This window comes from Senimuribacter intestinalis (assembly GCF_943192965.1).
Taxonomy (GTDB): domain Bacteria; phylum Bacillota; class Clostridia; order Peptostreptococcales; family Anaerovoracaceae; genus Senimuribacter; species Senimuribacter intestinalis.
The window spans coordinates 57,672-115,342 of sequence record NZ_CALPCF010000007.1; the positions used below are offsets into that span (position 1 = coordinate 57,672).

At 43.9% G+C, this 57,671-nt stretch carries 56 protein-coding genes (2 of these 56 cut by a window edge); 17 read left to right on the top strand and 39 right to left on the bottom strand.

Annotated elements, in window-relative coordinates:
* From NFR88_RS07880 to NFR88_RS07910, 7 genes are all read right to left on the bottom strand, one after another.
* Positions 1–974 carry the 5' portion of an alanine/glycine:cation symporter family protein gene (locus NFR88_RS07880; protein WP_243151011.1) on the bottom strand. Its footprint begins 433 nt before the window's first position, so only the first 974 of its 1,407 coding nucleotides appear in the window; it begins with the start codon at positions 972–974; its stop codon lies off the left edge, out of view.
* Positions 975–1,144: 170 nt separating this feature from the next.
* Entirely contained in the window at positions 1,145–5,944 is a 4,800-nt protein-coding gene (locus tag NFR88_RS07885; protein WP_251614863.1) for a right-handed parallel beta-helix repeat-containing protein, read from the bottom strand.
* 447 nt (positions 5,945–6,391) lie between these two features.
* On the bottom strand, positions 6,392–7,765 hold the full coding sequence (locus NFR88_RS07890; protein ID WP_251614865.1) for an MATE family efflux transporter: 1,374 nt from the start codon (positions 7,763–7,765) through the stop codon (positions 6,392–6,394).
* 78 nt (positions 7,766–7,843) lie between these two features.
* A complete protein-coding gene (locus NFR88_RS07895; RefSeq protein ID WP_251614869.1) occupies positions 7,844–8,611 on the bottom strand; it encodes a 4Fe-4S binding protein in 768 nt (255 codons plus the stop codon).
* Positions 8,608–9,267, bottom strand: coding sequence for a DUF1638 domain-containing protein (locus tag NFR88_RS07900; RefSeq protein WP_251614871.1), 660 nt, complete (start codon positions 9,265–9,267; stop codon positions 8,608–8,610). Before NFR88_RS07900 ends, NFR88_RS07895 begins: the two co-directional genes overlap by 4 nt.
* A gap of 2 nt (positions 9,268–9,269) precedes the next feature.
* The gene (locus NFR88_RS07905; protein WP_161908573.1) at positions 9,270–10,175 is read right to left on the bottom strand and encodes a precorrin-6B methylase; all 906 of its coding nucleotides are present in this window, start codon (positions 10,173–10,175) and stop codon (positions 9,270–9,272) included.
* A 302-nt stretch (positions 10,176–10,477) separates the two neighbouring features.
* Complete coding sequence (locus NFR88_RS07910; RefSeq protein WP_160201162.1) at positions 10,478–10,771, bottom strand: putative quinol monooxygenase; 294 nt, start codon at positions 10,769–10,771, stop codon at positions 10,478–10,480.
* Between the two features lie 188 nt (positions 10,772–10,959).
* Between NFR88_RS07910 and NFR88_RS07915 the strand changes: the two genes are divergently transcribed.
* Positions 10,960–11,523, top strand: a complete 564-nt coding sequence (locus tag NFR88_RS07915) for a peptidoglycan recognition protein family protein (RefSeq protein ID WP_160201161.1) — start codon at positions 10,960–10,962, stop codon at positions 11,521–11,523.
* Positions 11,524–11,596: 73 nt separating this feature from the next.
* Here NFR88_RS07915 and rpsI read toward each other — a convergent pair whose 3' ends face one another.
* A complete protein-coding gene (gene rpsI, locus NFR88_RS07920) occupies positions 11,597–11,992 on the bottom strand; it encodes a 30S ribosomal protein S9 (protein ID WP_160201160.1) in 396 nt (131 codons plus the stop codon).
* 19 nt (positions 11,993–12,011) lie between these two features.
* A complete protein-coding gene (gene rplM, locus NFR88_RS07925; RefSeq protein WP_160201169.1) occupies positions 12,012–12,440 on the bottom strand; it encodes a 50S ribosomal protein L13 in 429 nt (142 codons plus the stop codon).
* Positions 12,441–13,133: 693 nt separating this feature from the next.
* Between rplM and NFR88_RS07930 the strand changes: the two genes are divergently transcribed.
* On the top strand, positions 13,134–13,931 hold the full coding sequence (locus tag NFR88_RS07930) for a hypothetical protein (RefSeq protein WP_251614873.1): 798 nt from the start codon (positions 13,134–13,136) through the stop codon (positions 13,929–13,931).
* Positions 13,932–14,182: 251 nt separating this feature from the next.
* Here NFR88_RS07930 and cysK read toward each other — a convergent pair whose 3' ends face one another.
* Positions 14,183–15,109: a cysteine synthase A gene (gene cysK / locus NFR88_RS07935; RefSeq protein ID WP_251614875.1), complete on the bottom strand. Its 927-nt coding sequence runs from the start codon at positions 15,107–15,109 to the stop codon at positions 14,183–14,185.
* Between the two features lie 240 nt (positions 15,110–15,349).
* On the opposite strand from cysK, the gene NFR88_RS07940 reads away from it, so the two are divergent.
* Together NFR88_RS07940 and NFR88_RS07945 are read left to right on the top strand one after the other, a co-directional pair.
* On the top strand, positions 15,350–16,063 hold the full coding sequence (locus NFR88_RS07940; RefSeq protein ID WP_160201157.1) for a radical SAM protein: 714 nt from the start codon (positions 15,350–15,352) through the stop codon (positions 16,061–16,063).
* Entirely contained in the window at positions 16,056–16,766 is a 711-nt protein-coding gene (locus NFR88_RS07945; protein ID WP_161908575.1) for a queuosine precursor transporter, read from the top strand. The genes NFR88_RS07940 and NFR88_RS07945 overlap by 8 nt, the downstream gene beginning before the upstream one ends.
* 253 nt (positions 16,767–17,019) lie before the next feature.
* Here NFR88_RS07945 and NFR88_RS07950 read toward each other — a convergent pair whose 3' ends face one another.
* The gene (locus NFR88_RS07950) at positions 17,020–17,340 is read right to left on the bottom strand and encodes an LPS biosynthesis protein (protein WP_251614877.1); all 321 of its coding nucleotides are present in this window, start codon (positions 17,338–17,340) and stop codon (positions 17,020–17,022) included.
* 282 nt (positions 17,341–17,622) lie between these two features.
* Between NFR88_RS07950 and NFR88_RS07955 the strand changes: the two genes are divergently transcribed.
* The 5 genes from NFR88_RS07955 to NFR88_RS07975 all read left to right on the top strand — a co-directional run bounded on the left by NFR88_RS07955 (position 17,623) and on the right by NFR88_RS07975 (position 22,922).
* Positions 17,623–17,760: a helix-turn-helix domain-containing protein gene (locus tag NFR88_RS07955; RefSeq protein ID WP_465250581.1), complete on the top strand. Its 138-nt coding sequence runs from the start codon at positions 17,623–17,625 to the stop codon at positions 17,758–17,760.
* Between the two features lie 130 nt (positions 17,761–17,890).
* Positions 17,891–18,664, top strand: a complete 774-nt coding sequence (locus tag NFR88_RS07960) for a response regulator transcription factor (protein ID WP_465250582.1) — start codon at positions 17,891–17,893, stop codon at positions 18,662–18,664.
* A complete protein-coding gene (locus NFR88_RS07965; RefSeq protein WP_251614879.1) occupies positions 18,661–19,692 on the top strand; it encodes a sensor histidine kinase in 1,032 nt (343 codons plus the stop codon). The genes NFR88_RS07960 and NFR88_RS07965 overlap by 4 nt, the downstream gene beginning before the upstream one ends.
* 177 nt (positions 19,693–19,869) lie before the next feature.
* Entirely contained in the window at positions 19,870–20,535 is a 666-nt protein-coding gene (locus tag NFR88_RS07970; protein WP_251614881.1) for an ABC transporter ATP-binding protein, read from the top strand.
* 14 nt (positions 20,536–20,549) lie between these two features.
* Positions 20,550–22,922 carry an ABC transporter permease gene (locus NFR88_RS07975; RefSeq protein ID WP_160284709.1) on the top strand — a complete coding sequence of 791 codons (2,373 nt, stop codon included), beginning with the start codon at positions 20,550–20,552 and terminating at the stop codon, positions 22,920–22,922.
* 225 nt (positions 22,923–23,147) lie between these two features.
* Here the strand turns inward: NFR88_RS07975 and NFR88_RS07980 are convergent, their stop codons facing one another.
* On the bottom strand, positions 23,148–24,188 hold the full coding sequence (locus NFR88_RS07980; RefSeq protein ID WP_118392959.1) for a DUF6076 domain-containing protein: 1,041 nt from the start codon (positions 24,186–24,188) through the stop codon (positions 23,148–23,150).
* Between the two features lie 302 nt (positions 24,189–24,490).
* On the opposite strand from NFR88_RS07980, the gene NFR88_RS07985 reads away from it, so the two are divergent.
* The 4 genes from NFR88_RS07985 (at position 24,491) to NFR88_RS08000 (ending at position 26,027) form a co-directional block, all read left to right on the top strand.
* A complete protein-coding gene (locus NFR88_RS07985) occupies positions 24,491–24,715 on the top strand; it encodes a helix-turn-helix domain-containing protein (protein WP_120474617.1) in 225 nt (74 codons plus the stop codon).
* A 145-nt stretch (positions 24,716–24,860) separates the two neighbouring features.
* Positions 24,861–25,064 carry a hypothetical protein gene (locus tag NFR88_RS07990; RefSeq protein ID WP_004614949.1) on the top strand — a complete coding sequence of 68 codons (204 nt, stop codon included), beginning with the start codon at positions 24,861–24,863 and terminating at the stop codon, positions 25,062–25,064.
* 286 nt (positions 25,065–25,350) lie between these two features.
* Positions 25,351–25,668, top strand: a complete 318-nt coding sequence (locus tag NFR88_RS07995) for a DUF3847 domain-containing protein (protein ID WP_207697956.1) — start codon at positions 25,351–25,353, stop codon at positions 25,666–25,668.
* A 59-nt stretch (positions 25,669–25,727) separates the two neighbouring features.
* Positions 25,728–26,027, top strand: coding sequence for a MobA/MobL family protein (locus NFR88_RS08000; protein ID WP_251614973.1), 300 nt, complete (start codon positions 25,728–25,730; stop codon positions 26,025–26,027).
* A 232-nt stretch (positions 26,028–26,259) separates the two neighbouring features.
* Here the strand turns inward: NFR88_RS08000 and NFR88_RS08010 are convergent, their stop codons facing one another.
* From NFR88_RS08010 to NFR88_RS08020, 3 genes are all read right to left on the bottom strand, one after another.
* The gene (locus NFR88_RS08010) at positions 26,260–26,523 is read right to left on the bottom strand and encodes a TnpV protein (RefSeq protein ID WP_285813829.1); all 264 of its coding nucleotides are present in this window, start codon (positions 26,521–26,523) and stop codon (positions 26,260–26,262) included.
* A gap of 180 nt (positions 26,524–26,703) precedes the next feature.
* Positions 26,704–26,910, bottom strand: coding sequence for a PAS domain-containing protein (locus tag NFR88_RS08015; RefSeq protein ID WP_251614884.1), 207 nt, complete (start codon positions 26,908–26,910; stop codon positions 26,704–26,706).
* Positions 26,911–26,965: 55 nt separating this feature from the next.
* A complete protein-coding gene (locus tag NFR88_RS08020) occupies positions 26,966–29,347 on the bottom strand; it encodes a cation-translocating P-type ATPase (protein WP_251614887.1) in 2,382 nt (793 codons plus the stop codon).
* Positions 29,348–29,602: 255 nt separating this feature from the next.
* On the opposite strand from NFR88_RS08020, the gene NFR88_RS08025 reads away from it, so the two are divergent.
* Positions 29,603–31,069, top strand: coding sequence for an RNA-binding domain-containing protein (locus tag NFR88_RS08025; protein ID WP_371874457.1), 1,467 nt, complete (start codon positions 29,603–29,605; stop codon positions 31,067–31,069).
* Between the two features lie 351 nt (positions 31,070–31,420).
* Here the strand turns inward: NFR88_RS08025 and NFR88_RS08030 are convergent, their stop codons facing one another.
* From NFR88_RS08030 to NFR88_RS08075, 10 genes are all read right to left on the bottom strand, one after another.
* Positions 31,421–32,602, bottom strand: a complete 1,182-nt coding sequence (locus NFR88_RS08030; RefSeq protein WP_251614890.1) for a hypothetical protein — start codon at positions 32,600–32,602, stop codon at positions 31,421–31,423.
* A gap of 26 nt (positions 32,603–32,628) precedes the next feature.
* Complete coding sequence (locus tag NFR88_RS08035; RefSeq protein WP_251614893.1) at positions 32,629–33,225, bottom strand: S16 family serine protease; 597 nt, start codon at positions 33,223–33,225, stop codon at positions 32,629–32,631.
* A 155-nt stretch (positions 33,226–33,380) separates the two neighbouring features.
* Complete coding sequence (locus NFR88_RS08040) at positions 33,381–33,944, bottom strand: HEPN family nuclease (protein ID WP_251614896.1); 564 nt, start codon at positions 33,942–33,944, stop codon at positions 33,381–33,383.
* Positions 33,922–34,329: a hypothetical protein gene (locus NFR88_RS08045; RefSeq protein WP_251614899.1), complete on the bottom strand. Its 408-nt coding sequence runs from the start codon at positions 34,327–34,329 to the stop codon at positions 33,922–33,924. Before NFR88_RS08045 ends, NFR88_RS08040 begins: the two co-directional genes overlap by 23 nt.
* Before the next feature lie 8 nt (positions 34,330–34,337).
* The gene (locus tag NFR88_RS08050; RefSeq protein WP_251614902.1) at positions 34,338–35,129 is read right to left on the bottom strand and encodes a MarR family transcriptional regulator; all 792 of its coding nucleotides are present in this window, start codon (positions 35,127–35,129) and stop codon (positions 34,338–34,340) included.
* Between the two features lie 15 nt (positions 35,130–35,144).
* On the bottom strand, positions 35,145–37,538 hold the full coding sequence (pglX, locus tag NFR88_RS08055; RefSeq protein WP_251614905.1) for a BREX-1 system adenine-specific DNA-methyltransferase PglX: 2,394 nt from the start codon (positions 37,536–37,538) through the stop codon (positions 35,145–35,147).
* Entirely contained in the window at positions 37,498–37,818 is a 321-nt protein-coding gene (locus tag NFR88_RS08060; protein ID WP_251614908.1) for a type II toxin-antitoxin system RelE/ParE family toxin, read from the bottom strand. Before NFR88_RS08060 ends, pglX begins: the two co-directional genes overlap by 41 nt.
* Positions 37,819–37,820: 2 nt before the next feature.
* Positions 37,821–38,087: a type II toxin-antitoxin system Phd/YefM family antitoxin gene (locus tag NFR88_RS08065; protein ID WP_160201686.1), complete on the bottom strand. Its 267-nt coding sequence runs from the start codon at positions 38,085–38,087 to the stop codon at positions 37,821–37,823.
* A 116-nt stretch (positions 38,088–38,203) separates the two neighbouring features.
* Complete coding sequence (locus tag NFR88_RS08070) at positions 38,204–38,347, bottom strand: DUF2130 domain-containing protein (RefSeq protein WP_251614911.1); 144 nt, start codon at positions 38,345–38,347, stop codon at positions 38,204–38,206.
* Between the two features lie 104 nt (positions 38,348–38,451).
* Positions 38,452–39,231 (bottom strand): hypothetical protein, encoded by a 780-nt coding sequence (locus NFR88_RS08075; RefSeq protein WP_251614913.1) that lies wholly within the window; start codon positions 39,229–39,231, stop codon positions 38,452–38,454.
* On the opposite strand from NFR88_RS08075, the gene NFR88_RS08080 reads away from it, so the two are divergent.
* Positions 39,225–39,404: a helix-turn-helix domain-containing protein gene (locus NFR88_RS08080; RefSeq protein WP_251614916.1), complete on the top strand. Its 180-nt coding sequence runs from the start codon at positions 39,225–39,227 to the stop codon at positions 39,402–39,404. The two genes, NFR88_RS08075 and NFR88_RS08080, sit on opposite strands and share 7 nt — an antisense overlap.
* A gap of 116 nt (positions 39,405–39,520) precedes the next feature.
* Here the strand turns inward: NFR88_RS08080 and tyrS are convergent, their stop codons facing one another.
* The 5 genes from tyrS to prfA all read right to left on the bottom strand — a co-directional run bounded on the left by tyrS (position 39,521) and on the right by prfA (position 44,250).
* Positions 39,521–40,849, bottom strand: a complete 1,329-nt coding sequence (gene tyrS / locus NFR88_RS08085; protein WP_251614919.1) for a tyrosine--tRNA ligase — start codon at positions 40,847–40,849, stop codon at positions 39,521–39,523.
* 56 nt (positions 40,850–40,905) lie between these two features.
* Positions 40,906–41,535, bottom strand: a complete 630-nt coding sequence (upp, locus tag NFR88_RS08090) for a uracil phosphoribosyltransferase (RefSeq protein ID WP_160201682.1) — start codon at positions 41,533–41,535, stop codon at positions 40,906–40,908.
* 30 nt (positions 41,536–41,565) lie between these two features.
* Positions 41,566–41,997, bottom strand: a complete 432-nt coding sequence (rpiB, locus tag NFR88_RS08095) for a ribose 5-phosphate isomerase B (protein WP_251614922.1) — start codon at positions 41,995–41,997, stop codon at positions 41,566–41,568.
* 5 nt (positions 41,998–42,002) lie between these two features.
* The gene (locus tag NFR88_RS08100) at positions 42,003–43,010 is read right to left on the bottom strand and encodes an L-threonylcarbamoyladenylate synthase (protein WP_251614924.1); all 1,008 of its coding nucleotides are present in this window, start codon (positions 43,008–43,010) and stop codon (positions 42,003–42,005) included.
* Positions 43,011–43,185: 175 nt separating this feature from the next.
* A complete protein-coding gene (prfA, locus tag NFR88_RS08105) occupies positions 43,186–44,250 on the bottom strand; it encodes a peptide chain release factor 1 (RefSeq protein ID WP_160201680.1) in 1,065 nt (354 codons plus the stop codon).
* Positions 44,251–44,464: 214 nt separating this feature from the next.
* Between prfA and NFR88_RS08110 the strand changes: the two genes are divergently transcribed.
* The gene (locus NFR88_RS08110) at positions 44,465–45,820 is read left to right on the top strand and encodes an amidohydrolase family protein (protein ID WP_251614926.1); all 1,356 of its coding nucleotides are present in this window, start codon (positions 44,465–44,467) and stop codon (positions 45,818–45,820) included.
* Positions 45,821–46,219: 399 nt separating this feature from the next.
* On the opposite strand, the gene rpmE is transcribed toward NFR88_RS08110, so the two are convergent.
* The 3 genes from rpmE to NFR88_RS08125 form a co-directional block, all read right to left on the bottom strand.
* The gene (rpmE, locus tag NFR88_RS08115; protein ID WP_160201678.1) at positions 46,220–46,417 is read right to left on the bottom strand and encodes a 50S ribosomal protein L31; all 198 of its coding nucleotides are present in this window, start codon (positions 46,415–46,417) and stop codon (positions 46,220–46,222) included.
* A 133-nt stretch (positions 46,418–46,550) separates the two neighbouring features.
* Positions 46,551–48,002, bottom strand: a complete 1,452-nt coding sequence (gene pepV / locus NFR88_RS08120) for a dipeptidase PepV (RefSeq protein WP_251614928.1) — start codon at positions 48,000–48,002, stop codon at positions 46,551–46,553.
* Positions 48,003–48,018: 16 nt separating this feature from the next.
* The gene (locus NFR88_RS08125) at positions 48,019–49,299 is read right to left on the bottom strand and encodes a cytosine permease (RefSeq protein ID WP_160201676.1); all 1,281 of its coding nucleotides are present in this window, start codon (positions 49,297–49,299) and stop codon (positions 48,019–48,021) included.
* A gap of 291 nt (positions 49,300–49,590) precedes the next feature.
* Between NFR88_RS08125 and NFR88_RS08130 the strand changes: the two genes are divergently transcribed.
* On the top strand, positions 49,591–50,622 hold the full coding sequence (locus NFR88_RS08130; RefSeq protein ID WP_160201675.1) for a 2,5-dihydroxypyridine 5,6-dioxygenase NicX family protein: 1,032 nt from the start codon (positions 49,591–49,593) through the stop codon (positions 50,620–50,622).
* 91 nt (positions 50,623–50,713) lie between these two features.
* Here the strand turns inward: NFR88_RS08130 and NFR88_RS08135 are convergent, their stop codons facing one another.
* From NFR88_RS08135 to NFR88_RS08160, 6 genes are all read right to left on the bottom strand, one after another.
* Complete coding sequence (locus tag NFR88_RS08135) at positions 50,714–51,847, bottom strand: PucR family transcriptional regulator (RefSeq protein WP_251614930.1); 1,134 nt, start codon at positions 51,845–51,847, stop codon at positions 50,714–50,716.
* A gap of 128 nt (positions 51,848–51,975) precedes the next feature.
* Positions 51,976–52,752, bottom strand: a complete 777-nt coding sequence (locus NFR88_RS08140) for an enoyl-CoA hydratase/isomerase family protein (protein WP_251614932.1) — start codon at positions 52,750–52,752, stop codon at positions 51,976–51,978.
* Positions 52,752–53,948, bottom strand: a complete 1,197-nt coding sequence (locus NFR88_RS08145) for a CaiB/BaiF CoA transferase family protein (protein ID WP_201759548.1) — start codon at positions 53,946–53,948, stop codon at positions 52,752–52,754. Before NFR88_RS08145 ends, NFR88_RS08140 begins: the two co-directional genes overlap by 1 nt.
* A 117-nt stretch (positions 53,949–54,065) precedes the next feature.
* Entirely contained in the window at positions 54,066–55,259 is a 1,194-nt protein-coding gene (locus tag NFR88_RS08150; RefSeq protein WP_330588318.1) for an alanine/glycine:cation symporter family protein, read from the bottom strand.
* Positions 55,260–55,526: 267 nt separating this feature from the next.
* Complete coding sequence (locus tag NFR88_RS08155; RefSeq protein WP_251614934.1) at positions 55,527–57,131, bottom strand: amidohydrolase; 1,605 nt, start codon at positions 57,129–57,131, stop codon at positions 55,527–55,529.
* Positions 57,132–57,149: 18 nt separating this feature from the next.
* A protein-coding gene (locus NFR88_RS08160) for a hydroxymethylglutaryl-CoA reductase, degradative (RefSeq protein WP_251614937.1) crosses the window boundary here: on the bottom strand, positions 57,150–57,671 show its 3' portion. It continues 744 nt past the right edge of the window; only the last 522 of its 1,266 coding nucleotides appear in the window; the start codon falls outside the window, past its right edge; its stop codon occupies positions 57,150–57,152.

The window sequence follows — 57,671 nt, forward strand, 5'->3', positions numbered from 1 at the left end:
TTTCCCGTGCAAAGTACGATAAATACTGTGGTCGTACAGATAATCAGTGTATCAATAAATACGGAAATAACCTGTACCAGACCCTGTTTTACCGGGTGACTGACGTCAGCTGCAGCAGCCGCATTCGGCGCAGACCCCATACCTGCCTCATTACTGAACAGACCTCTCTTTACGCCCCATACCATGCAAGAACCCGCAAAACCGCCAAAGATTGCCTCAAAGTCAAAAGCCTCCTCAAATATCATGCTGAAAATTGCTGGCAAGTCTTTTACGTGAGAGAGGGTAATGATAATGCCGATTAAAATATAGACTGAAGCCATAATCGGTACCAGTACAGAAGATACCGTACTAATTTTTTGTGCGCCGCCAAAAAACAGAATTGCAGAAACTCCCGCCAGAATTACGCCAACAATCAGCGCTGCTGCAGCATAGTTGTCCCCGGCATAATGCTCCAAAGAAGAAGCGATATTATATGCTTGCAGTCCGTTAAATCCAAAAGCAAAAGTCAAAATCAAAAGAATCGCAAAGATTACACCCAGCCATCTTGCTTTCATTGCTCTTTCTATATAGTAAGCCGGACCGCCTTTAAAAATCTCTCCGTCCTTCTGCTTATAAATCTGCGCCAGGGTAGATTCGATAAAAGCTGATGCTGCTCCGACTATCGCCATAATCCACATCCAGAATACTGCTCCAGGACCGCCCGCTACGATTGCCGTTGCAATCCCCGCAATATTACCAGTTCCTACACGAGAGGCGGTTGCAATCATCAACGCCTGAAAGGAGGAGATTCCTCCATCATGACTTTTTTCCATTAAAACCCTGATGCCCTCCGGAAACAGTCTGATTTGAACAAACTTGGTTCTGATTGTAAAGAAAAGGCCTGCTACAATCAGTGCCCAAAATAACAAGTTACTGTACATCCAGCCGTCAATAGCGTCTGAAATCGTAACCAGTGATCCCATGATTTTTTGCATTGTTCGTTCTCTCCTTTAGTAAATAATAGTAATTATATTTATTATCCTATATGCTATAATACATGATAGTATTTTATCACAAAAAAAGAACACTTTCAATAAAATGTTCTTTTTTTGTATTTTGTTTTCCTAATTAATTCGCTAAATTACTCCCCTCTGCCGGTAATCCTTTATTGCATCCGTTTTTTCCTGCTGTATACTGCCGTACCCAGTGCCAGAACTGAAACACCGAGGATGCCTAAAAGCAGCATAAGCGACGTATCGTCTCCTGTTTCCGGCGAGAATTTACTGGATGTATCGTCACCAGGTCCAGGTCCCGGCCCCAACGGTACATCCGGATCATCGATATCTATTGGTGGCTCAGGATCATCAGATCCAGGTCCCGGTCCCAACGGCACATCCGGATCCTCAATATCGATTGGTGGGTTCGGATCGTCAGGATCCGGAGTCGAATCATCAGGCGTAGTCGGTATCACCGGTATATTTGGCTTAAAGGTGTTGGTAATTACCAGCACTTCCTCGACTTCCTCCACGCTGCTGACATAGCGGTAATCCAGTCCGACTCTGTCCTCGACAACTGTATATGCATATGGAGTTCCATTTTCGTCAGCAATCGGCTGATCTTTAAAAGTTACTTCTTGCCATACGTCATTCTCGTCAGGTCTGCAGATTTCATATGCGACTTTCTCTCCGTTTCTTACCAGCCAGATTTTGATATATTCGGGCCTTAACTTGTGCTGGTCGTCATTATCGTCCCAAACCTTAGTAGCCTTGATGTCCCTCAAATCTTGCTCGTCATCAGGATGACCAATAATCACATCACCATTGCTTCCAATACCGCCGCCGCGAGTACCGGAAGTATTACCAGCAATAAACACACCAGCAAGACCCATAGCTTTCTCAATTTCCGGCGCCTCTGCCGTTAAATCCGTATGCATTGCGTGAATACCGCTTTTGTGCACGCCGCTGAGCGTAATTTCTTCACCACTCACACTTTTCCAGTGGTAAGCGCCGCCGCCCAGCATATATTCGGAAATATGGCTGCCCGGAGTCACATGCACAGAAGATACGCCGGTTCCATGATCTACATTGGAGCAAAGAATATCCTCTGCAATTCCTTCTGTGCTGTGATTCTGATAGAACACGCCTCCATCGGTCACGTAAATCGTTGTATTGGAAGTACCACAGCCCGCAAGACCTGCACCGTACTCACCCAGCATGCCTTTTGCGGCGTTGTTGTATACTGCCACATTGTAAACATATAATACGCCATTTTTATAACCGAGATCCTGCAAACCACCGTTGACATAGATACCGCCGCCGCCAAACCAGCCGCGTTCACCGTCACAGCGATTGTTGAGAATACCAACGACTTCTCCGGTCTTCATCTCTTCATTGACAATCGCCTTACCGTTACATTCTACATAGATACCGCCACCACAGCTCTTCGCATAGTTTTCTGCAATATAGCCGCCATTGATTTTCAAAAGTGGATAAGCATTTGTTTCTGCCAAGCCGCCGACAGAGATTGCACCGCCGTTGCTGCTTTCTGAACGATTTCCACGCAGCACACCGCCATTCATAATCATTTGTGAATCATGTGTAATCATCACAGCGCCGCCCTGACCTGCTCTGCTCTTTCCAGTGGCAATATTAGATTCCATTACGCCGTCATTCATGGTAAATACGCCGTCTCCATAAAGGAACACTCCACCGCCGAATTCTGCACTGCAGTTGCAAATTACGCCGCCGTTCATAGTAAGTTTTCCGCTGCACATAATTGCGCCGCCCCGTGACTCCACGCCAGAAGCTGCTGAAACGTTGTTGCTTCGCAAAATCGCATCTTCGCCAATTTCCATAGTACCGCCGAGACTGATTAACGCTTTGGTATTAGTCAGACCGTAGGACGCCGCACCGTCGATGGTGATATGGGAAAGTACAAAATTGCTTCCGCTCGATACGGAAATTAAATTTCCGTTATATTCCGGATAGCGCATAATCTGTCCTTTTTCCAAAGTCCAAGACGCGCTGCCGCTTATCCTAACCGTTCCCATGATATAGATAGTATCTAATTCTTCGTGAGCAGTCAGGATTTCTTTTGCCTTTTCAAAAGTCTTTACAGGCGCCGTCTTGGAAAGACCATCGGCGCTGTCGCTGCCTTTGTTTCCATCCAGATACACACCCTGAAGCATTTTCTTCTCAAGTTCAATTTTATCATCCTTCTGCACAAGTCTTACTAAAGGATTTTTCAAACCTTTTACATTAATTTTATCCGAAAGATTTTTATCGAGGGCACCGGTCATCAGCGTAATATTCTGTTCTAAAAATCCGTCTCCGTTAAGCTGCGCCAGTACTGTACTATCAAGTTCTATGGAAATATTTTCCATCTCGAAGTTTTGACCTAGTGCCACAGATTTGCCTGCGCCGAGAGTCAGGTTTAAAGTATCCTGCCTCATATCGAGATACGCTTTCTGACCATTCATCACCAGATTTTCTGCAACAACACCTTCTGCTACGGAAAGCTGTCCCTCTTCAACGGCTCTCAATGTGCCGTGAATAGTTCCCGTTCCTTCCAGCTTCAGTTTTCCCGCTGCTGTTGAAATCCCGCTGCTGCCTCTAATCCACACAGTATGACCGTTTAGGTCAATAGTTAAATCCTTCTCAACGCGAATGGATTTTGTCGTTAAAGCAGCGCTTCCGTCAGATTCCCCTGCGATTAAAACGATCTTATCTCCTGTCTTTGCAGCGTCTACAGCCGCCTGCAGACTTCTAAAAGTTTCATCACCAATGCGGGCAACAATTCTATCATCGTATTTACCCGCGGTAAAATATCTGTCACTGGTGCTGTCTGTGCTCAGCCCTTCTTTTTCATTGATATAGTTCGTCTCATCATGCCAAGTGTAGCCCTCAAAAGACGTTTCGCCGTCTTCCATAGCTTCAGCCTTAATAACGTCTACCGAACTGTTTGCACTGAGGAACAAATCATTGGCGCCGCTGTCCGCACCGCTGGTGTTTTCATAAATCGCACCGGAAATCATGCGCAGATAGCCTTTACCGTCCGCAGCAACACCTCCAGTCGCATTTGTTTCGGTTCCGGTTGCCTCGTTATACCTGATTACGGTGTTCTTCAATTCTATACCATCCCTTGGCTTACTACAGTTGCTATACACCGTCGCGTACTTTGAAGTGTTCTTTTCTAAAAGACAATCTTCTAAGAACAGTTCCGAACTGTTCCCATAAACATTTACAATACATCCTTGCGGACTGTTGTTTTCAGAGAAAATACAGTTCTTTAAGATATTCTTTAAACCTCCGACGAAAATACTTTCGGTATTTTCACCGGCATTCTTAGTAAAAGTGCAGGCTTTCAATACGATCGGCTTATCCCCACTACCACTGATGCCTCTGGAAGAAACCGCCGCCGCTTCTCTGGCGCTGTTTCCGGTAAACGCAACATTTTCAATGATAGTATTTTCATCTGTGCTGATATGCATACCGCCACCAGAAGCCGCCTGATTTCCTGATACTTCCAGATCTCTTATCTCCGCGCCATCGCCAGTCAGATAAAGACCTCCTCCCCGGAGAACCGTCTCGTTGCCTGCAAGTTTGCCCCCAGTCATGGTCACATTGCCGCCACCGTAACTACTACTGGAAAAAATACCACCACCATTGCTGTCAGCAGTATTTTCTGTCAGGCTGCAGTTTTCCAGCACAATTGTTCCATAGCTACCAATCCCGCCGCCACTGCTGCCTGCACTGTTTTGTGAAAAGGTACTATCAGCAATTTCCGCGCTGCTACTTCCGCCGCTGAGCATTATGCCGCCACCATTGCCGTTCGCATAGTTGCCGCTGAACGTAGTGCTTTTCAGGCTGAGCTTAATACCGTTTGCAAAGATACCGCCGCCGTGACTATCTGATTTGTTTTCTGTTACTGTGCACTCTTTCAAAGTGACTGACGCGTTGGCGTAAATGCCGCCACCCTGATAGCTTGTTTCATTACCTATTATAGAACAATTTTCCAATGTGACAGCGCCTTTTGCATAAATCGCGCCGCCCTGACAGGCTTTATTTTCGTTCAGATTGCAGTTCTTCAGGTTCAGGGTACTGTCTTCATCATGAAGATAGATTCCGCCTCCAACCTGGGTGCTATAGACTTTTTCCCGAATCTCATTATTTCCAATCGTTGTCTTATCCGCATTCAGACTGCTTCCAACCAGCGCAATGCCACCGCCGTAATAAGTATTGACATTATCACAAACTTCACAGTTGTTCATAGTAACACTGCTGTAAGCGGCATAAATACCGCCGCCCCATCCTCCGGTCGCTGTATTTCCTATCACATTTATATTTTCCAGCAAGACATCTGCTTTACTGATATAAATGCCTGCGCCATTGGTTGCAGTCGTATCCTTAATCGTTCCGTTTATAATCTTTGCGTCCACACCATTGATATAGACCGCGCAGGAACCATTTCCTGAAATACTACGTCCCTGCAAATCCAATGTAATCGCCTTGCGTAATACGACAGATTTGTTTATATCTTTGTGCAGACAGACTGTATCCCCTTCTTTGGCCGCATTCAAAGCTTCCTGCAGCGTATCATACGCATTTTCGCCGATAGAAGCCTCTGCCACCGAATTTTTCGGGGTTTCCGGATTCTCTGCCATTTCTGATGTTTCCGTAGCCTCGCTCCTGTCCTGTACTGCAGTGTCCATACCCGTTTCACTGTCTTCTTCTGCAAGCACTACGTTTTTTTCCTCTTCTGCGGAATTTTCTCCTTCAGAATTTTCTTCTGTCAAAGTTCCACTGCCGTCAGACGTTTCTTCTGCTAGTAGAGCTGCATGTTCTGAATCCTCCGATTCAAAAGCAGCCGCCTGCATCGTAGGTACCGAAAGAAGCATTGCCACTGAGAGTCCAATTGCAATGATTCGTTTTCTATTCTGTGATTGTGGTTTTTGCCTTTTTCTCACAGGTTCCCCTCCTTCATTACTCTTTCTTCTCATTATTTCCAATATTATTATATTCGCTTTTTCTATCGCTGTCAATCGTTGATTTTTCAACACTTTCGTTAGATTTTGGTTAGATTTTCCCCTTGCAAAAACAGGAAAGCTGCCATACGGCTGAATCCTATTAGATTTAACCGTATGGCAGCTTTTCAGACTACCCAGGCTTCGATGTGCATATTTTGAGTAATTATGTCGATTATATGCACATCGGTATGCATATTTTTTAAAAAAACACCTTTAATATGCACATTGGTACTGTTCCCATTGAAAAAGCTGCCGAAAGAACAGTAAAATTCTCCGTAAGCAGCTTTGTTTGTGCATATTTTAAGAAATTCCCAAGAAAATATGCACAACATCGTGCATATTTTAGGACTTTTTCTTGAATATATGTAATTCGCAGCACCCGCCTCATTACAGCCGTCTCGCAACAGCCTTCTCGCGAAGCTTTTTACGCAGTACCAAGAAAGTAATCAAATGTGCTGTCGCTGTAACACCCCAAGTCACCGGATAAGTGATGTAAAGCATCTCCAGCGTATGGAACTGCGGCATTTGAAACAGTGTCGTAATCCACAAAATTCTAAGACCGCAAACACCAACCAGCGAAACCAGCATTGGCATAACAGAATAGCCCATGCCGCGCAGTGCGCCTACCATAACATCCATAGCGCCACAAAGCGCATAGGTCGGCGCTATAATTCGCATCCTGCGCATACCTGCTGCAACCACCGCGCCGCTGGAAGAGTATATCCCCAGAAGAAACGGTGCAAATGCCAGTTCCAAAAGGCCTGTAATCAAACCTATTCCGATGGCGCACATCTCGCCTCTTGTCAAAATCTTGTCGATTCTGCTGATTCTCCTTGCTCCCACATTCTGACTGGTAAAAGAAATCGTCGCCTGATAAAAAGCATTCATAGGGAAATAAATAAAATTCTCCACGTTGCTGGACGCCGAGTTTCCTGCCACGATAGTCGCGCCAAAAGAATTTATGGAGGACTGAATCATCACGTTGGTCAGGGAGAAAATCATCCCCTGTACGCCCGCAGGAAGTCCAATTTTTACAATAGCAATCAGCTTGTCTCCATGAATGCGCAGCTCCCGCAGAACTAATTTCATGGCGCCTTCTTCTTTTCTCATGCACTGGATAATCAAAATCGCCGAAACCCACTGAGAAATTGCGGTTGCAGCACCAACACCCGCCACATCCATCCGCAGCGGAATTACAAAAATCAAATTAAGCACCACATTGATAACACCGGAAAACCCCAGATAGTACATCGGTCTTTTGGTATCACCGACCGCTCTGAGAATAGATGCGCCAAAGTTATAGACCATAACTCCAGTCATGCCAAGAAAATATACGCGCAAATAAAGCGCTGCAAGATCCACAACCTCCTCCGGCGTTTTCATCCAGATTAGAATTTGTCTCGAACCCAAAATCCCTATAATCGTCAGCAGTACTCCACTGACAAAGCTAAGCGCAATGGCTGTATGTACGGTCTCTTTTAAGGCCTCACTGCGCCGCGCACCGTAGTATTTAGCCGCCATTACATTAGCGCCGATGGAAAGCCCGATAAAAAGATTTACTAAAAGATTAATCAGCGCCGTGGTAGAACCCACCGCCGCCAGCGAATGGTCCCCTGCAAAACGTCCCACCACAATAATATCTGCAGCATTAAACAGAATCTGCAAAATACTAGAAAACATTAAAGGAAGAGAGAACCTGAGCATCTTTTTTAGCACTGGTCCTCTCACCATATCCATTTCAAAATTTTTCTTCTCTGTCATACTTCTTCTCCTATCGCTAATATTAAATTATATGCCTTTCTGTATAAAAAGCAATAGAGAAGTTGCATTAAATTTGTTTTATTTTGTATTCAGAAAATACTGATTCTCCTTATGTACACCGCCAAATGCCGGTTCCAATTTTTGTCTTATCGCTGCAAGTCCCGGGTCGTCTACAATCCGCGCGCTGCGCATGCAGCGCTTTACACAGGCAAGACAGCCGATACATTTGGACTGGTCCGCTTCAAAGCCTGCTCCATCATGAATAGCACCTACCGGACATATACGCGCACAAAGACCACACTCACTGCACCGCTCTGCAGCAACAGTGTTCATCGGATGCCGGCTGCCTTCTCTATACGGGCGGTTTCCCGGTACATCCAAAGGCTCAAACAAACTTGCCTGGGTAATCATTTCGGCAAAGTCTTCCACTTCCGCCAGATCCTCCTGACTCGGACGCCCTCCCGCCAGTTTCGCAGAATAGGTGTGTTCCGCAAGCCATGCGGCCGCTGCAATTCCTACAAATCCGTTCGCCTCGCACATGTCCTTGGTTTCCAAAAGCGCATCATCAAACTCTCTGTTTCCGTAGGTCACCGTAAAAATCGCCGGCGTTCCATCACCTGTAATGTTCCCATACAGTTTTTCCGGATAAAGGGGAAGCCTTCCGGCATACACCGGCGCCCCAAAGATGACCAAATCATCAGCGCCAAAGTGGTATTTGCCAGCGCGCGCCTTCGCACTAGTCAGGTCAATCACGGTAAAATCCGGATCCAGTGCCTTTGCCACCGCTTCCACATATTTCTTCGTGCCCCGGGTCGGGCTGAAATAAATCGCTGTTACCTTTTTCATCTTAAAAAATCTTCCTCTCGCAAAACTCTGCCTTTTTCGGCTATGATAAACTGATGGTCCCATCTGCCGCCCACCAGTTTTTCCAGCAGATGGTTGCTGCCATCTACATGGCAAACCGGGCAGTCTATCAGCGCCGCATTGCGCGCTGCCGCCGCAAGATACGCCGGCGCGTAACTATCATATGCGCCTGTATCAATGATATCTACGCTGCGGTAGGAATCAAACCAAATATCAAAAATGCGTCCGCCCTTTTTCTCCCCGTACCGTTCTATCAGAGAATCGTGAATGCTCTCTATCGACAAATCACCCTGGACTCTGTCGGTCAGGTAAAGATGCCCTCCCTCTTTCAGATTAGGGTACCAATTGTCGTCGGTATGTAAAAGCAGAGTAATACAGTCGTCCACCTTTGGCATAACCAGCTTTACAGGCAGCGGCCTTTCCGCTACCGACCCACCGCAGTGTCCCATAGAAAGAAGTACCAAATCCACGTCCTTCGGCAGTGTTTCCAGCGTCTCAAAGAGCCTTGCACGCATATCCCTCGGCTCTGCGTGAAGTTTGCTGTCCAGTTCAATGACCGGATAGTCCGTTCCCTCTTTCTCCTGCGCTGCCCTCACATGATCGCTCATATTGCTGCAGGTGATTAATATAGTGCTCATGATTACGCTTCCGCTTTTCCCGTGATAATCCATGGAGCGGGCTGCACTTCAAAAGCGTTCTTTGCGTTCAGTCTGGACACCGCTACTTGAATCACCTCTGCTTCCTTGATGCCGTTAGCCTCCAAAATGCCTCTCATAGCCCCTGCCACACTCAAATCCAAAGTATAGATTACTAGATTCATCTGTGGATTCATGGAGAGAAGAAACTTGATTTCCTGCTCCATGCTGGCAGAAGCGACCATAAATGCCACCGAAGGAGTCGGGTAATTCTCAAAGGTTTCTTCATCCACATGATCTGTGATTTTCATATTGCGCAAATCAAAATATGCCATATTATCCATCATGGCATCTCTATTGCGATGATTGTATTCCACTGCAATAACAGTACCTTCATTTGCCATAAAAGCAGCCTCAATGGCAAGGCTTTCGCCTCCAATCACACAGACCGTATCTTCTCTTCCGATTTCCATTTTGTTCAAAATAATGGAACGAACTTCGCTTCCCACGCCTCTTCCGGAATCTTTGCGGAAATTCAAATTGTCCATGCCCATCTTATAGGTATTGCGAGAGCTCGGATTTACCACCAGCATACCCGCAGAAGCGTTAATGCCGCGGTTAATCATATCGCTGACTTTATCGTGCTTAATCGGACCTTCCGGCGCGGAACCCTCGTTGTACCAGACCTCGCAGTCACCAAGCCCTGCATTCCACATATGATAAAAAATTTCAGCGTCTCCTGCTTCCATAAAAGCAAGCACTGCCTTATGCGCCTCTACTGTCGGAATCAGATTCTTATTTCTCTTGGTGATATCCATCATCTTAATCTGTTCCAAGTCAATCGGTGTATTATCTGCAAAATACTGCAGCCACGATAAAATAATTTCGTTGGTGAAAAGTTGTTTTTCCATAGCTTTCCGTCCTTTCTGTCTGTCAGGCTTCTTTTTCTTATTTTATCACGAATCCAGTGGGGTTTCAAGAAATCCCAGCTTACTTTCCGCCGCTGAAAACAATTTCTTCCCCACATGTCAAAAGACTCCATCATCCGATGGAGTCTTCTGACTGCGATATCTAATTAAGAAAGAACGTTCAAAAAGAAATTATCTCGTGTAACCCTATCTCCTTTTGACAAGTTTAGTATAGCAAGGAAATGTGATGATTTTGTCAAGGAATCGTATCGCTTCCATGTCTTTTGCGTTACGAAATAGTAAAGTTAGACCTGAACATCTTCGATAAGAATTTCCGTTTCCATTGGATACTTTGCCTTAATCTCTCCCAGCTTCTTAAAATGCGGCTGCTTTGTATGGTTTTTCTGTGCCTGCCTGCTCTCCCACTGTTCCCACAGCAAAATCTGGTTCTCCGAATCTGCCGGATAATAATAGGCATACCTGATGCACCCATCCTCCGCCAACGATTTTTCTATCACGCCGCAGGTTTTCACTTCCCCGTAAAAAGCGTCTCGCGCCGCTTTATCCTTTAGTGTGTATGTTACATAGAAATTCGTCATTTTTACATCGTTCCTTTCATGAACTTTTATAACAGTATAGCATAATTTATATTTTCCTCGCAACCACATGATATTTAGGTATGACCATAACATGGTAATGGCAAAAATACAACCATAGAAATATCATTTTGTAAAATTTCTTGCCATAGGATATAATGAAACTACATTAATCCCCGGAGGAATTTATCATGGAAATTATAGAATCTTATCTAACAAAAAGTGCCTGCTTTTTAGAAGGCGATACCATTGAGGTGAAAGGACTCATGCTGCACTCAGTAGGCTGCGCCTATCAGCAGCCTTTTTACTTTATGGAAAAGTGGAACAATCCCGACTGTCAGGAAGCCTGCGTTCACGCATTTATCGACGGCACAGACGGAAAAATTTATCAGACACTGCCGTGGAATCACCGTGCCTGGCACTGCGGCGGCACTTACAACAGCACCCACATCGGCGTAGAAATGTGTGAACCCGCCTCCCTTTCCTATACCAGTCAATTTGGGTTTACCTGTGATAACAGGGAAGAAGCCCTCGCCTGTGCAAAGCTGACTTACGATACTGCGGTGGAACTTTTCGCATGGCTTTGCCATAAATACGGGTTAGATCCGCTGGCAGACGGCGTCATCGTTTCACACTACGAAGGTTATCTTCGTGGCACTGCCTCTGACCACGAAGATCCAGAGCATTTCTGGCAAGGACTTGGTACAGACTACACGATGGACGGATTCCGCCGAGATGTAAAGTCTGCAATGTAAAATCGGCAACACAAAACCCCATCCGAAGATGGGGTTTGTTTTTGATTGCTGAAAGTATAAATACCTTTTCTGATTAACGCTTGGAGAACTGGGAAGCTCTTCTTGCCTTTTTCAGACCGTACTTCTTTCTTTCCTTCATTCTTGGGTCTCTTGTTAAGAATCCAGCAGCTTTTAAAGGCGCTCTGTAGCTTTCCTTGTCAGCCTGGCAAAGTGCTCTTGAGATACCGTGTCTCAGCGCACCAGCCTGACCCGTAAATCCGCCGCCTGCTACTGTAGCAATTACATCGAATTTGCCTTCGCAGCCTGCAACTTCAAAAGGTCTTCTTACTTCTCTCTTAACGATTTCCATTCCGAAGTAATCTTCTAAGTCTTTCTTGTTTACAGTGATTTTTCCAGTTCCAGGGATTAATCTAACTCTAGCAACTGAATGTTTTCTTCTACCAGTTCCCTGATATTGTAATTTTGCCATTGTCTATTCCTCCCTTTCCTTAGATTTCCAAAGTTTCCGGCTTCTGTGCAGCATGTGCATGCTCAGGACCTGCGTAAACTTTTAACTTCTTAAACATCTGTCTGCCCAGTTTTCCATCAGGAAGCATGCCTTTCACTGCGTGCTTAATGATTTCTTCTGGTTTCTTTGCCTGTAACTTTTCGAAAGTGATTTCTCTCAGACCACCTGGATATCCAGTATGTCTCTTGTAAATCTTTTCTTTTCTCTTCTTGCCGGTTACTTCTACTTTCTCAGCGTTGATTACGATTACATAATCGCCACAGTCAACGTGCGGAGTGTAGATTGGCTTGTTCTTTCCTCTCAGAACAGAAGCAACTTCAGATGCCAGTCTGCCGAGAGTCTTACCTTCTGCATCAACAACGTACCATTTACGTTCTACTTCTGCAGGTTTTGCAATGTAAGATTTCATTGTCTCTTCCTTTCTACCTACTAAGATACCTTCGCCGGTATCGTTTTCGGTTCTGCCTACTGAAATTCCACAAGGAATTTGTTTCGGCATGACTAAAACTAACTTTTAGCTTGCAGCGCTGCCGAACCCTGGCGGTTCTACGCATGCAAATCGCCTGTGAAAGCACAGTGCACGACTATTATATAGCAAAACCCTTGAGATTGCAACATCTTTTTGCATGAAATCCTCAACAAATGCGGGAAATTTTATAACTGCAATCAAATCAAAGCGGTGTTCCTTATCTTTAACACGAACCTTAACCTAAATTTTGATTTTCTCCAAAAAGTGTATAAGAGTCATCCTCTGTATCGGCAATCTGTTTGGATTTTATGCCAGCTGATAGATAAATTAACAAGAATATTGCATGAAGTCTCAGAAAACTGTATATGAATAGAAATTCAAGCGCCGCTACCTAAATAATGTCAACAGTTTTATACATTTTTTAAGCGGTTTCTTATTTTGGGTTAAGATTTGCTCTCTTCTCTTATACACTTTTTTAAAAATTTCTCGTTTTAGGTTAAATCCCTTCCCCGTTAAACTGTCATAATAACTATTTGCCTCTGCTCGCCCTGGTAAATTCGATTTTTTAGTTGCATTTAATTTACATTTATTGTAAAATATTCCTATAAAATACATTCATCGAAGGAGGTTATCATGGGATACATCGAATTAACACAGCAAGATATCGCACTGCAAAAGAAACTTCTACATCAATATCACACAGCGCTTCAAAAATTGCCGCAGGGTAAACTCACTTATAAAACAATCAACGGCAGACTTTATTATTATTGGATTGACTCTGCCAAAAAGCAACATTACATTCATAGTAAAAATTCCGACCTGATTTATGACTTAAAGTATCGAAGATTTTTAGAGGAGGCCACCTGCCAGATTGAACAAAATCTTCATATACAGGAAAAAGTTCTAACGCGTTATGGTCCCTACGATCCGTTCTCTATTCAAAAGCGTCTGCCGAAGGCCTATTCTGACCTCATTCTCCCCTCTAACCTCAAGAGCAAATCTCCACATTATGACGGTGCAGAGGCGAGTTACCGTCCGGAAGGCTTAACCTATTCGACTTCTTTTGGTTTATATTTGCGTTCGAAATCCGAAGTCATTATTGCAGAGCTAATGCACGCTGCGAATATTGATTTTAGATATGAGCCAAAGGTTCGTCTGCAAACACCTGACGGGCACTGGATTACCTGCAGACCAGATTTTGAGATCACACCACCTTTATATGAAGACATTTTCTGGGAGCATGCAGGACTTTTGCACAACGAAAGATACAGGGAAAGCTTTTTCAATAAAATTACTACATATCATCACAACAATATTGTAATGCCGAAGAATCTGATTGTCACAATGGACAACCCCGATGGCACACTGGATGTTGCTGCTATTGATCGAATCATCAAAGGACAACTTCTTCCTCTCTTTAGAAAAGCTTAACCTAAATCTAAAATTTTTGCAAAAAATGTATAAATATCATCATCTAGGTTTAGCCTGAATCGGAATTTACACAATAAAATAACCGAAATCCCAGGATTTCTGCAATTTTGAAAGCGAGGCAGTTGACATTCATCATAAAACTTATACATTTCTTGATGTTTCTCTGGATTTCGGTTAAGTTTTTGTAATTTCGTTATACACAAAATTCATTTTTTTGGATTTTAGGTTAAGAATACTGCTCTACTATCTCCCTACTCAAACAGCGGCGTAGAAAAATACCTCTCTGCAGTGTCAGGCAATATCGTTACGACGGTCTTGCCTTTTCCCAGTTTTTCTGCCAGCCTAAGCGCCGCTGCCACATTGGTACCGCTGGAGATACCGCACATGAGCCCTTCCTTGCGTGCCAAGTCCTTGGCCGTCTGCAGCGCCTCTTCATCGCTGACGATATAGATATCATCGTAAATCTGCTGATTCAAAACCTTTGGGATAATACCATCTCCAATTCCCATCTGTATATGTGTTCCCACCGTACCTCCTGCTAAAATCGCAGCATTCTGCGGCTCCACTGCCCAGATTTCAATCTGCGGATTCAAAGCTTTCAGCGTTTCTCCGATACCTGTAATGGTTCCGCCGGTGCCAATACCAGAACAAAATCCGTCAATAGGTCCTGCCACCTGTTCCAAAATCTCAAGCCCGGTATGGTGACGATGCACCATTGGATTTGCTTCATTTTCAAACTGCTGCGGAACGAAAACTTTCGGATTTTCAGCTGCCATGCGTGCAGCCATCTGCACACATTCCTCAATGCAGTCTCCGATATTTCCTTCATCGTGAACTAACACCACCCTAGCCCCATAGTGCTCTACGAGAAGTCTCCTTTCCTGACTGACAGAATCCGGCATGATAATAACAGTCTCATAGCCTTTTACTGCGCCTACAAGGGCAAGCCCAATTCCCTGATTCCCGCTGGTCGGTTCAACAATCACAGAATCCGGCCGCAAAATTCCGTCTTCCTCCGCCTTTGTAATCATATTGTAAGCAGTTCTCGTCTTTACAGAACCGCCTACGTTAAGCCCCTCAAATTTTACAAGCACCCTCGCACTTTCAGGACTAACCATTTTATTCAGCTGAATCATCGGTGTTTCACCCATGGCGTCTAACACATTTTTATATATCATCGTTTAACTCCTACTTAAAAACTATTTACTCAGTATATCATAAAGATTTTAATTTGTCACTTTTCTTTGACAACGCCGCTAATTTGTGCTATAGTACTTACGAAAATAAAATAAGACAGTTCGTGACCATCCTGTCTATAAACAAAACTACGGAACTAAAGTCAACATTATTTTTGATTATTATTTTAATGTGCCTGCAGATTCTGTAGGCGCATTTTTTGTTCCGGGAAAGGACAAAAAATGGAACGTTATTCCATCATTTCTGACAAGAATCCGCGGGAGATCGTCCTCCTGCGCGGCAGCGGATGTAAATGGCGCAGATGCAGATTCTGCGATTATCATCTGGATTTTTCCAAAGACGAAACCGCAAACTTCAATCTAAACCGGGAAGTGCTTGGCAAAATTACAGGGCTTTACCACAAGCTGGAGGTAATCAATTCCGGCAGCATCTGTGATTTGGACAAGGCTACCATGGCACAGATTAAAACAGTCTGCAAGACGAAAAACATCAAGCAGGTTCACTTTGAATGTCACTGGACAGACAGAAGTTGTATCAGCCACCTCCGGGAAGAATTTGCTGCTGCCGGCATTCTTCTAAAATTTAAAATCGGAGTGGAAACCTTTGATTCTCTCTTTAGAGAATCCTATCTATTAAAGGGCATCGACGAAACAGACCCTGAGAAAATCGCTGAGGACTTCAACGAATGCTGTCTGCTCTTCGGTATTCCAGGACAAACGGCGGATTCTATGAGATCCGACATCGAAACAGGGCTGGCATACTTTGAGCGGGTTTGTGTCAATATTATGGTAGAAAACTCTACCCCGGTGCGGCCTGATCCCCGCGTTATCGAGCTTTTTAAAAACACCATCATGCCAAAATACCTGCATAATGAGCGGGTAGATATTTTAATGAATAATACAGATTTCGGAGTAGGAGGTAAATCTAATGAGTAATGAATTAGTTTTAATCGTGAGTCTAGTCTGCATTTATGCAGCAGTTGTTCTTTTTTATAAATTTTTCGGTAAGACCGGTCTTTATATGTGGACTGTGGTCGCCACTATCGCAGCTAATATTGAAGCGCTGATTCTGGTAGATGCTTTCGGCATGGAACAGACTTTGGGCAATATCCTGTTTGCCTCTACTTTCCTGGTCACTGACATTTTAAGTGAAACAGAAGGCAGAAAATACGCAAACACTGCTGTAAAAATCGGCATTTGTGTCAGCATAGCTTTCATTCTGATTTCCCAGTCCTGGTTCTTATACACGCCAAATGCAAACGACTGGGCAATGCCTTCCATTCAGTCGGTATTTTCCAACACACCGCGGCTTATGCTGGTCAGCATCGCAGTCTATGGTATCGTACAGATGTTTGATGTCTGCGCTTACCATCTGATTTGGAAACGCACGGAAAAAGTACTCGGTGACAGCCAGAAAGGACTTTGGATCCGCAATAACGGCTCCACCTTGCTGTCTCAGCTTATGAATACCGTACTATTTACCTTCGGTGCTTTTGTAGGAGTCCACAGTTTTTCTACACTGATTCACATCTGCATGTCCAGCTACGTCATCTTCATTTTCACCAGCGTTTTGGACACCCCTGCAGTGTATCTGGCTCGCAAACTGAAAAATAAAAATCAAATTTCAGAGCTGTCATAAACGCAGCCCTGACTCATACGCATAGATTACATGCAATATATTATTATAAATCGTGCATTTGCATTATGGACAAAAAAATATTCCCAAACCCCTTGACAAATCCGCAAAAAACGGTATTATATTTACAGCATGATTCACAGATTTGATGTGGATAATATATTTTATACAATTCGCAAATACCTATAATAAATTATAATAAAGTCCTAATCCAAAGAGAAAATGGCGGGAATTACCTCGCCGTTTTTTCTTTGATTCACACACCTTGAGATTCTGCCTCTATTTTTTCTGCAATAGTCTGCTCTGTCAATTCCGAAAGACCATATAATCTTTCATTCATCATATCGTGGAAACAAACCGGAAGGTGGTCTCTGTTCGCTCGATGCGCTGCTACGCATTCAACACAGTTTCCATGCATTCTACACGGTCTGGTGCAAGAGCAATAATCTTCCCCACGGGCGACAGCCTCCCGCAGCTGTTTCGAAAATTCAATCCCCAGCCGAACGGATTCCTTTTCATCTCCGCGTTTATATGCTTCCATCGCTGCCATCTCGATTTCATTATAATCGATCTGCATCTTTCGTCCTCCTCTCTCAAGCCAGCGTTATTCTTCAATGAGACTTTTAAACATTTCCACAGCATTTTCCATGATACTGTCAGTGAAGTCATATCCCGATGTGTGAAACGAAGGAACATAAAGTCCACCGCCAATATAAAAGTAAAGTTGCAAGTAGCTATTAATAGCCGGCATTCATTATTCGATGTACTAGTAGTCAACTGATGGCTGAATTAGAGAATCAACCAATAGTTCCTTCCAAAAAAAATGCTTATTATGTATGATAAAACCAGGAGGTAAGAAATGAATCAAGAAAAAATTGGAAAATTTATTGCTGAATGTCGTAAAGAAAAAAATCTTACTCAGCTACAGCTGGCAGAAAAGCTTAACATTAGTAATAGGGCGGTTTCAAAATGGGAAACAGGAGTTTCCCATAGTTAAAGATACCACACCAAATATGATGAACCCACGCTTATACACTACCAGCTATAATAAACCGCAAGGACAGCAATTTGATGATACTGCTGTCCTTTCTTTTATAAAATTGCAGTACACATAAAAAAGCTGTAAAATGATAAATATATTTGTCCTTGTAACAATTCTCGGACATTTGCCTGTTATACTATCTGCAAAAAGCAAAGGAAGTGAGAATATGAAGCAGATTTTAATTGTCGAGGACGACAGTTTTTTGAATAAGATGTTAGCCTATAACCTGACCGCAGACGGCTACGGCGTGACTTCTACTCTAAATGCCAGAACCGCAGCCGACGCCATCCGCCAGCGGGAATTTGATTTAGTGCTGTTGGACATTAACCTGCCAGATGGGAACGGTTTTGAGCTGTGCAAGCTGATAAAGCCCCAGCACCCGGACACCATCGTAATATTCCTGACCGCCAACGATCAGGAGAGCGACCAGATACGGGGCTATGAGGTGGGCGCGGTGGACTACATCACAAAGCCCTTTGTGATCGGGGCCTTGCAGCGAAAAATCAAAGCCATGTTCGCTATGCTGGAACACCACAAACCGGCCAAGGACATTTACGACGACGGGCGGCTGTTTCTGGACTTCTCGGAGCAGACGGCGTCCCTAAACGGCAAGCCCCTGCCCCTATCCCCGATGGAGTATAAAATGCTGAACCTGTTCCGCAAAAATCCCCGGCAAGTGCTGACCCGTGGGAAGCTTTTGGAAAAGCTGTGGGATATAGACGAGAGGTTTGTGGACGAACACACCCTGACAACCTCCATCAGCCGGATTCGCAGCAAGATTGAATCTGACGGCGGCGCACCCTACATCAAGACTGTTTACGGCATGGGGTATCAATGGACGGGAGGCGAGGCAAAATGAAGTTTCAAAACCTCTCGGTAAGGCGGCTGTTTGGCCGGGTGGCAATAGGGCTTGCCCTCTCCATGTCCGGGATCACCATAGCCCTGTTTTTTGTGACAAAACAAACGGCGGCGCTGCTGACTGGCGGGGCGCTGCTGCTGTGCGCCCTTGTGGGGATTTTTGTACTGACGCAGGTGTTTGGAAAGCGGCTGTCGCAGTTTACCGCTGACCTATGCCAGACCTTAGACCACATGATCGCCGGAAATGAAGCGCCAAAACGTCCGGAGGACAGCGAAACCCAGCTTGCCAGAATCGGACACCGGCTGGCAAGGCTTTACCAGATCATGCAGGAGAACCGCCGCCGGGTGGACGAGGAACGGCAGGAGTTACAGACCCTTGTATCGGATATTTCCCATCAGGTGAAAACGCCGGTAAGCAATCTGAAAATGGCGACGGACACCCTGCTGGAAAAGCCTATGACCGAGGCAGAGCGCACCGACTTTATCCGGGGAATCCGCAGCCAGACGGATAAACTGGAGTTTCTCTTTCAGGCCCTTGTGAAAACCTCCCGGCTGGAAACGGGCGTGATCCAGTTGGATAAGAAATCGGGCCGCCTCTTTGATACCGTGGCGCAGGCCATGAGTGGGATCGTGTATGCAGCGGAGAAAAAGGAAATCGCCGTGTCCGTGGACTGCCCGGAGGATTTGACCGTTTCCCATGACAGCAAGTGGACATCCGAAGCCCTCTTTAACCTGCTGGACAATGCGGTGAAGTACACCCTGGCAGGCGGGAAAATCACGGTGTCTGTGGTGCTGTGGGAAATGTATGTGGAGATCAAAGTGACCGACACCGGCAAGGGCATTTCCGAAAGCAATCAGGCCGCCATCTTCCGGCGCTTTTATCGTGAGGAAGAAGTACACGAACAGCAGGGCGTGGGCATTGGCCTGTATCTGGCCCGCGAGATCGTAACGCGGCAGGGCGGCTATATCAAAGTGTTTTCGGAGCCGGGCAAGGGTTCGGAATTTTCCATTATGCTGCCTACAAAATAGAACGCGGCGGACGGCCATTTCCGGCTGCCCGCCGTAAATTTTTTTGAAATGTCCGAGCGTTGTAACATTTCACCCCGATTTTCAATGAAATTTTTTGGCCGCTGTAACATTTCGCGGACATTTGGGTTTTACAATAGCCTTATCAACAGGCAGAAAGCCTTGAAAGGAGTTTTGAGTATGAGCGTTTTGCAGACGATTGATCTGAAAAAGTATTACGGCACAGAGCCAAATATCACCCGCGCCCTTGACGGCGTGAACTTCTCCGTAAATGACGGCGAATTTGTGGCCGTTGTGGGAACCTCCGGCAGCGGCAAGTCTACCCTGCTTCACATGATGGGCGGGCTGGACACCCCTACTTCCGGCAATGTGCTTGTCCGGGACAAAGAGCTGTCGAAAATGAACGACGAACAGCTCACCATCTTCCGCCGCCGCAACATTGGCTTTATCTTCCAGAACTATAACCTTGTTCCCATTCTGAATGTGTATGAGAACATTGTCCTGCCGGTGGAACTGGACGGGGATACGGTGGATCAGAAGTTTTTGGACGAGATCGTTCACCTGCTGGGGCTGGAAGATAAACTGAAAAATATGCCCAACAATCTTTCCGGCGGACAGCAGCAGCGTGTGGCGATTGCCCGCGCCCTGATTACCAAACCGGCTATTGTGCTGGCCGACGAGCCGACCGGCAACCTTGACAGTAAGACCAGCGCCGAGGTGCTGGGACTTATCAAGCGTACCAGCGCGGAGTTTCGGCAAACCGTTGTGATGATTACCCACAACAACGATATTGCCCGCCTTGCAGATCGGATTGTCCGCATTGAGGACGGCAAGATTGTGGAGTAAGGAGGTGGCAGACTGTGACATGGCCTTTTGAGAATGATACCAGCGCCATTACAAAGAAGCTGGCAAACAGAAGCATTAAAGCAGATAAGCGAAGAAACATCTTTATTATTGTAACGATTGCTTTTGCTGCCTGCCTTATGACCGTTCTTGCGCTCTATACATTCGGAAAATCACATGAATTGAAAACATTCTTACAGGGGCGCTACCAAGCGGCAGTTATTGATGTGGATTTGGAAACAATCAATGATTTAAGGCAAGATTCCAACATTGAAATGGTAGGAACAGAGGCTTTAGTTGATAGTTTCCGTGTTGATGATTATACATTGAATGTTAATTTTCGGGACAGCAATAATCTGTATTTGTATTCCACAGAATTTGTTGGGAACTTACCTGATAAGGAAAATGAAGTTGCAGTTTCGGAAGCCTATTTGAAACATATTGGCCGCCCTGTTGAATTGAACCAAGAAATCGAATTACCGTTGCAAAATGGGAAAAATGCAAATTTCACTGTATGCGGTCTTTTACATGACGATGGTGCAAATAGGCGGTATCAAGTATTGGTATCTGATTCTTTTCTGCAATCGTATTTTCAAGATCACATCCCTTATAATGCTACACTACGGATAATGGGAAGCGGATCATTCAAAGAGGACGAATTGAAAAATTTGATTAAATCTTGTTTGACCCCTTATGGAATCAGAGAAGAACAGATCGCTTATAGTTCGTCTTACTTTGATAGTGTTGATAACTCAAGCCGAGATATGCTGGGTGTAGCGGCAATTAGTATTCTAATTGTGATTGCCTGTTCCACCGTTATATACAGCCTATTTTATATTTCAGTCGTTGGGAAAGTCAAAGAATATGGCCGTTTAAGGGTAATTGGCATGACCCAAAAACAGATTAAACGCATGGTAAAAAGAGAAAGCTGGCAATTATCCCGCACTTCAATTCCATTAGGGATTGTAGTTGGCTGCTTAATAGGATATGTGCTTGTACCCAAAGGCTGGAATTGGCTTAATACATTGGCAATTATCGTTGTTATCTCCATATTGACTGAATTATCGGTTGTTCTATCAATTCGCAAGCCGATTAAAATTGCAGCAAGCATTTCTCCCATTGAAGCTGTACGCATATCAACGACAACTGAAAACGAAAAGTTAAACACCAAAAAATTAAGGAGAAAACTAACTCCTGAAAATTTAGCTAAAATCGGTTTTATGCGAAACCACAAAAAAGTGATTTTGACTTTAATATCATTGGGATTTTCAGGAATTTTACTGATGAGTGCAGCAACATTTCTGGCTTCTATTGATGAAGAAGATATGGCCCGGCAGTCATTTGGTGATAAGGAATTTTTGATTACACTTTCCGATGAATATAGCGACAATTCCTTGAAAGATAATCCGCTGGACGATAGCATGATAAATCTTTTGACAGATTCTCCATATATCACAGATGTTAAATCTATAAAGGGATGTTCCGCAGACATTTTACTTCCAGATAAAAAAGAACCGTCCTCGTTCCGTGAAATTATAGGATTGTCGGACGATGAATTTTCCAGCTTATCGAATAACCTACTATCAGAGGAAATAAGCTACCAAGAACTTGTCGAGAAAAATGGTATCTTAATTGACGACACAGCCGGTATGCTAAAGTCATGGGAAGATTATAGTGTTGCTTTAGGAGATGTGGTAACAATAGTATCTTCTTCTGGAAAGAAAATCGAATTATCTGTCGTCGGAACTATTGACATGAGCGATACGGACTACAACGGAACATATTTCTTTGTCCCGGAAAATATACTATCCGAGATATATCAAGAGAAGAAGAATTTTAATACTGAATTTGTCATAAATGCAGATGTGAACCAACTTCCTGCGGCAGAAAATGTCGTCTTAAATGCAATCGGTGACAATCCTGATATTCAATTTAATAGCTTTGATGACGCACTATCTTCCATAAAAATGCACATGACAGGGTATCAGATTCCGATCTACGGGTTAATTGTTTTTATTGCAATTTTCGGTATTATCAACCTTTGCAATACCTTGATGACGAACCTTGTATCCAGACAACAAGAATTTGGCGTATTGCAATCTATTGGTCTATCAAATAAGCAATTATATAAGATGTTGAGAATGGAATGTTTGTATTATGTGTTTGGGACAATGGCAATAACATTTATTTTCGGCACAGCAGCAGGTTATATTCTATGCCAGATATTTAATCAAGTTGGAGTGTTCGGAAAATTGCATTATACTTTCCCATTCTTGCAAGTGCTTCTATTTTTTGCAGTCCTCGTAGTAATTGCATTGATATATTCGACTTTAGCCATTCGCTATTGCCATAAGCAATCTCTTGTAGACCGCATTAAGACAATGGAATGACCTTTTGAGATCGGCGGGGCGGCGTATGCTGCCCCGCTTTTTCCGCCATTTCTCAAAAAGATTTTTGAAATGTCCGAGCGTTGTAACAATTCAGCCTGTTTTTCTGTCGAAATCAAAGGCACCTCGGACATTTATAGTTCTTCCAAAAGTTTGATGATAATATTACCATTCATGGAAGAAGCAATCTGTTATTGCAATAATGCGAAATTGACGATAGAAAGTTTTTCATATCTCGGTCAGCTCAACAATTACATTACTCTGCTGATACAGCCAGTCCGCAAATTCTTTCGGGCTGGCTGTTCCTGTTTTTACAGCCTTTTTTCTCTGTAAGGCTTCTTTCTTAAAGTCGGAAAAGGCAGCCTGTATTTTTTCCAGACAGTCAGCCGGAAAGCCTGCGGTATTTTTTACCCGGTTTATTTTGTTGCGCCAGTTCTGGCATTCATTTTTATAAAGCAGGTCATAGTTATTTTCTCTTGCCCTCTCGTCAAATTCCCGCTTGTTTTGAAGCGCCTGTGCTTTGCGGCACTTGTCGCTGCACAGCTCATACCGCTGGCTCTTTGCCAGAAAATATTTCCCGCAGACCTTGCACTGCCGGAAGCAAAGCCCCCAGTCATTCAGCCTGTTCAGATAATAGGTAATCAACGGGTAGAGAGACGCATAGGCAGACACACATTCTTCTGTGCGACGGTTGTCCGGGAACCAGAGGTCAAGCCGGGTATCTTCTGATGGTGCGCCTTTGAAATAAAGGCTGCCAGCTTGAAAATGTTTCGGTTTTCCTGTCTCCCTGTCAAAGCTCATGGCTTCGTTATGGAATACCCCGGTCAGGCTGCTCATTTTATCCATGAAGCGGTCACAGGCAGCGTTACGGTCACGGGGTTCTCTGGAAAGCAGATAGCTGTTCCAGATACGGAACGCCACATACATTTTCAGAGGGTCATTGCTAAGATATTTTCCCCAGAGAAATTCGCTTGCCGCCTGCTCCAGCTCCGGCTGTTTCCATCGGTTGGAGTGGAGGGCTTGCCGCAGTGGAGAAAGCCCGTATAAGTTCCAATCTCTGTCCGTGTCACGCTCAAAGTTTATCAAAAAAGTTCCCAGCGGGCGTGTCATATCACAAAGCACCTCTGTGTTTTGGCTCCCGTTCAGCCGGAAGCGGATCTGCTGTTCTTCCCCAATCAAAATCCGCTCTTTCATTTTCTTCCTGTCCAGCGTCAGGACAAACAAAATCCTCTCAAAACATGGCTCATGTCGTATAAACTGATTCTCCATCCCTATCCCCTGCCTTCGTTTATGGTAATTATATAATTCAGTTATATCCGTTACACTCATGGTATCGCAGAATCATTGTTTTGTCAAGGATAGTACGCTATGATGATTGCAGTTGGTAATTTCGTACCGCACAGTACCTTGACAAGTGAATGACCGTCCAAAAGGGATATGACCGGCAGGAGAAGTGACGCATCCGGCGCACCAATGCAGGGAAACACCGCAGGAATGGGGCAGGAAAACGGCTTTTGGGGAAAACGGCAACAGGAAGCATTTTAACCTATTTGATTTATGGGAGGAACAGAATGAACGATAAAAAGAGATTGAACAGCTACGAGGATTTACCGCTGGTTCTGGATGTGGCGGACATTCAGCAGATTATGGGAATTTCAAGAGCGAGCGCCTATGAGCTGGTACACACACCCGGCTTTCCAGCGTTCCGCAGGGGCAGACTTATCAAGGTCAGCAAAATTGCTTTCTTTGAATGGATGGCAAAAGGCTCCGAAACCGTACCGAGAAGCGACAAATAAGCGTGAGTTATCATTCCCTGACTGCAATACTGCCGCACTTTACAAAGGGGTATACAGAGGGAAAAACCTTAAAAATGATACCGAAACGCTACACCAAAACAGCCTATCTGCGTACATCAGATAGAAACGGAGAAAGGAGCCGGTTATGGCAAGAATGAGCAACAAGCGGCGGCTGGAATGGTCGTTCTTCTTAAATGACCGCAGCCGTATCACTTACAACGAACTGTGCCGGAAATGCCAGCACGAATGTAAACAGAGCTTCCGGGCGGTTGTGGTTGACTGCCCGAAGTACCTTTCTAAGCGTTCCAAGAAAAAGGACAAAACTGCCGGAAACGGCAAAATCCCTTAGGAACTAAGGGCGCACTTCTATACATAGTCTAAAGACCATGTATCGTGCGTCCTGCGGAGCTTACCTCTGCCGCTGATAAAATCAGCAATCCGAGGTCTGCGTTCGCTTCGCTCCGACAAGGTGGCTACACCCCCTTGCGCCGCTAAAGCGGCTATCCCCTGTGTACCCGCCGCAAAGAGAAATCCGCTCTGCGGTTTTCCCTTTTCATCGGGTTTTATAGAAGCACTGACACACGGACTGTCTGCGGATGGTCTTTCTTTATCTTATAAGCAAAGGATGTGAGAACATGGAAAAATCTTTGGAACAGTTGAAGCAGGAATATGAAAAAACCACTGTCCTGCTGGAACGGGAAAAACGGAAAATGCAGCGTTTGAAAAACCGGCAGGCGTATCTGGAAAGCGGTTCCCGGAAACAGAGGACGCACCGGCTGATTACCCGTGGGGCAGCTATTGAGAGCATTGCACCACAGACAAAGGAGCTATCCGAAGCGGAATTTTATTCCCTCATGGAAAGCATTTTGAATCTGCCGCAGGCGGAGCATTTCATCCGGTCTGCCGTAGAAAACCACGCCCGTATTTCCGGGCAGGAGAAAGGCGGTGACTAAGGATAGCACTTTATCATTTTTCAATCGCACAGATAAAGCGTAGCGCCGGTCAGAGCGCCATTGCCAGCGCAGCCTACCGAGCCGGGGAGCGTCTTTACAGCAGCTACTATGGAGAAGTCAGCGATTACACCAAAAAGGGCGGCGTGATCGCTTCGGAAATCATGCTGCCGCCCCATGCGCCGGAAATATATCTTGACCGGGCGACCCTCTGGAATGCTGTGGAGAGCTGCGAGAAACATCCAAAAGCACAGCTTGCCTATTCCTTTGATATTGCCATGCAGAATGAATTGACGCTGGAAGAAAACATGGAACTGGCGAGGAAGTTCGTGCAGGAGCAGTTTATATATCAAATCCTCTGACATCTGATTTTCAGTGAAAGGACACTGCTACCCGAAATCAAGATTGCCGCACGAAGTGTATTTTTTGACGAGACAGGCAAACGAGTACGCACCAAAAATGAAATCATGGGCGAGGACGGTAAAATCCGTAATGGTTGTACCGTTATCAAATTGTAACGACCCTGTTTAAGCTTTTGCCTATAAAAAACTAAGAGGGACAAGGTAGGGTTGCTACTTTGTCCCTTATTTTGCATTACCGCCAACTCAATGCGTAAATCAATTCCGCATTGATAACTTCCTCCACTGTATTTCGGATATTGTTCATTTTCTGCACCCACTCAAGTGGCTTATCCGCCTTTAGCTGTTCCGTAATACCCTGTGCCTGCTTCATGCCCTCTATGAGCCGTTCAAAGCATTCCTGCGCCTGCCTTCTAATATCCTCTTTCAACTTCTTTGACAACGGATCCTGCGCCATGATATTGTCCAGCGTATATTTAGTCCGATGGATAGACCGCATCCGATTCTCCAGTCGCCGAATTTTGTTTCGTATTTATTTATCGTATTAGACAACGTCCTCACGTCTTCAATATTGCTGACGATAGAAATACCGCCTACAATTTTTTGATTTTCTATGAGCGGTGACATATTTACCGTGTAGTCTATTCCCTGTTCGCTTCTAAGCGCTCCAACGATGGGTTTACCTGAATTGACTACTTCCAAAAGACGTGCGCCGGGGGCAGATATCTTTCAGCGGCTTTCCGACAATGTCTTCCGCCGTAATCCCTGTAATCCGGGTGTAAGCGGGATTGATGTACTGAACCGCATACTCTGCATCGACCATCAGTACGCCATCATATAGATTCTCAAAAAAAGTCTTTCCTACATTCCTTATTTCAGCTTTCACTTTTCATTTGCTCCTATACTACATGTGATCCACATCCTGCCGTGTCCGGTAATGGTTACTGCCAGCTGATTTTTATCTTTTTTCTGTGCTTCTTTTCCTTTGTCTTGCGGCTTTTTCCGCCGCGATCGAGAATCCGTCCGCACAGGCTGGTAAACTTGTACACATAGCGGAACAGCCCTTCCGTAGCAATGAGGAATACCACCAGAAGCATCATAGCCTGCGTGGAAATCTGATTGATGCCAAAGAAGCTCTTCTGGAAAAAGAAGCAATACGCCATGCCCAGTAGCATGACTGCAATCAGCCCTACATGGAAGCTATTAGTCGGTTTTGCCACTTTTCCCAGAATCATAAAGCCAACCAGTCCAACTAAAATCGTGCAGGCTGTAGAAATACAATCTGGATCAACGTCAAAGACTTTTCCGAATATGACCAGAGAGCTGACGCTGACAAAAGTAGTAAGCCCTGCAGGGGTTGCCATTTTAAAGACCTTTCCGAAGAAGGTTCCCGTAATTTTATCGTGATTCGGCTCCAGCGACAGCACAAAGGACGGCGCGCCGATGGTGAACATGGTAATCAGAGTAAGTTGTGACGGCGTCAGCGGGTATGACAGCACGTTGACGATGGAAAAGAGCGCCAGCAGCAACGAAAAAATATTCTTTGTCAAAAACAGGCTCGCTGTCTTCTCGATGTTGTTTACGACTCTGCGGCCTTCCGCCACCACCGACGGCATCTTTGAAAAATCGGAGTCCATCAGCACCAGCTGCGCCGCATTGGACGCTGCCTCGCTTCCTGACGCCATGGCGATGGAGCAGTCCGCATCCCGAAGAGCCAGAATATCATTGACCCCGTCTCCTGTCATGCCCACAATCTTGCCCTGTTTTTTCAGCGCCTTGACAAACATGCGCTTCTGTTCCGGCGTCACTCTGCCAAACACAGTATACCGCTCTACCGCTTCATAAACGGCTCGCTCTGTCACAAGCTGCCTTGCGTCGATATATCTGTCCGCGTTCTCAATGCCTGCTTCCATGGCGACATTGGAAACCGTCACCGGATTATCCCCGGAGATAACCTTGACCTCTACGCCGTTTTCAGCAAAATACGCAAATGTCTCTCTTGCCGATTTTCGAATCGGATTCATCAGATAGACAAGTCCTAAAAGACGGGTCCGCCCTGTAAGCGGCTGTCCGTCCGGCACGTCTTCTGTCCGGGCAAAGGCCAGCACGCGGTATCCCTGTTCACTGACTTTTGTAATTTCTTCTTCATACTGAGAAAAGGCTTCCCGCAGCACAAACTCCGGCGCGCCCAGCACAAAATTACCATCCTCGTAGCTTGCGCCGCAATATTTATATTTCGAAGAAAAACCGCACACGCTGAGGGTGGCTCTTCCCGACCTTTCTGTAAAGTACGCCTGCATCGCCGCCATGGTGATATTGTCCGGATTCTGGGCAAATGCCAAATCACCGATTAAGCGGGACAGTTCATCGTCTGTCAGCCCATCGTAAATCCGCTGCATCTGCGCGACTTTCATCTCGTTTTCTGTAATCGTGCCGGTTTTGTCCACGCAAAGCACGTTGACCCTCGCCAAGGTCTCGATGCATCGCATATTCTGAACCAGCACCTCCTGCTTTGCAAGACGCATTGCACTGACCACCATAGCGATACTTGCCGTCATATAAAGCCCTTCAGGAATCATACCCAAAATCGCTGCAACCATAGAGGTCACGCTATGTCTAAATCCATCTTCTAAAATGAAGTACTGCTGTGTCAGAAGAATCAGTCCTACCGGAATGATAATAATACCGACCACCTTGACCAATTTATCCAGCGATTTAATCATCTCCGACTGCTCGCCGTGCTTGTCCTTGGTCGCTTCAATAGTCAACTTAGAAATGTAAGAATTTCTGCCTACCGCCGTCAGTTTCGCTGCACACGTGCCGGATACCACAAAGCTGCCGGACAAAAGCTGAGAATCCGCCGTCTTAGTAATCTCATCAGACTCACCGGTAATCAGCGCCTCGTTGACCTGTACGCTGCCATCAACCACTATGGCATCCGCCGGTATCTGGCTTCCCGCCCGAAGAACAATCACATCGTCCAGCACCAGCTCTTCCACCGGCCGCTCGACTTCCTTTCCATCTCGAAAAACATGAGCCTTTGGCATTTTCAAAAGTTTCAGGTTGTCCAAAGTTTTCTTCGATTTGATTTCCTGGGCAATACCGATTGCTGTATTAGCAAATACCACAAGCATAAAAGTCAAGTCCTTAAAAGAACCTACTACAATCAAAAGCACCGCAAGTACCGTAAAAATCAAGTTAAAATAAGTGAATACGTTGCTCTTTATAATTTCTTCTACTGTTCGCGTCGAGGAGTCCACCTGCTCGTTGGAAAGCCCCTGCGCCGCTCTCTCTTCTGCTTCTCTTGCTGTTAATCCCAACATGTCTTCTTGCTCTCCTTTTTTACATACATTTTATTGTAACACAAAAAGGCGCAGGAGAAAATAACCTTCACAAAAACTTCAAACGCCGGGCAAAGACCGATACATAGTTGGCATTGTGTTTTCTTCTATGCTATAATAAAAGTACTTCAAAAAATCCTTTGCTCTCACTTTCATATCGCATGAAAATATGGTTTAAGGAAAAGATAATAGTAAATTTTCAAAGTAACAATAAAAAAAAGGGGGGGGGATTTTTCCGTGCTGCTGCCTGCTGAACTTTTAGAATTAATGAATCAAGGGGAAAACCATACTGTGGAGTTCAAAAAATCTACTACAGCAATCACGAAAGATGTTTATCAAACCGTATGCGCTTTTTCCAATCGTGATGGAGGTCACATTTTCTTCGGTGTCGATGACAGCGGCGAAATTTTAGGCATTGTCCCGAGTTCTATTGAGAAAATGCAGAAAGATTTTGTTACTTCCGTCAACAATGAAAACAAATTATATCCCCCGCTTTATCTCGTTCCAGTTGAATACGAGTTTCAAGAGAAAAAGATTCTTTATGTTCGAGTTCCAAGCAGTCCGAACGTATGCCGCTGCGGCGGGAAAATTTATGACAGAAATCATGATGCGGATATCGACATCACAAATCACTCTGACGCAGTATTTCAGCTCTATGCAAGAAAAAGAGGTTCCTACTTTGTAAATAAAGTGACTGGGTTTGGGCTTAATGCACTTCGTCCGGATTTAATTGAGCGTGCCAGAAAAATGACGCGAGTCAGAGGAGAAAACCATCCATGGAAATCCATGTCAGATGAGGAACTTCTGCACAGTGCCGGGCTGATTCTTCCTGATGAACATACACAAAAGGAAGGAGTTACCATAGCTGGAATACTACTTTTCGGGCAGGACAGCACTATCATGTCAGTGCTTCCACAGCATAAAACCGACGCTATTTTTCGCATTTACAATACAGATCGCTACGATGACAGGGAAGTCGTCATAACCAATCTCATCGAAAGCTATGACAAATTGCTAGCCTTCGGTCAAAAACATTTAAACGATACCTTCCATCTGGAAGGCATTCAAAGCGTCAGCGCAAGGGACCATATCTTACGTGAAATTATTTCTAATCTGCTGGCACACCGCGATTTTTCCAGTGGCTATATCGCGAAACTGGTCATTGAAAAAAATCGGATTTTTACGGAAAACGCGAATTTATCCCATGGATATGGTGCGCTAAATCTGGCGACATTTGACCCCTTCCAAAAAAATCCTCCAATTTCCAAGGTATTTAGAGAAATTGGCCTTGCTGACGAGTTAGGATCCGGCATGCGAAACACTTATAAATACACAAAAATGTACTCCGGTGGCGAGCCGGCATTTGTTGAAGGTGATATTTTCCGCATCACAGTTCCGCTGTCTGAGATTGCTACTGCAACCGTCGGTCCGGCAAATAGCGATTTCACTACCGAAGCTACTACCGAAGCTACTACCGAAGCTACTACCGAAGCTACTATCAAACTCGACTCTGTTCGGCTGTCCGCACTGCTTGAATTTTGTAAGATGCCTCGCACAAGAAGCCAAATGCAAGAATTCTGCGGTATCAAAACTGAAAAATACTTTCGTGAAAACATTTTAACACCTATGCTGAAATGTAACCTTATCCGCCGTACTCTGCCGGATAAACCACGAAGCCCAAATCAAAAATATGTCAAACGCTAACAAATCCCGGTATGCTGGCAAGTGCCAGGTGTACCGGGATTTTTCTGTTATATTTTTCTTTATCCAAACTCGCAGCATACTACTTCTCATATTCAAATTCCGTATGTTCCGACTACAGACGAAGCATTCCTTTTCCTTGCAGAATAAGTAAATACAGCCAGACAGCTTGCTGATTCTTCTATCATTCTCCCCTTTCAGCGAAAGTTCCGCTGTTTCTATGGCAAGGCAGACGCCTTCTTTTGTAAAATGGTTCCCCCTGTAAAAGGCGCTGCCGTGTCAACCAAATTGTTATGGAAAACCGGATGTGCATAATTTACAAATAACTTCTGAATGTCATGACATGGATTAACCTCACTCTCCCAGCACTAATCTGGTTACCGTCCTCTCCAATATCACATTCTTCTTTGCAGCAGAATTATCGTCGCTATAATCATCGCATTCTTTATCTCTTTTATCTTCCCATTCCTCACGCTCTATCGCAGCCCTCAGAATTCCTTTCAGTTCCATCTGGTATTCACGAACCGCCCAAGGTCCCTCCTGCTTCATTGACCATTCTACCCTCATGAGCATATCTAAAATGGTGCGATAGTGTTTCTTCATTTGCGTCTCAATTAAATGCTTTGGATCGCACTGCTGTCCTTCGTAGAAATAATCCTGTTCAACATTTTTCTCCGCATAAACAGATAATTGATAGAATCCATTCCAAAATACAGCAAGCAGTTTCTCATAAGTATCATTTTCTTCTAGAAAGTCATATACTAGTTCTTGATCAATTGCCTCTACAAGCATCTGCTTTGTTTTTTCAACGTCCTTTTCAAACTTCCTCCGAATCGAGGCTGTATCCCCGAAGTAATTAAAGTAAAGCTGATTTTCATTCACGTATCGCTGCAGCTTGTTTAGCAGCTGTCGCAAAAGATCAAGTAAATCTTTGCATGCTTCCTCTGAAACATTTTCTACTTTTACTTTTGTTTCAAATCGCATCGCTGGAAATTCCGGAAGCGCTTCCGGAAGGGCTATACCCTGAACTGCCCTAAAGCACTTTAATATTTCAAAAATGGTCGCATCTAATCGTTTCAAGACCTCATGACACTGTTTCATCTCGACTTCGCCATTTTCCGTTTGCTTCGGTGCTCTTTCAATCAGTGTCTCCAATTTCTGCAGAGCCATATTCGTTTTAGCAAAGAATCTCTCATCACTTTGCGCTTCCAGACACTCACCCATCGCACCAAAAAAGTCATAACTTTGCGTTTTTTCCTTTCTAACACAAACCTCCCATAGTGCTTTGTCCATCATGATGTCTATATAGGTTTCGATGCCATCTCTCATGTCATCCAGAGCCTTTGCAATATCACTGAAAAGCTCTACTTCTATCATATTTCTCTTCGCCTTACGATACTTTGCCGCTGTCTCATCCACCTCGCCGCACTCCCCGGTTTCTCTATTGTAAATCTCCGTACCACAAAACGGGCAGAATAAAATAGACTCCGCAAATTCAAATTCCTTTTTGCAGTATGTACACAAATAGTAGCGCATTTTGATTTCCTCCAAATAATCAGCGCTTAATAAATATCCAGCGCTTTCTTCGCTGCGTCAACAGGGTCGTTATAAAAAATCGGCTGCACATAATTCATCAGCTCTCTCGGCACACTTTGAAGATCCTTGATTGAATCTATCGGTAGCAGCACCTTTTTAGCTCCGGCATTTTTGCACACACGCATGATATCCTCAAGATTGGTCAGTTCCTCTAAAGTGCCTGAAATTTTAATTTCGCCGGCAATCGCCAAAGAGTCAATCACTGAACGTTCTGCAAATGCCGAACAAAGTCCAATAAATTCTGCAAGAGACACCTCCGCGCTGAGGCCCTTCCCTTGGGTATCCACATAGTAAAGTAGATAGTCCTTGTCCGTAACCCTCACGCCGGGAATAATATTCCGCACGTTATTTTCAAAGTAAGTCCACGCAGCATTGACGCATTCCTTTACAGGTCTGTTATTTCCAACACCTTGGGTTTCCATCTTTCCACTGCCTTTCACCGTCTTGTTTTCCATACGATAAATGCACATTTCGCCGGTGCTTCTGCTTGCTCCCACAGCGAAAACATGACCGCAAGGCAGCTTTGCATCAGGAATCAGTGAGTCTGAAGTCTGCTCAGGCACGCTTACGACGGTTTCCGTATTTTCATCAATGTCAATATATCCTAATTGTCAAGACAAAAGTTAAGATAGAATCTTTCTCCTTCTTTTGGCGTTACTGTAATACCTATTGCGTTAAAACTCATTGACATTTTTTGTTCCTCCTTTATTGTTGAATATTATTCTATAGATTTCAAATATGAGTTAGCTATGTATAATGCAAGATTCTGCAGTTGCTTAATCGTAATTCTAATCTGAAAATCAATGATTCCCTTTTTACTATACTTCAATCCTTTTTCCGTACATCCTTTTGTCTGGCATTTACTACATTTACTTCCCTTAAATCTATTAAAAATCACAATTTCTATTTCTCTCTTATCGCCAACAATTACCCGTAAATTCTGATGTGCAATTGCATTTCGAAGCTTTCCTACATACGCATAAATATCTTTCCTCGTTTTATAGACCGGTGCATTACCATTACAAGACTGTATCGGTTGAAATATTTCAGGGCTAAATCCAAATTTCTTGTTTAGTTCTATGATTCTTCCCGAAAACAATCTGCCTCGTCCTTTTCGTTTTATTTCTTCATATGGTAGTATTACGAGAGAAAGAAGAGAATTTAGTAGCATAGTTGGTGAAAACTCACTAGTATTCGAAAACTGTTTTACAATTTCCACAGTCGTTTTAATCTGATTAACATAAAATTCTCGCAGCTGTTCATCTGTATTCTTTGTACTCATTCCACTTTATCTCCTTATAAGTCGGTTTCCCTTTAGGCAAAGAAATTCTAACTGCGTACTCTTTCCTTGTATCATTATTCTGCACAATAAATGTCATTGTTCTATATTGAGAGCAATCTTTCTCTAAATGAAATTCTAACTGCTTACCGCATTTATCAACTCTCATTCCGTAGTTTAAGCACTTTTCCTTATCACACTTTTCTGTCTCGTAAAAGAATTTTATATCTCTAATGCCTAAACTCACCGATTCTTTTGCCTCGCTCCAAAAGTTTAATGTGATTTCGCTATCGGTTATATTTTCAATCTTTAAATCAAATCCTCTGTTTTCCATTTTTTTATCCCTCTTTATCTGCATATCCTTCTGCGTATTTTCTTTATCTGTCACATAATGGATTATGCTGCCACACTCTCACATAATATCCACGTTTTCTTTTCTCTAGAATATTGAATTTTTCCTTTTTCTTTTAAGGCTCCTATATTGCGTGTAATGGTGCCCTTTTTATATCCTAACTCACTCGTAATCATTTCAATTGTTGACTGTTCTTCTTTAAAAATATAGTTTAAAATCTCATTTTGTATTTTTTCTTCCCTCTGCCTTTCTTGCTCCACAAAAACGCTCGCTTCTTCACGAACAACTTGAATCCATTTTATCAAAGTTGATTTCTTGATAACAAGCCTTGCCTTAATTTCTATTTTATTTGATTGAACTATTCCGTTTTCCATTACAAACAACAAATCATCTTCAATCTCGATTAGCTTAAACCTACAATGTGCAATAGAATTTCTGATTGCTTTAAATACTGAACGAACTGCCCCACCGTTCTCCAAAATTGCGATTCTGTTTTCTTTATATTGTGAATGAAAGTCTCCCCGCATTTTTGCTTTTTCAAATAGTTCTTTTGTCTCCTCTCTCTTCTCACATGAAAAGAATGTTTCATTCTCGCTTAAATTAGCAATTTCAAATAATCTTTTATGTAAGCATCCATCATTTTTAAGTTGCTTAGAACTCCAACCATATTCCTCAAATGTCATGCCTCTAGCGCTTATTCCTTTGCAAGGTGAATTAACAACAAAAAAACGAATAATCTCTCCAATCTCCTCAATATAAGCTATTTCTTTAGATGTTATCCATTCTGGCGGATGATTCCCATATTCTAACTTATTCTTATCTACTTTTTTACCCATATTTGTTCACCTCCTTTATATTAGTGGATGCTTCTTGAAGTCCCATGAAGTTTCGTATGTGTTCCAGTCATTCCTACTAATTTCAACACATTCTATTCCAATACTAGTTGTTTTTTCTAACTGTTCTTCACAGTATGGCAAACTCTCTAAATATCCAGAAGGAAAATTCATAGTTGGATTAATTAAAGAAAATAAATAGTCTTCTACCTTAGAGCTTAGCATTCCCAAAACATAGTACAATCTTGAGACATCTTTTACCTCACATAATGGTCCAGCAGCATCAAAAGTAAATCCTACAGGGGTATATCGGCAATGGAACCTAGAGGAACTAATGCTATTCCATGTTATTCCTTCTTTAAATTGCTGTTCACCATTATAGTTGTGTGACCGAATACGATTCCCCATATAATTGTCATTTTTCAGTTCATCACCATCATTTTCCCAGTTAATTACATATAGTTCGTTCCCAAACCAACGTCGGTATTCCCCTCCCTTCTGTAATGGGTACCATTTCTTACAACATGGATTTTTTCCAGGTTTTGCATCAAATTCAATTCTTACAAATTCAATCTCTGTCCATATTCTTAAAAATCTTTCATTGTTACCAGACACCATTCCAATTCGAGCGTCAATTAATTCTGCTAATTGGCGTTTCTCAAAAATCGTAAAATTTCCCACCCAATACGCCACTGGGCTTCCCGGTATCTTTGCGAAGTTGGCTTGCTGCGCTTCATAGTAATATCCACAATCCTTATTTGCGATTGCTTCCAGCACCTTTTCTTTCTGTACTTCCATACCACCTTTAAATTCAGACAGCTTAAAGTACAGTCCACAACCATCGCTTTTTTCATTCTTCAAAACAAAGCTGCAGATTGGCACTGTTGCCTCTTCAAAAGCGGAGTATTCCATCTGAATCAGTGTTACGATAGACTTCTGACCGATGATATAGTTACGCAGATTTTCATAGGTTTTAATGAACATCCAAACAAACGGCGTCATGAAACCTGAATATCCATTCTCCTTACAGAACTGGAAATTCCGATACATGAATACGCTGAATAAATCCCCCGAACAGTCCTTAAAATTATCGTTGACAAACTTTTTCAAAGCAGGGTTATATTTATTCAAATATGGTGGATTTGTCACTACCACATCATATTTCTTCATCAGCAGTTTTGCCTGTTTTACCAAAACAGGCAGTTTTTCTAATACCGTCTCACGAATCGGCTGTTCAAACAGATTTGCCAGCGGCATTTCCTTTATCTCTCGGATCCGTTCCGACAGTGACTCAAAATCCATCTGCGAAACTCCAATCATACTGCCAAGCTCTTTTGCATCTGCAAAGGCTTTCTGCATATACATTAGAAGTTCCTCTATCTTTGCATTTCCTGCTGCAACATAAGAAATCACTTCCTCAGTCAAAAACGATGATGTTTCCATGGTCGCAATGTTTAAATCCAAACTATCATTTAAAATTCTACGGTTATGATTGCGTGCTTTCATCAGCACTGCGAAATATGCCAGCTGACCTGCTCGTTCATCAATCTCAAGGCCGTGAAGGTTATTTTCTAAAATACTTTTCGCTGCATCTCTCTCCGACCATCCACATTCGGTATAGATCTCCATCAGAACCTCAAAAGCGTCTACAAGGAAATGTGCAGATCCCATACACGGATCCAGTACGGTTATCTCCTCTGGCTTTACTTTTTCGTCAACAAAAACAAACTCTCCGCTTCTAGGTACAACTAAAAATTCCAACTTGCTTTTCAATCCACTGTCAGGATTTCTTTCAATCCAATATCTTCCAAGCGAATTATCTACAACATATCGAACTACCCAATCTGTGGTAAAAAGCTGAGTTGCAACCGGTATATCTTCTTTTTTTACTGTTCCTTTATAGATATTGATAACTGCATTTTTACGCTCATCGTTATAATACTGATACAGCCACCCGATAATCTGCACCTGATCGGTCCAGTCCTCTTCCGGGATTTCCGAAATCATCCTGCCGATGACGCTGTCTGCTTTCAGAAGTCCGCTTGGAAACAGCAGCTCTGTATAGTTATCGATTTTCTCAAACATGTAAGGCAGGCACTTGTTCAAAGCATTGCACTGGGTCAACAGCAGATACTTATAAAGCTCCTCGTTGTTCTGCTCTTCCAGATAGCCATACACCTTCTCCCGATCCAGTCCGTCCAGCTCCAAATTCATCGCTTCCTTCAAAATCGCAGGACGAAACTCTCCGCTGTCATCTGTGAACACACGAACACGAGAAGGCAGATAACCGTTGACCTCCATAAAACGCAGTGCAATAAAACGATTGAACCAGATGAGGAGTTTTCTCCTCGCTTTGTACACTGCCTGTTCCTTATGATTGTGCCAGCCAACTATAATCTCTTCTGCAGTCAATCACATAATCCACATAGACACGATTGTCTTGAATCTGATAAAGTATCAAATACCATTTGTCCACAAATATTTTATGGTACTTATTCGGTGTAATATACGGTCCCTCAAAAAAAGGAAACCGTTGGGGCATTTGTTCAAGAGAGCGCATCGCTGCAATCAGTTCTTTCCTTTTACTGCTTGCCGCTTCTCTGTTAACTTGGCCCATAAAACGAATATGCATTCCTATCATCTGTTTCGCTTTATCAGAAATGATGACTTGATATTTTGTTTCTTTACTCATATTTAAGCCTCTGAGATGATATCATCAAGATAAGAATCCAGTTCATCAAGAGTGCATCCTATTCTCCCTGCAATTCTATCTTCTTCTGCCGCTAACAATTCCTCTCTTAGCTTCAGCATCTTTTCTCGTCTATTGTATGTTTCTATATCCATAACGACTAAATCGCCTTCCCCATTCTTTGTAAGGAATACTGGCTCTGCTGTCTTTCTGCACATGTCAGCAATCTCGTTGTAATTTTGACGAATTGCTGCAGACGGACGAATATTCATAGTGGCGCCTCCTCTATTTTGATAGCTATATTCTAATCATATTATACTCATTTCATACAACGAAGTCAATGTGTTCTGAAAAATCTTCGTCGTTAAAATATACTTTAAAATCATCGTTATTCATGACTTTTCTCCAGCGAAATAAAATGCTGCGGTCTGATGACGTACATCTTCGGATAGCGATAGGAAACGTCCACAATGCCCTGATTATAAAAATCACTGTCACTTTCAAGGAGCGAAACCAGCACCACAAATCTCACATTTTTCTATAGCACCATCATATTCTTTTCCACATACTTTACAAATTTTCATACTTAAACCTCTTTCCACTTTATCAACTTACCTGATCTATTGCTGTATATCCCTATTCATACTCCTTAAGCATTTTCTTGTACTTCTGAAACACTGCAAGCCAGTTCTTGCGCTCTCCATCAGAAAGCTTTCCCCAAATGTAATTGCCATCCTCGTAATGATAAATGCGCACCTTTACATTCTTCTGCTTAAAAATCTTAATTAGCTTATCAATCTGCGCATCTCTCCGTTTCGTATTGCTTGACAGCGTTGCACTCCAATAATTAGTTCGGAAATATAATCCTTTCTTGTAGCTGTAATATCCATGCGCATCATCATAGCCTATATCAAAAGTCGTAGTCCTGCTGCTGGTATAAAACCTGATTGAATCGTAATACAGATAATCACCCCAAAGATCTACATACTGTGCTGTTCCCTTTACACGAAGACTCAGCTTTGCTGTTTTTCCATCCTTCTGGATATCAATATATGGTTGAAAGGTAGTTCCCATTAAGCAATCCTCTGACTTTGCCAAACCTAGAGGAACTTCAACCCTCTTTCCATACAGTCTCGCATGCTCACCAATGTCTTCATTCTTATATTTGATATTCTTTGTCGCAAGGGATTTTGCCAGCGTTGTCATTTCCTTATAGGTCGGCTCTTTATAAATACTTCTGTAAGTATCCGCTCTGAAATGAAACCGAACTTTTGTCTGAGGCTTTACCATGATACGGTAGTCACCCTTTGGCAGTCCAGTCAGTTCAAAAGTTCTATGATAAGTATTCGTTCCATCGTCGGAAGTGTCCACCATATAGAATTTCTCATAATTTCCAAGAAGAAAAACAGTTGTCACAGGAAGTCGTCAGTGGTTTTGCCGATATCGGTCGCACGCACCTTTCTGCTATTGAACGCGGTGTCAGAAAACCTACATTAGAAACATTCTTTCGCATAGCGGAAGCGTTAAAAGTTTCGCCCAGCGCGTTGGTAGCAGAAATCGAAGAAGCTGTCAAAAAGGCCGCAAACTAAGCCATCCATACTTTTCCATCCATCTTAAGCAGCAGCACCTATGAAACACAAGGAGCCGGCTGCTTTAACGATAAACACCCGTTAATTGCAGCCAGCTCCCGCACATCATCCTCTATTTATTTAATCACAACCTTATGGAATTTCTTCTTGCCCTTCTGAATCAGCAGTTCGCCGTCCTTAAACAGATCAGCCGTTACGTTCATCTTTGGATTGGTTACTTTTTCACCGTTTACGGAAAGTCCACCCTGTTCGATGGTTCTGAAGCCTTCACCATTGCTCGGCACAAGACCCAGCTCTTTAATCAGAGAAACCAGACCTTTACCATCACCGTCAAAATCAGCAGCAGCCATTTCTGTGGTCGGGATGTTAGCAGCATCACCGCCGCCTCCAAAGGCAGCTCTAGCGCCTTCCTGGGCTTTTCTGGCTTCCTCTTCGCCGTGTACCAGCTTGGTAACCTCGTAAGCCAGCACTTCCTTCGCCTTGTTGATTTCAGCACCCTCTAGGGAGGATAGCCTATTGACCTCTTCCATCGGCAGGAAGGTCAGGAAACGCAGACACTTGTTCACATCAGCATCGCCGACATTTCTCCAGTACTGATAGAACTCATATGGGGAAGTTCTCTCCGGTGACAGCCACAGCGCACCTTTCTGGGTTTTGCCCATTTTCTTACCCTCACTGTTAGTCAGCAGTGCAAATACCATACCTTCTACATCAACACCGCACCATTTTCTGGACAAGTCCTTACCTGCCAGAATGTTTGACCACTGGTCGTTGCCGCCGAACTGCATTTTCAGTCCGAAGTCTCTTGCCATAACGGTAAAGTCATAAGCCTGCATGAGCATGTAGTTCAGTTCAAAGAAAGTCAAACCGTCGCCGATTCTCTGCTTGTAACAGTCTGCTCGCAGCATATTATTCACATTAAAGTGTGTTCCTACTTCTCTTACGAACTCAACATAGTTGAGCGGTCTCAGCCAATCTGCATTGTTAATGCTGATTGCTTTGCCTGGAAGCGGTTCTCTGTTCTGATGACCCGGCGCATATACACCGTTGTTGCCCTCGTATTTCCATTCATCGTCAAAATCAAGGAACTGATCAAACAGCTTTTTAAAAGCTGCGCAGTTATCATCAATAGTATTTACAGTCATCATCTGACGCATGTCCTGTCTGCCTGACGGGTCGCCTACCATACCGGTGCCGCCGCCCAGCAGTACAACCGGTGTATGTCCATATTTCTGCATGTACATCAAAATGATAACCTGCATAAAATGTCCGATATGCAGACAGTCTGCAGTCGGGTCAAAACCGATATAGAATTTGATCTTTTCTTTGCCCAGTAACTCTCTAACTGCCTCTTCATCGGTTACCTGCTCAATGAAGCCTCTTTCTTTCAGTACATCGTAAACATTATCAAACTTGCTTACGGAATCAGGAATAAAATTTTTCATGGTAAATATCCTCTCTTCTTAGAATTTTGCCCTGGAATTTCATTAATAATCGCCCTTTATTTTGTGCCGAACAGTCTGTCGCCTGCATCCCCTAGCCCCGGAATAATGTAAGCGTGTTCGTTGAGTCTCTCGTCTTTCGCTGCGATGTAGATATCCACATCCGGATGTGCCTTTTGCAGTACCTCAATGCCCTCCGGTGCTGCAATCAAACACATGAATGTGATATTCTTCCCGCCTCTCTGCTTGATAAAATCAATAGCAGCTGCCGCACTTCCACCAGTTGCCAGCATAGGATCTACGACAAAAATCTGCCTTTTATCAATGTCTGTCGGCAACTTGCAGTAGTATTCCACCGGCTCGTGGGTGTCAGGATCACGATAAAGACCCACATGTCCAACTTTCGCATTTGGAACAAGTGCCAGCATGCCGTCTACAAAACCAAGACCTGCGCGAAGAATTGGTACGATAGCAATATCTTCCCCTTCCAGCATATTTACCTTAGTGCTGCAAAGCGGTGTTTCTATCTCTACTTCTTTCAGCGGCAAATTTCTGGTCGCCTCAAAACCCATCAGCATGGCGATTTCCTTTGCCAGTTCTCTGAAATCTTTGGTGCTGGTATCTGTCTTTCTCATCAGCGCAACCTTGTGCTGAATCAGTGGGTGGTCAAAAATATATACTTTGCTCATTCTCTTACCTCTCTTTCTGCTGCTTTGCGGTTACATCTCGTCCAGCATCGCTGTTCTTCTCTCGTGACGACCGCCTTCAAATTCAGTATCCAGCCATGCGTCAACAATCTCAACAGCGAGCTCCGGTGCAGTGGTTCTTCCGCCCAGCGCAAGGATGTTGGCATTGTTGTGCTGTTTGGTCAGCTTTGCCATCTCTACAGAAGTGCAAAGCCCGCAACGAATGCCCTTCACTTTATTGGCAGCGATGGAAATGCCTATGCCTGTCCCACAGACGACAATTCCAATATCCGCCTTTCCGGAAGCCACCGCTTCCCCGCATGCCTTTCCGTACACGGGATAATCCACGGACGCTTCGGAATCAGTTCCGAGGTCCACTACTTTAAATCCCCTTTCTAATAAATGTTTCTTTACAATATTTTTCAACGCGAACCCGCCATGGTCGCTGGCAACTGCAATAATCATATGTATTAAACCTTTCTAATATTATATCCTGCGGACTTCAGCATTCTGTTCATGACAGAAAAGCCAATGCCCTCCTCCGGCAGCGCCGACGCCAAAATCATATCAGCGCCTTCTCTGTCCGCTTCTCTTAGCCTTGCAAAAAACTGGTGCGCTGCAGCTTTCTGATCTTTTTCGTCAAAGGCAATGACACAGACCTTCTTGCCCTCCGCCCTGTATTTTGCGGCTTCCTTGCAAATGACCTCCTGCACAGCCTGCGAGCTTCCTTCAAAGACCGTCATCTGTGCTTTCGGTGCATAGTGCTTATATTTCATGCCCGGTGCTCTGGGCTTAAAATCTTCATTATTAAATACATCCGGTCGCTGATTCAAAGTTGGATCAAGTGCTACCGGCTTTTTCAGCGCCTCTTCAAAATCCTCTCTGGTAATAATGCCAGGTCTTAAAATCATAGGCTGTTTACCTGTCATATCGATGACAGTGGATTCAATTCCCACCTGGCAGTCGGTGCTTTCTATGATCGCATCCACTCTTCCATAGAGATCCTCTTTGACATCTTTTGCCGTTGTTGGACTGGGCTTTCCGGAGAGATTTGCGCTGGGCGCTGCAATAGGACACTGCGCTGCACTAATCAAAGAAAGCGCCACGGGATGATCCGGCATACGAATCCCTACCGTATCAAGGCCGCCTGTAGTCGTATCAGGTATCAGGGAAAGCCTTGACACAATCATGGTCATGGGACCCGGCCAGAAATGCTCCATCAAAATCTGCATATCAGCGGTGACTTCAGGGGTCAGTGCAAGCAAATCGTCCTTTGACGATATGTGGACAATCATAGGATTGTCAGAAGGTCTACCCTTTGCCGCATACACCTTACCCACAGCTCCTGCATCGAGGGCATTGGCGCCCAGTCCATAGACCGTTTCTGTAGGGAATGCAACCAGCCCTCCCGCTGCCAAAATATCCGCTGCCGCTGCAATATCTTCAGTTGTGTCTTTTAGTAATTTTGTATTCATCATAGTTTCATGCCCACATAGCTGACAACGCTGTGGGCGGATTTAGTAAGTCTGCAGATGCAGTGAAATTCGTTCGTAGCTAGGCGCCGGATTTGATGAGGCTCGGAGCGTACAAATGGTACGTGAGAAATGAATCAAATTCGAGCAACAACGCTGCGGGCGAATTTAGCAAGTCTGATTAGAAGTTCTTCATTTTCTCTGCCTGATCACTAGTAATCAAGCCATCGATGATTTCATCTAAATCACCATCTAAAATTGCATCCAGTCTGTACAGAGTCAAACCAATTCTATGCTCGGATACTCTGCCCTGCTGGAAGTTAAAGGTTCTGATTCGCTCACTTCTGTCGCCGGAACCAACCTGGCTCTTTCTGGCCTCAGAAATCTCTTTGTTCTGTTCCTGTAGTTTCAGGTCATAGAGTCTTGCTTTCAAAACCTTGAAGGCTTTTTCTTTGTTCTTAATCTGGGACTTTTCATCCTGACAGGTTACTACAAGTCCAGTCGGCTCATGGGTCAGTCTGACTGCAGAATCTGTGGTATTTACGCACTGACCGCCGTTACCGGAAGCGCGGTACACATCCACTCTGACATCGTTTGGATTCAGATCCACTTCCACATCGTCGACTTCAGGCAGAACAGCTACCGTTGCTGCAGAAGTATGAACACGACCTGCAGACTCCGTTTCTGGCACGCGCTGCACTCTGTGTACGCCGCTCTCGTATTTCAGTCTGGAATATGCACCCTTACCCTTAATCAGAACTACGGCTTCCTTAATACCGCCGATTCCAGTGTCGTTGACATCCATCAGTTCTGTCTTCCATCTGTGGCGTTCTGCATATCGCATATACATTCTAAGAAGATCCTGTGCAAATAATGCGGCTTCGTCACCGCCAGTGCCTGCCCTGACTTCCAGAATTACGTTCTTTTCGTCGTTAGGGTCTTTTGGCAGCAACAGAACTTTCAGTTCTTCTTCGTTCTTTTCAATCTGTTCCTCTAAATCGTTGATTTCCATCTTTGCCAAATCACGCATCTCTTCATCTGTCTCGTTTTCAACGAGATCCTTGGCATCGCGGAGACCTTCTTTTGCTTTCTTGTACTCTTCGTACTTCTTAACAATCGGCTCCATCTCGCCCATTTCCTTGATGTATTTCTGCCAGACCGGCTGATCATTTATGACCTCCGGATCAGAAACCTTCAGGGACAATTCCTGATATTTCTCAACAATAAAGTCTAACTTATCAAACATATCTATCTCCTCAAAATAAAAATTTCCATATCTATCTAAACATATATTGTACCACAAACTGCAATTTCCTACAATTGAAAAATACCCAAAGCTGCCAATTATTTCTGTGCAGCCTTTGTCGATGTCTTTGCCATGATGCAAGCTATTTCCCCATTGACTTGCCACCGTTATAAGCGTAAAATATTTTATCGTAAAATAGGAGGTTTGACTTTTTATGAAACGAACACTAATAAAAAACGGAACGGTGGTCGACCCTGCGCAAGCAATCGAAAAAATCACCAATATATATATCGAAGATGGAAAAATCGTCGAGCTTACAGATGAATCGCCAAATGTCAATTTAGTTATCGACGCTGCTGGTAAAATCGTCTGCCCCGGGTTTATCGACATTCATATGCACGAAGACGACTACGATCCAAAGACAGACACCACTGCCGTAAGCATGGCAGAATCAGCACTTCATATGGGAGTAACACTGGATATCGGCGGCAATTGCGGTAACAACGCCTGCGATCCGGATCACTATCTGGACATTACTGATCGAGACGGTGCGCCGGTAAATCTCGGTCTTTTAGCCGGTCATACTTATCTAAGGGGACGCAGTGGAAAGCAGGATAAGTATCGCCCCATTGACGAAACCATCTTAAAGGAAATGACTGCTGTATGCGAGGATTTTCTGGATAAAGGCTGCCTCGGTATTTCTTTCGGGGTAAAATACGTGCCAGGTACAACACCAGAAGAAATCGCTGCTCTTGCTAAACTCTGCCGCAAAGGTGATAAAATCGCAGCTTCCCATGTTCGTCAAGACGTCAACGAAGTATTTGCTGCAGCAGATGAGCTAGCTGCCATAGGCGAAAACTGTGGGATTCGCGTACAATTTTCTCACATAGGCAGTATGGGCGGCTATGGCCAAATGCCGCAGCTTCTTGAAAATATCAGAAATTACCGTGCAAAGGGGATCGACATGCTTTGCGACTGTTACCCTTACAGTGCTTTCAGTACTGGAATCGGCGAAACTACCTATGATGACGGATTTCTGGAACGTTACCACGCTGACTACGACAGTATTCTCATTGCCAGCGGAAAATATGCAGGCAAGCGCTGTACCAAAGAAATCTTTGATGAACTGAGGGCAACTGCACCGGACACAGCTACAGTCGGCTATTTTATGCGAGAAGAAGATATCGAAATGGCGCTGACTTCACCGCTGATTATGCTGGGCAGCGACGGAATCAGAACCGACGGCATGGGACATCCTCGCGCTTCCGGCTCCTTCGCACGTTTCATTGCAAATTACATCCGTCCGGGAAAAATCAGTCTTTCTGAGGGAATCAGCAAAATGACCACTATGGCAGCAAATCGTCTGCATCTGCCGAACAAGGGAAATTTCTTGCCGGGCAGCGATGCTGATATTACCATTTTTGACCTGGAAAAAGTGCAAGACTGCGCTACTTACGAAAACGGACAAATCCCATCCAAAGGATTCAGCTATGTCCTCATCGGCGGCGAAATTGCTCTGCAGAATGATAAAATCGTAAATAACCGATTAGGAAAAGCTGTAAGAAAATAAAGTCGGAACGAGGTCCTGCTGAATGTGCTGTTCTATATAGGAACCAAACGAAACCCAAATCCGCTTTGCAGAAAAAAGCAAAAAATCTCCCAAAAAAAGCACTCCAAGCGTTTTGACGAACGCCTGTAGTGCAGTACCTTTTGTTTTTGGAGCAAAAATACGACTTAAAACGGATAATACGCAGAGAGAGGTTTAAGATTTAGGTCAAACGTTCCTCTTGTTTGCTTGTCACATGCCTTGCCGCCTGAAAGTTTTCCTTTTTTTGAAAGAAGAAAGGGTATAGTTCTGCAATGAAGAAATTCTTTTTATGTGTTCTATTTGATGCTAACACAGACATTCTAATGCATAAAACTAAAAAGCCGGAGACAAATCTCCGGCTTCTGGTTTTTCTGATTATATTTACAGGTTGTACTTGTTCTTGAACTTTTCAACACGTCCACCACGGTTGATGAACTTCTGCTGTCCTGTAAAGAACGGATGACATGCTGAGCAAACGTCAAGTCTCATTTCTTCTTTTACGGATTTCGTAACAAAAGAATTACCACATGCGCAAGTTACTTTACATTCCTTATAATCAGGATGGATTCCTTCCTTCATGCTTCTTACCTCTTTCCTGCTCAGGCAATGCCCGTGCATAATTTATCTGTATCTACTACAGCTTTTATACTATATCACACTTGTTTGCAGGATACAAGTAATTTTTGCAGAAAATTTCTCAGGAAATCGCAGATTATTTTATTGTCTTACAAAGCTCAAGCAAAGCATTTGCATAGATTTCCGTAATTCTCTCGTAATCAGCAACACTGTAGTGCTCATTGGCTTCGTGAGCAAGCTCCTCCTGATCCGGAAACACCGGTCCAAAAGCAATGGCGTTAGGAATTGCCCGCGCATAGGTTGCTCCGCCCAGAGAAATCGGCTGAGACTGCATATCTCCGGTCGCGTCCTGATATACCTTCATGAGCGTTTTTACAATCTCGCTGTCCTTTTCAAAATAGATTGGATCCATGCAGACGCCATATTCCAATTTTCCGTTCAACGCTCTGGTAAGCGGCTTCAGTTTCGCATCAACATCTTCAAAGGTTTTGGTTACCGGATAACGGATGTTCATCGTCAACGTCAACGCATCTTTTTCCATTTTCATCAAACCTACATTGACAGTCATCAAGCCGGAAGCCTCATCTTCCCACCCAATTCCCATCTTTTCTCCGTTATAGTCAAGACCTATATAAGTATGATACTTCTCAATCAAATTCTGCTGCACAAAAATGTAACGCTCTCCCTCACTCAGAAGATACAAAATTTCCATCAAAGCAGAAATCGCATTGACACCCTTTTCCGGTGTCATCGCATGGGCAGCTCTGCCCTTTACTTCAACAAAAACTTCGCCCTCTTTCGTCAAACAAACACCGGTTTCCGCCCCAAGCTTTTCTGCATGTGCGCTGATTTCTTCTATCAATTTTTCTGCCCGGATGCTCTCATCTGTCCATGAGATTTTACATCTTGCGCCAGTAGGCACTACGTTTGCACGTTCACCGCCGCAGAGCTCCTGCAGAGAAAGCGAAGCTTTAGCCGCACCGCCTTCATTTATAACCGGGTAAGATAAATCCGCATTGATCAGCCCTTTCTCACAGAAAATCACAGGAAAGTTAGCATCCGGAACAATGGATATTTCCGGCAGCTCCGGTTTCCCTTCCAGATATCTGGCGATGCTGTTCCACTCTACTTCCTCATCTGTACCAATTACCATTTTCAGTCTGAAATCAGGCGGAAGCAAATTGTTCTCCTTGATATACTTCATTGCGTACATACAGCAAACCATTGGTCCTTTATCGTCAATGGAGCCTCGTCCGTACATTTCTCCATCCTTGATGATTCCCTTAAAAGGCTCAGTTTCCCAGCCTTCACCGGCGTCCACTACATCGGCATGACAGAGAATTCCAATCAAATGATTCCCCTCTCCCAGCGTAATCTCCCCGATATAGTTGCCGATATTTTCAGTGTGAAGTCCCATTTCTTCACCACGCTGCAAAATCTTTGCAAGGCAATCTGCAACATCTTTTCCAAAAGGTGCACTGCAATCATCACTTTGGGTTGCAATGCTGGGAATCTCTATAAGTGCAGAAATATCTCCAAGCAAAGCCCCTCTATTTTCTTCGTAAAATTTTTCAAATTCTCGTTTCATCACAGCCTCCTGTTTCTTAGCTCAGCAGAGAAGCGTCTTTTTTAAGGGCTTTACAAAGAACATAGTACAGTAATCCGGATAAAGCGATGCTCTGTACCAGAACCAGTCCGTCTGTTACGAAAATGTTCATCACAAATCCTGCTAACCAGGAAATAATTCCATACCATACAAAGCCTTCGACCGGCTCCCATTTTGAAGCAGTACCTTTTCTCAGCAGCCAGTAGTCTGACAACATTACGCCGCCCATCGGAGCAAACGCAGCACCCAGCCATGTAATGAATCCCTCAAACTGGTTCATAATTCCAAGAACTGCTAAAATAGTTCCGATTGCACCGGCAATCAGCGTAACCATAGCTCTCTTTTCATCTTTCAGTTTCAAAATATTTACAAGGTTGATACCTGCAAGGTAAGCATTGCTTGTATTTGTAGTCCATGCCGCTAAAATCAGTACAACCATACCTAAAATCGGAAGACCTACATCGCATAAAACCTGACTGACATCATACTGACCCACAGCCTTAGCCATCAGAATTCCGATTACCAGCATGAGAATTCCCGCAGGAAGTACGCCAAATACGGTTGATTTCAGTGTATCTCCACGGTTTTTCTGATAACGGGAGAAGTCTGCAACTGTCATGGTCTGCATACTCATAAATCCTGTCGTCAATGTAATTCCTTGTACTAAAGTCATCGTCGTTTCTGTCTGCGCATTGAGATTTGCAGTACCGTTATTGCGCAGCGCCAAATAACAGCCTACTACACAAACAATCAACAGTGCCGGTACAGCCAGTGTGTTGATTTTTCCAATGGCGTTAATGCCGTATACTGCTGTAACCAGCATGATTGTTCCCCAGATTAAAATGGATACAACCTCCGGAACGTGAATTCCAAAAGAGTTTGCCATCAGATTTGTAAATGCACTGCCGCAAACTGCGGTATTAACGCCAAACCATCCGAGCATTGAAATGGTAAAGAAGAGGCTGTTTAAATATCTTGAGCCCGCTTTACCATAGCTGGACTGTAGTATCACACATGCCGGTACGCTGAGGTCGCTTCCCTCCATACCTCCCAAGCAAGTAAAAACAATAACTAAAGCATATCCGATGCAGCCTGCCAAAAGAGCCTGTGTCAGCGGCATTGCAGAAGCAAGTAATCCTCCAATCAGCATGCTCGGAACGCTAATCATAACGCCGGCATGTAAAAAAGCCATTTCAATCCAGCCCTTTTTCTCTTCCGGTGCAACTTGAGTTAGTGTGGTGGTTTCAACGCCACTACGTTTCTTTTCGTTTTCGTTCATAACTCATCCTCTTTTCTCGATAACAAATATACTTTAATGAATACCTTCCGCAATTCCGCCCCGCCCCTTGGCGGCTGATTAGATTTCAAAGAATGCACCTTTTAGCAGCGAAATGCGTGCACCTGTTACGGTGCTTTCATTTTATATAATATCTGTCTTTTCCGCATTAAAATATTTTGAATGAAAACTTAAAAATATTCAAATATTCTCAATGACAATTTTTCCTCTGTCCACTATACTTTTCCTCGAAGAATGCACTAAAACACTCACTGTAAACAAGGAGGTTATAAAATGTACGATTACGAATTACAAAAAGCTGCGGACACTTTAATTGGCGATCTTTTTAAGGTAAAGCCGGGCGAAACTGTTGTTATCACTTGCGATTCCCTTTCATGTATGAATGTGGTAAACGCTGTTATGTCCAGCGCTCACGCTGCAGGAGCTCTTCCTATGATGATTAAGTTTCCTGCACCGGACGGCATTGGACAGGCCGCAGACCCAAAACTGCCAATTGAGCCGTTAACTGCCGCCGTATCCAACTGCGACGTATGGATTGAATTCAACCAGAAATGGCTGCTCTATTCTACCCCATACCTGCGTGCAATTGAAGCAAACAAAAAAATGCGCTACATGTGCTTGGTAGAATATACCGAAGATGTTTTGATCCGTACTTTAAAAGATCTTAACAGCGAAAAGCTGGCAGCATTTATGAATAAGGTTGCTGATTTAAACAGAGCTGCAAAGGTGACTCGCATGACGACCCCTGCAGGGACTGACGTTACCTTTGAAACCAATCCGGAACACACAATTTTAGTAGATGCAGGTCTTGCTTCAAAGAGCGGTATCTACATGATGGCAGGTCAGCTCAACGTAGTACCTAAGTTTGGTTCTGTAAACGGAACCATCGTCTTCGACGGCACCGTTACTCCTCCTTTTGGAAGAAATCCTGATGTTCCTATCAGATTAACTGTAAAGAACAGCGAAATCGTAAAAGTTGAAGGCGGCGCAGACGCAAAAGCATACGAAAAATGGTTAAAGAGCTTTGACGATCCGGGCATGCTGAAGATGGCTCATGTCGCATACGGCTTCAATCCTGGCGCGCAGCTTTCAGGTAACGTTGTTGAAGACGAAAGAGTTTGGGGCGTTACGGAGTGGGGAATCGGTTATGTAAGCCCGATTATTGCTCCACCTGATGGTCAGCAGGCGATTTCTCATACTGACGGTATTTGTATCGATACTTCCGTATGGATTGACGGCGTTCAGATTATGGATAAGGGTAAAATGGTTGACCCTGAGCTGGAAGCAATGTATCCACACAACTAAGAAACCCATACCTTGCATAGTATCCTTTTGTATGATACTTCTGCCAAAAGGGCTTCGGATAATCCTCCGAAGCCCTTTTGGGATAAAGCTATTATAACATTCGATCTATCATCGTAAGCATGGTAATACAGGTATGAAACTGGACAATATCATCTTCAAATCCTAAAATCTGGCGCAATTTGTTAATACGATACCGAATTGTTGCTTCACTCTGCCCCATAAGATTCGCCGTCTCACTGTAAGAGCCTTTGCATTGTACAAACATTTTGCATGTATTAAACAAGGTCGAGTCATTTTCACTTCGATAGATAGAAATCAAAGATTTCAGGCTGTCATAGTAACTGTATAATTCACTGCTATCCTTCAACTTCATAATCAACGTCAAAATGGATTTGTTGTCATAGACAATTCTCTTTTCCTGGAGATAATAGGCGGTATCCAGGGCAAGAAGTCCCTCATCGAGGCAAAGATTCACTTCCTTCTTGGGGTGTACTGCACTGACCCCTGCCGTATAATTGGAAAAATACTGTTCCAAATAGTTACAAAAAATTGTTTGGATTTGATTAAGCTCCTCTTCACTGTCATGACTGATTAAAAAATAATGCAGATTATCGTGGAAAATATAGACGTCCTTCTGCCTTTTTAAAAAATACGCCATCAAATCATTCTCCATCATAGGTGAATGTAGATTTCCGCGAACAATAACTATTTGCAACAGTTTTTTAAATTTAGGATTAATACTCTCTAACACCCGTTTTTTCTCTGCATCGTTAAGCTTTCCTGTATGAATTTCATTTAATTTATTCCCATTAAAAATATGGTAATACTTCTGAATGATTATATTATTAATTGTCTCCATAATAGACGCATAAGAAACTGTCCAGCTCACCATAATCAATGGCAGCTTTCCTCTATTACACTGCTCTTTTATTTCTTCGGTAATCAGGTGCGCATTCTCATCTGTGATAATCAGCGCACTGCATTGAAAATTAACCAAGACCTGAATAAATTTCGTAAACTCCTGCGGCTGTGTTGCAAATTGATCGAGACCGGAGATATACAAATCTCCCTTTTTCACAATACTTTTGTCAAAGATGCCGGATTTCACCGAACAGTCATAGACAGAGGTTCGATTGACTACATTATCAAGATACTTTTTTCCTGCAAGAACCTTCGCATTTTCAAATAACGGCTGCTTTAAAATCAGTTCTATTGTGCACAACATAACCTTCCTGCCTACCTTTCTTTCCATTTTTCACAGTATACCACAGAAATCTCTGCGGTAGAAGTATCAAAAATTAACATAAGGGCTCCGCTCAATTCCTCAAATCATTGTAGCAGAACCCCCCTCTTTTACCATTTCCGAGAAGGAAACTCCGGTTTTCTCTTGTCATAAAATGCAGCAAGGCCTTCTTTTGCGTCTTCACTGGTGAAAGCTTTGTATCCAAGCAGTGCTTCCGTCTCAAAAGCCTGCTCCAGCGGGATTTCCCGCAGCTTCAGTACTGATTCTTTCGCAGTCTGCACTGCCGTCGTACTTAGAGTGCAAAATTTCTTTGCAATTTCCATTGCCTTATCCATCACGTCCTTCGGTGCAACAACATGGTTCAGCACCCCGTAGTCAAGAGCTGTTTTGGCGCTGATTTTCTCACCCATCAAAATCAGTTCCATCGCTCTGATGTAAGGAATCTGTCTTGCCAATCTCGCCAGAGTTCCTCCTGCCGGTACAATGCCTAAAGAAACCTCCGGAAGAGCAAATGTGGCTTCGCTGGACGCTACTCGGATGTCTGACGCCAGCATAATTTCAAAGCCTCCGCCCATACAGTGTCCATTGACTGCACAAATTACAGGTTTATACATATCCACATGCTTGAGATGGGCTGGATCCCATTCGTCAATATAATGACCCTGTCCTAAATAAGGAATAGATTCTGTCAAATCCGCACCAACACAAAAGGCTTTCTCTCCTGCACCGGTTAAAATACACGCCGCAACCTGATTATCTGCCTGCGCCTTTTTAAAGGCTTCTCCTAAATCGTCATACATCTGCAGGGTGAGAGAGTTCAATTTCTCCGGTCTGTTGAATTTTATAACGGCAATTCCGTCTTTCACTTCATAAGAGATATTTTTCATTACAGAACTCCTTTCTCACGCAATCTCTCAATCTCCGATCCAGAAAGCCCAAGGAATTCTTTATAAACCTCCTGATTGTGCTGTCCGATTTCCGGTGCTTTTCCCGATGTATCGCACGGCGTTTTGCTCAGTTTAATCGGCGTTCCGAATAATTTCCCCTGCGCACTGCCGTATGTATAATCGATAAACATCTCTCTGGCATTGAGCTGCGGATCCTCCAGCACCTGATCAATTGCATGAATTGCTGTAAGTGGTAACTTGTCGGCAAGGGCGTCCTGCAGCTCCTGACATGTATAATTAGAAAACCATTCATTTATTTTAGGCAAAACTCTTCTCTCGTACACCTCTTCGTCAAAACGTTTCGGCATGGTGTCAATTTCAGGGTCGGATAAAAGCTCCGGCTCGCCGAAGAATTCGCAGGTAGTTTTCCAAAATCTGTCTGTATAGCCACCGAAGAAAACTTCCCCGTCCTTGGCTTTAAATTTTCCGTAAGGTCTGCAAAGGGGATGATCATTGCCGAGAGGCGTCTGCACCTTGCCTCCAACAGTATAATTGGACACTGCATTTTCCGTCAGCGCCAAAGAGGAGTCCAGCTGGGCTACATCGACAAGCTGCCCCTCTCCGGTTTTTTGGGCATGAATATACGCTGACAGTGTTCCAATGGCGCCGAAAAAGGTGGCTGCCAAATCGCCGATGATCGTTCCAATTCTAGTCGGTTCCCCTGGCATACCGTTCATAGACCAAAGACCGCTGAGAGCCTGACCGCTGTTATCATAAGCAGGCCATGAGGAGTACGGTCCCGTCTGTCCAAATCCTGAAATCGCAGTATATACAATTTTAGGGTTATATTTCTTTAAATCTTCATAGCCGACGCCCAGTTTATCCATCACGCCTGCTCGATAATTTTCAATGACAATATCTGCCTTTTCAACCAGCTCTCTAAAAAGCTCCTTCCCCTTCTCCTCTTTGAGATTTAAGGTAATGGCCTGCTTATTTCGATTATACTGTGCAAAAAAGGCGCTCTGTTTTTTCTCGCCGTCTACAAGATACGGCTCAAAGTCGCGGGTATAATCCGGGTCCTTCGGATTCTCGATTTTAATGACCCGTGCGCCTAAATCTGATAAAATCATAGTCGCATAAGGGCCTGCTACTACTCTTGTTAAATCCAGTACTGTTACACCTTCTAATGGTTTCATACCTATTTCCTCCATGAATTCGTACCGAAAAACCGTAATTTCTTCGATTTTCCGGTACCTACCCAAAATAAGATTCATTACTTTACAGAATATATTTTTTGTTTAACAACATACTTTCTATTTCTTCGCTCTCTTTTCTTCCATGTCGGCAAGATAGTATTTGCCCGGTGTATGGAAGAATTCATCCTGCAGCTTAACAACCTGCGGCACCAGCCAGATAACAGCAACCATATTCGGTATGATAAACAACGCATTAAAGAAGTCATTGAGCTGATATACCACGGTCAATTCCATACCGAAGGTTACAATAATCATCGTTGCAATTGCAATAAATCTCCATGCAACACCGGCTTTTGGTGTTTTAAACAGGAACTCTGCCTGTCTTTCATCGTAGAAAATAACCACAGTAATCGTCGTAATTACAAACAGTAACACGCAAATCGCTACAAAGTAATCTCCAGCCACACCAAAGACAGTGTGAAATGCCGCCTGTCCTAAAGCGCCGGCATCAATACCGGGCATCTTCCAAACGCCTGTAGTCAGCACTGCAAGCGCTGTAGCCGTACAAACTAAAATCGTATCTACGCCTACTTCAAAAACACCCCACATTGCCTGTCTAATCGGGTGATCAACATCTGCAGCCGCATGAGCTGACGGAGCTGAACCAAATCCCGCTTCATTGGAGTACACACCCCTTGCAGAACCCCAACGCAGCGCCAGCGCTACAGTGGATCCTGCAAAGCCGCCAACGGCCGCATGCGGTGCAAAAGCATACACAAAGATGCTTCCCAGTGATGGAAGAATTTCACCAGCATTAAGTACCAGAATGATAATTACACCTAACAGGTACAACGCTGCCATAATCGGCACTGCTTTTTCCATAACCTTGGCAATTCTTTTAATTCCGCCGAAAACAATAACTGCAACAATTACTGCAACGATAATACCGAATACTGTTCCGTTAATACCAAAAACAGAAACCTGCGCACTGGCAGACAAAGTCTGAGACGCTACAGACGGAATACCTGCAATCATGGTGAAAAATGCACAGAAAATAGCGATTGCATGTCCTGCCTTTTTCCCTCCGCATAACTCCTTTACATAGCTGAAAGCGCCGCCGACCCATTCACCTTTTTCGTTTTTAGTCCTGTACTTCATACAAAGCGCAATTTCAACATACTTTGTACAGCCGCCTACAATCGCAATAATCCACATCCAGAAAATCGCTCCGGGACCGCCTAAAGCGATGGCTACCGGCACACCTACAATGTTGGAGGCTCCGATGGAGGAAGCCAAAGCAAAGCAGAGCATGCTGCTGCAAAAGAAGAAATTTTATCATCTTCCCCTTTGGCAAACATCTTTCCAAAAGTCTGTGAACAGATGTAACGGAGTTTTGTAATCTGAGGAAAACCTAAGCGAAAACTCATATACAGTCCACCGCCAACGATTAAAATCAAAATGGGGAGCCCCCAAAACCAGTTCGCACATGCGACACAAAAATTTATAATACCTTGCATAGTAAATCCTTTCTATGTATCAAAAAATATATCCTGTAAATTTAAATCTCGATCCTTATATCTATTGTTTTTTCATTTTATCATATACACAATCACCGTCTAAATAGGTTTTTTCTACAACGATTTCATCGATGCGTTGTGGATCTATTGTAAAAATATCCTCAGATATAACTGCAAAGCTGGCACGATAGCCGGCGGTCAGCTGTCCCAGATTTCTAAAACCTGCAATCTCCGCACCCTCTTTGGTATACATGCGAAGAGCAGTTTCTACATCTATGCAGTTTTCTCTGCCGCAGTCCGTTCCGTCATAGGCAGTTCTTGTTACTGCACATTTTATGTTTGGAAACGGATTTGACGGTTCTGCCCAGGATGTGGCCGGTGCGTCTGTGGACAAGGCTACTTTAACCCCACGGGCAAGCAAATGCTTAATCGGATAAGTTTCCTTTATCCACTCCATTCCCAGATTGTTCCGATAGCTTTCAATCTCCGCATACATGAAAATACTTTGGGTGGAAAATGCGATGTTTTCCCTCGCCGCCCTGTCGATGGCCTGCTCTGACGGATCAGTGATATGTTCCAGCCTTATAGACGGCTTATCTGAAAGCCACTGACCCTCTCTGCATGCAATTTCAGTCATACGGTCGATGGCACGTTTTCCCATCGTGTGTACCGAAAGCTGGCAATGATTCTTCTTACAAAAGGCTATCGCACTTTCTACTTCCTCATCGCTGCAGACTGAAATGCCGTACTCCGTATCGCTGCCCAAATAAGGTCTATCCATCCAGGCAGTCCTGCCGCCTACGCTTCCATCACCGATCAATTTGATTCCGGCTTTGCGGATTTGCCGCTTTGGCTCTGCAATTTCCTCGCTCCATTTAAACTCAGGATTTTTACGAATTAAATCCCAAATATAATACATGGCTACATCTTGCTTAAAGCCTCTCTTTGCGGCTTCCTCATAGTACTCAAAATAGTCCACAGAGTCCAGATTTCCCATATCCGTCACAGCTACAATGCCCTGTGAAAGCAGTAGTTCTCCCAAAGAAACAAGACTTTCGATGACCTGCTCTTTGGATTTTTCCGGCAAAATCTCCCCAACCAGATGTCTTGCATTTTCTTTTAAAATGCCTGTAGGCTCGCCGTTTTCATCTCTGTCGATTTCCCCGCCCGGCGGGTCAGGTGTATCCTTTGTAATTCCGGCAAGTTCCAGCGCTTTACTGTTCACACTGCGAATATGGGAGCAGGAACGAAGCAGCTCCACAGGATATTCTGTCGTCGCTTTGTCCAAATCCCATCTGTTTGGGCTGCGGTGCTCTGCAAATTTTTCTTCGTCATAGCCCCAGCCCTGAATCCATTGATTTGGTTTGCTATCGCTGCTTTTCTCTCTGATAACCTCCGTAAGTTCTTCTATAGAATGTACCTTTGGAGGCAGACAGGAAATTTTAGCGGCACAGTCCGCCAAAATGACGGGGTGCATATGGCTGTCCACTAGGCCCGGTATCACCCGCTTCCCGCCTAAATCCGTAACGGGATATCCTGTTTCCGGCAAGTCCTCCTGTTTTCCAATCCATGAAATAACGCCGTCCTCTACCACAAAGCATTCTTCAAAAGGCTCCTTTGTATCTGCGGTAAATACCTTACCGTTTATGAAAACTTGATTACTCACTTTGTTCGCTCCTTTTTATTATGCCTTTTGATAGCGGTCAAATAATTCCTGTGCGTACTCTAATCTGACGTTTTTCTCCGTCACCATTTTCGCTACGATCTTCTCTAAGATCTCGCCCTTTGCGCCTACTGTATTTGCCAGATTTCTAGCGTGCAGAGACATATGGCCTCTCTGAATACCTTCTGTTGCCAGAGCCTTCATCGCAGCCAGATTATTTGCAAGACCTGCTGAGGCGATAATCTGTCCCAGCTCTGCCGCTGTCTTAACGCCCAAGATTTTTACAGCTGTCTGTGCCGCAGGGTGAATCTTTGTCGCTCCGCCTACAAGACCTACTGCCATTGGCATTTCAATACAACCAACCAAATCACCGTTTTCATTTTTCTCCCATGTGGTCAAAGAAGTGTATTTTCCATTTCTTGCTGCATAGGAATGGGCACCTGATTCGATGGCTCTAGTATCGTTTCCTGTTGCCATTACTACCGGAATAATGCCGTTCATGATGCCTTTGTTGTGGGTAGCCGCTCTATATGGGTCTGCCGC

Bases quoted from the DNA above. Each gene is read 5' to 3' on its own strand.
- NFR88_RS07890 (WP_251614865.1), bottom strand. From the start codon at position 7,765: ATGACAGAGAAGAAAAATTTTGAAATGGATATGGTGAGAGGACCAGTG.
- NFR88_RS07895 (WP_251614869.1), bottom strand. From the start codon at position 8,611: ATGAAAAAGGTAACAGCGATTTATTTCAGCCCGACCCGGGGCACGAAG.
- NFR88_RS07900 (WP_251614871.1), bottom strand. From the start codon at position 9,267: ATGAGCACTATATTAATCACCTGCAGCAATATGAGCGATCATGTGAGG.
- NFR88_RS07905 (WP_161908573.1), bottom strand. From the start codon at position 10,175: ATGGAAAAACAACTTTTCACCAACGAAATTATTTTATCGTGGCTGCAG.
- NFR88_RS07910 (WP_160201162.1), bottom strand. From the start codon at position 10,771: ATGACGAATTTCTATGTAACATACACACTAAAGGATAAAGCGGCGCGA.
- NFR88_RS07915 (WP_160201161.1), top strand. From the start codon at position 10,960: ATGGAAATTATAGAATCTTATCTAACAAAAAGTGCCTGCTTTTTAGAA.
- rpsI (WP_160201160.1), bottom strand. From the start codon at position 11,992: ATGGCAAAATTACAATATCAGGGAACTGGTAGAAGAAAACATTCAGTT.
- rplM (WP_160201169.1), bottom strand. From the start codon at position 12,440: ATGAAATCTTACATTGCAAAACCTGCAGAAGTAGAACGTAAATGGTAC.
- NFR88_RS07930 (WP_251614873.1), top strand. From the start codon at position 13,134: ATGGGATACATCGAATTAACACAGCAAGATATCGCACTGCAAAAGAAA.
- cysK (WP_251614875.1), bottom strand. From the start codon at position 15,109: ATGATATATAAAAATGTGTTAGACGCCATGGGTGAAACACCGATGATT.
- NFR88_RS07940 (WP_160201157.1), top strand. From the start codon at position 15,350: ATGGAACGTTATTCCATCATTTCTGACAAGAATCCGCGGGAGATCGTC.
- NFR88_RS07945 (WP_161908575.1), top strand. From the start codon at position 16,056: ATGAGTAATGAATTAGTTTTAATCGTGAGTCTAGTCTGCATTTATGCA.
- NFR88_RS07950 (WP_251614877.1), bottom strand. From the start codon at position 17,340: ATGCAGATCGATTATAATGAAATCGAGATGGCAGCGATGGAAGCATAT.
- NFR88_RS07955 (WP_465250581.1), top strand. From the start codon at position 17,623: ATGAATCAAGAAAAAATTGGAAAATTTATTGCTGAATGTCGTAAAGAA.
- NFR88_RS07960 (WP_465250582.1), top strand. From the start codon at position 17,891: ATGATAAATATATTTGTCCTTGTAACAATTCTCGGACATTTGCCTGTT.
- NFR88_RS07965 (WP_251614879.1), top strand. From the start codon at position 18,661: ATGAAGTTTCAAAACCTCTCGGTAAGGCGGCTGTTTGGCCGGGTGGCA.
- NFR88_RS07970 (WP_251614881.1), top strand. From the start codon at position 19,870: ATGAGCGTTTTGCAGACGATTGATCTGAAAAAGTATTACGGCACAGAG.
- NFR88_RS07980 (WP_118392959.1), bottom strand. From the start codon at position 24,188: ATGGAGAATCAGTTTATACGACATGAGCCATGTTTTGAGAGGATTTTG.
- NFR88_RS07985 (WP_120474617.1), top strand. From the start codon at position 24,491: ATGAACGATAAAAAGAGATTGAACAGCTACGAGGATTTACCGCTGGTT.
- NFR88_RS07990 (WP_004614949.1), top strand. From the start codon at position 24,861: ATGGCAAGAATGAGCAACAAGCGGCGGCTGGAATGGTCGTTCTTCTTA.
- NFR88_RS07995 (WP_207697956.1), top strand. From the start codon at position 25,351: ATGGAAAAATCTTTGGAACAGTTGAAGCAGGAATATGAAAAAACCACT.
- NFR88_RS08010 (WP_285813829.1), bottom strand. From the start codon at position 26,523: ATGCGGTCTATCCATCGGACTAAATATACGCTGGACAATATCATGGCG.
- NFR88_RS08020 (WP_251614887.1), bottom strand. From the start codon at position 29,347: ATGTTGGGATTAACAGCAAGAGAAGCAGAAGAGAGAGCGGCGCAGGGG.
- NFR88_RS08030 (WP_251614890.1), bottom strand. From the start codon at position 32,602: ATGCGCTACTATTTGTGTACATACTGCAAAAAGGAATTTGAATTTGCG.
- NFR88_RS08040 (WP_251614896.1), bottom strand. From the start codon at position 33,944: ATGAGTACAAAGAATACAGATGAACAGCTGCGAGAATTTTATGTTAAT.
- NFR88_RS08050 (WP_251614902.1), bottom strand. From the start codon at position 35,129: ATGGGTAAAAAAGTAGATAAGAATAAGTTAGAATATGGGAATCATCCG.
- NFR88_RS08060 (WP_251614908.1), bottom strand. From the start codon at position 37,818: ATGAGTAAAGAAACAAAATATCAAGTCATCATTTCTGATAAAGCGAAA.
- NFR88_RS08065 (WP_160201686.1), bottom strand. From the start codon at position 38,087: ATGAATATTCGTCCGTCTGCAGCAATTCGTCAAAATTACAACGAGATT.
- tyrS (WP_251614919.1), bottom strand. From the start codon at position 40,849: ATGAAAAATTTTATTCCTGATTCCGTAAGCAAGTTTGATAATGTTTAC.
- upp (WP_160201682.1), bottom strand. From the start codon at position 41,535: ATGAGCAAAGTATATATTTTTGACCACCCACTGATTCAGCACAAGGTT.
- rpiB (WP_251614922.1), bottom strand. From the start codon at position 41,997: ATGATTATTGCAGTTGCCAGCGACCATGGCGGGTTCGCGTTGAAAAAT.
- NFR88_RS08100 (WP_251614924.1), bottom strand. From the start codon at position 43,010: ATGATGAATACAAAATTACTAAAAGACACAACTGAAGATATTGCAGCG.
- prfA (WP_160201680.1), bottom strand. From the start codon at position 44,250: ATGTTTGATAAGTTAGACTTTATTGTTGAGAAATATCAGGAATTGTCC.
- NFR88_RS08110 (WP_251614926.1), top strand. From the start codon at position 44,465: ATGAAACGAACACTAATAAAAAACGGAACGGTGGTCGACCCTGCGCAA.
- rpmE (WP_160201678.1), bottom strand. From the start codon at position 46,417: ATGAAGGAAGGAATCCATCCTGATTATAAGGAATGTAAAGTAACTTGC.
- pepV (WP_251614928.1), bottom strand. From the start codon at position 48,002: ATGAAACGAGAATTTGAAAAATTTTACGAAGAAAATAGAGGGGCTTTG.
- NFR88_RS08125 (WP_160201676.1), bottom strand. From the start codon at position 49,299: ATGAACGAAAACGAAAAGAAACGTAGTGGCGTTGAAACCACCACACTA.
- NFR88_RS08130 (WP_160201675.1), top strand. From the start codon at position 49,591: ATGTACGATTACGAATTACAAAAAGCTGCGGACACTTTAATTGGCGAT.
- NFR88_RS08135 (WP_251614930.1), bottom strand. From the start codon at position 51,847: ATGTTGTGCACAATAGAACTGATTTTAAAGCAGCCGTTATTTGAAAAT.
- NFR88_RS08140 (WP_251614932.1), bottom strand. From the start codon at position 52,752: ATGAAAAATATCTCTTATGAAGTGAAAGACGGAATTGCCGTTATAAAA.
- NFR88_RS08145 (WP_201759548.1), bottom strand. From the start codon at position 53,948: ATGAAACCATTAGAAGGTGTAACAGTACTGGATTTAACAAGAGTAGTA.
- NFR88_RS08150 (WP_330588318.1), bottom strand. From the start codon at position 55,259: ATGCTCTGCTTTGCTTTGGCTTCCTCCATCGGAGCCTCCAACATTGTA.